The 51,573-nt window shown below is 71.8% G+C and carries 37 protein-coding genes, 1 rRNA gene and 2 pseudogenes (1 of these 40 running past the window's edge); 18 read left to right on the top strand and 22 right to left on the bottom strand.

The window, feature by feature from the left end; all coding sequences use genetic code 11:
- Positions 1–356: ribosomal RNA gene (locus ABTZ59_RS06705) — 16S ribosomal RNA — on the bottom strand; the annotation flags it as partial.
- 559 nt (positions 357–915) lie between these two features.
- Between ABTZ59_RS06705 and ABTZ59_RS06700 the strand changes: the two genes are divergently transcribed.
- Both ABTZ59_RS06700 and ptsP read left to right on the top strand, forming a co-directional pair.
- Positions 916–1,365, top strand: coding sequence for a PTS sugar transporter subunit IIA (locus ABTZ59_RS06700; RefSeq protein ID WP_351391704.1), 450 nt, complete (start codon positions 916–918; stop codon positions 1,363–1,365).
- 90 nt (positions 1,366–1,455) lie between these two features.
- The gene (ptsP, locus tag ABTZ59_RS06695) at positions 1,456–3,126 is read left to right on the top strand and encodes a phosphoenolpyruvate--protein phosphotransferase (RefSeq protein ID WP_351391701.1); all 1,671 of its coding nucleotides are present in this window, start codon (positions 1,456–1,458) and stop codon (positions 3,124–3,126) included.
- A gap of 83 nt (positions 3,127–3,209) precedes the next feature.
- Here the strand turns inward: ptsP and ABTZ59_RS06690 are convergent, their stop codons facing one another.
- Together ABTZ59_RS06690 and ABTZ59_RS06685 are read right to left on the bottom strand one after the other, a co-directional pair.
- Positions 3,210–4,244: a DUF8829 domain-containing protein gene (locus tag ABTZ59_RS06690; protein ID WP_351391698.1), complete on the bottom strand. Its 1,035-nt coding sequence runs from the start codon at positions 4,242–4,244 to the stop codon at positions 3,210–3,212.
- A gap of 63 nt (positions 4,245–4,307) precedes the next feature.
- Positions 4,308–6,296 (bottom strand): acetoacetate--CoA ligase, encoded by a 1,989-nt coding sequence (locus ABTZ59_RS06685; RefSeq protein ID WP_351391695.1) that lies wholly within the window; start codon positions 6,294–6,296, stop codon positions 4,308–4,310.
- Positions 6,297–6,560: 264 nt separating this feature from the next.
- On the opposite strand from ABTZ59_RS06685, the gene ABTZ59_RS06680 reads away from it, so the two are divergent.
- Entirely contained in the window at positions 6,561–8,924 is a 2,364-nt protein-coding gene (locus tag ABTZ59_RS06680; protein WP_351391692.1) for a glycoside hydrolase family 31 protein, read from the top strand.
- 86 nt (positions 8,925–9,010) lie between these two features.
- Here ABTZ59_RS06680 and ABTZ59_RS06675 read toward each other — a convergent pair whose 3' ends face one another.
- Complete coding sequence (locus ABTZ59_RS06675; RefSeq protein ID WP_351391689.1) at positions 9,011–9,571, bottom strand: NUDIX domain-containing protein; 561 nt, start codon at positions 9,569–9,571, stop codon at positions 9,011–9,013.
- 81 nt (positions 9,572–9,652) lie between these two features.
- Between ABTZ59_RS06675 and ABTZ59_RS06670 the strand changes: the two genes are divergently transcribed.
- Positions 9,653–10,459, top strand: a complete 807-nt coding sequence (locus ABTZ59_RS06670; protein ID WP_351391686.1) for a M15 family metallopeptidase — start codon at positions 9,653–9,655, stop codon at positions 10,457–10,459.
- 125 nt (positions 10,460–10,584) lie between these two features.
- On the top strand, positions 10,585–10,995 hold the full coding sequence (locus ABTZ59_RS06665) for an Mpo1-like protein (RefSeq protein ID WP_351391683.1): 411 nt from the start codon (positions 10,585–10,587) through the stop codon (positions 10,993–10,995).
- A 9-nt stretch (positions 10,996–11,004) separates the two neighbouring features.
- On the opposite strand, the gene ABTZ59_RS06660 is transcribed toward ABTZ59_RS06665, so the two are convergent.
- The 4 genes from ABTZ59_RS06660 to ABTZ59_RS06645 are packed head-to-tail and all read right to left on the bottom strand — an operon-like array spanning position 11,005 to position 15,289.
- Entirely contained in the window at positions 11,005–11,613 is a 609-nt protein-coding gene (locus tag ABTZ59_RS06660) for a GTP-binding protein (RefSeq protein WP_351391680.1), read from the bottom strand.
- Complete coding sequence (locus ABTZ59_RS06655) at positions 11,594–11,989, bottom strand: DUF742 domain-containing protein (protein WP_351391677.1); 396 nt, start codon at positions 11,987–11,989, stop codon at positions 11,594–11,596. Before ABTZ59_RS06655 ends, ABTZ59_RS06660 begins: the two co-directional genes overlap by 20 nt.
- Before the next feature lie 10 nt (positions 11,990–11,999).
- On the bottom strand, positions 12,000–12,443 hold the full coding sequence (locus tag ABTZ59_RS06650) for a roadblock/LC7 domain-containing protein (protein WP_351391674.1): 444 nt from the start codon (positions 12,441–12,443) through the stop codon (positions 12,000–12,002).
- Positions 12,440–15,289 carry a nitrate- and nitrite sensing domain-containing protein gene (locus ABTZ59_RS06645; protein ID WP_351391671.1) on the bottom strand — a complete coding sequence of 950 codons (2,850 nt, stop codon included), beginning with the start codon at positions 15,287–15,289 and terminating at the stop codon, positions 12,440–12,442. Before ABTZ59_RS06645 ends, ABTZ59_RS06650 begins: the two co-directional genes overlap by 4 nt.
- A gap of 416 nt (positions 15,290–15,705) precedes the next feature.
- Between ABTZ59_RS06645 and ABTZ59_RS06640 the strand changes: the two genes are divergently transcribed.
- Positions 15,706–16,266: a hypothetical protein gene (locus ABTZ59_RS06640; RefSeq protein WP_503002212.1), complete on the top strand. Its 561-nt coding sequence runs from the start codon at positions 15,706–15,708 to the stop codon at positions 16,264–16,266.
- Here the strand turns inward: ABTZ59_RS06640 and ABTZ59_RS06635 are convergent.
- The 4 genes from ABTZ59_RS06635 to ABTZ59_RS06620 form a co-directional block, all read right to left on the bottom strand.
- Entirely contained in the window at positions 16,235–20,935 is a 4,701-nt protein-coding gene (locus ABTZ59_RS06635; protein WP_351391668.1) for a hypothetical protein, read from the bottom strand. The two genes, ABTZ59_RS06640 and ABTZ59_RS06635, sit on opposite strands and share 32 nt — an antisense overlap.
- Before the next feature lie 36 nt (positions 20,936–20,971).
- The gene (locus ABTZ59_RS06630) at positions 20,972–21,883 is read right to left on the bottom strand and encodes a hypothetical protein (RefSeq protein WP_351391665.1); all 912 of its coding nucleotides are present in this window, start codon (positions 21,881–21,883) and stop codon (positions 20,972–20,974) included.
- Between the two features lie 172 nt (positions 21,884–22,055).
- Positions 22,056–23,585: a hypothetical protein gene (locus ABTZ59_RS06625; RefSeq protein ID WP_351391662.1), complete on the bottom strand. Its 1,530-nt coding sequence runs from the start codon at positions 23,583–23,585 to the stop codon at positions 22,056–22,058.
- A gap of 60 nt (positions 23,586–23,645) precedes the next feature.
- Positions 23,646–24,356, bottom strand: a complete 711-nt coding sequence (locus tag ABTZ59_RS06620) for a GntR family transcriptional regulator (RefSeq protein WP_351391659.1) — start codon at positions 24,354–24,356, stop codon at positions 23,646–23,648.
- A gap of 144 nt (positions 24,357–24,500) precedes the next feature.
- Between ABTZ59_RS06620 and ABTZ59_RS06615 the strand changes: the two genes are divergently transcribed.
- From ABTZ59_RS06615 to ABTZ59_RS06590, 6 genes and pseudogenes are all read left to right on the top strand, one after another.
- Complete coding sequence (locus tag ABTZ59_RS06615) at positions 24,501–25,799, top strand: MFS transporter (RefSeq protein WP_351391655.1); 1,299 nt, start codon at positions 24,501–24,503, stop codon at positions 25,797–25,799.
- 4 nt (positions 25,800–25,803) lie between these two features.
- A complete protein-coding gene (locus ABTZ59_RS06610; protein WP_351391652.1) occupies positions 25,804–26,568 on the top strand; it encodes a LamB/YcsF family protein in 765 nt (254 codons plus the stop codon).
- Positions 26,565–27,170: pseudogene (pxpB, locus tag ABTZ59_RS06605) on the top strand (5-oxoprolinase subunit PxpB); the annotation flags it as partial. The gene ABTZ59_RS06610 and the pseudogene pxpB, both read left to right, overlap by 4 nt.
- Positions 27,171–27,307: 137 nt before the next feature.
- Positions 27,308–28,213, top strand: a complete 906-nt coding sequence (locus tag ABTZ59_RS06600) for a 5-oxoprolinase subunit C family protein (protein WP_351391739.1) — start codon at positions 27,308–27,310, stop codon at positions 28,211–28,213.
- Positions 28,214–28,368: 155 nt separating this feature from the next.
- Complete coding sequence (locus ABTZ59_RS06595) at positions 28,369–30,357, top strand: hypothetical protein (protein ID WP_351391646.1); 1,989 nt, start codon at positions 28,369–28,371, stop codon at positions 30,355–30,357.
- A gap of 7 nt (positions 30,358–30,364) precedes the next feature.
- Positions 30,365–31,852 (top strand): ABC transporter substrate-binding protein, encoded by a 1,488-nt coding sequence (locus tag ABTZ59_RS06590; protein ID WP_351391643.1) that lies wholly within the window; start codon positions 30,365–30,367, stop codon positions 31,850–31,852.
- Between the two features lie 7 nt (positions 31,853–31,859).
- Here ABTZ59_RS06590 and ABTZ59_RS06585 read toward each other — a convergent pair whose 3' ends face one another.
- The 6 genes from ABTZ59_RS06585 to ABTZ59_RS06560 all read right to left on the bottom strand — a co-directional run bounded on the left by ABTZ59_RS06585 (position 31,860) and on the right by ABTZ59_RS06560 (position 40,946).
- The gene (locus ABTZ59_RS06585) at positions 31,860–35,462 is read right to left on the bottom strand and encodes a hydantoinase B/oxoprolinase family protein (RefSeq protein ID WP_351391640.1); all 3,603 of its coding nucleotides are present in this window, start codon (positions 35,460–35,462) and stop codon (positions 31,860–31,862) included.
- Positions 35,459–36,412, bottom strand: a complete 954-nt coding sequence (locus ABTZ59_RS06580) for an SGNH/GDSL hydrolase family protein (protein ID WP_351391637.1) — start codon at positions 36,410–36,412, stop codon at positions 35,459–35,461. The genes ABTZ59_RS06585 and ABTZ59_RS06580 overlap by 4 nt, the downstream gene beginning before the upstream one ends.
- Positions 36,409–37,602 (bottom strand): glycosyltransferase, encoded by a 1,194-nt coding sequence (locus ABTZ59_RS06575; RefSeq protein ID WP_351391634.1) that lies wholly within the window; start codon positions 37,600–37,602, stop codon positions 36,409–36,411. The genes ABTZ59_RS06580 and ABTZ59_RS06575 overlap by 4 nt, the downstream gene beginning before the upstream one ends.
- Positions 37,599–38,717: a glycosyltransferase family 4 protein gene (locus ABTZ59_RS06570; protein ID WP_351391631.1), complete on the bottom strand. Its 1,119-nt coding sequence runs from the start codon at positions 38,715–38,717 to the stop codon at positions 37,599–37,601. The genes ABTZ59_RS06575 and ABTZ59_RS06570 overlap by 4 nt, the downstream gene beginning before the upstream one ends.
- Before the next feature lie 186 nt (positions 38,718–38,903).
- Entirely contained in the window at positions 38,904–40,322 is a 1,419-nt protein-coding gene (locus ABTZ59_RS06565; protein WP_351391628.1) for a HEAT repeat domain-containing protein, read from the bottom strand.
- 231 nt (positions 40,323–40,553) lie between these two features.
- Positions 40,554–40,946: an ankyrin repeat domain-containing protein gene (locus tag ABTZ59_RS06560; RefSeq protein ID WP_351391625.1), complete on the bottom strand. Its 393-nt coding sequence runs from the start codon at positions 40,944–40,946 to the stop codon at positions 40,554–40,556.
- Between the two features lie 253 nt (positions 40,947–41,199).
- On the opposite strand from ABTZ59_RS06560, the gene ABTZ59_RS06555 reads away from it, so the two are divergent.
- Both ABTZ59_RS06555 and ABTZ59_RS06550 read left to right on the top strand, forming a co-directional pair.
- Positions 41,200–41,394, top strand: coding sequence for a hypothetical protein (locus ABTZ59_RS06555; RefSeq protein WP_030355560.1), 195 nt, complete (start codon positions 41,200–41,202; stop codon positions 41,392–41,394).
- A gap of 38 nt (positions 41,395–41,432) precedes the next feature.
- Complete coding sequence (locus ABTZ59_RS06550) at positions 41,433–43,130, top strand: hypothetical protein (protein WP_351391621.1); 1,698 nt, start codon at positions 41,433–41,435, stop codon at positions 43,128–43,130.
- Positions 43,131–43,251: 121 nt separating this feature from the next.
- Here ABTZ59_RS06550 and ABTZ59_RS06545 read toward each other — a convergent pair whose 3' ends face one another.
- The gene (locus ABTZ59_RS06545) at positions 43,252–44,748 is read right to left on the bottom strand and encodes an SCO1417 family PLP biosynthesis transcription factor (protein ID WP_351391618.1); all 1,497 of its coding nucleotides are present in this window, start codon (positions 44,746–44,748) and stop codon (positions 43,252–43,254) included.
- A 100-nt stretch (positions 44,749–44,848) separates the two neighbouring features.
- Here ABTZ59_RS06545 and yczE point away from each other — a divergent pair.
- The 4 genes and pseudogenes from yczE (at position 44,849) to ABTZ59_RS06525 (ending at position 48,349) form a co-directional block, all read left to right on the top strand.
- Positions 44,849–45,516 (top strand): annotated as a pseudogene (gene yczE, locus ABTZ59_RS06540) (membrane protein YczE).
- On the top strand, positions 45,513–46,277 hold the full coding sequence (locus ABTZ59_RS06535) for a glycerophosphodiester phosphodiesterase family protein (RefSeq protein ID WP_351391615.1): 765 nt from the start codon (positions 45,513–45,515) through the stop codon (positions 46,275–46,277). The pseudogene yczE and the gene ABTZ59_RS06535 overlap by 4 nt, the downstream one beginning before the upstream one ends.
- Before the next feature lie 72 nt (positions 46,278–46,349).
- Complete coding sequence (locus ABTZ59_RS06530; protein WP_351391612.1) at positions 46,350–47,708, top strand: MFS transporter; 1,359 nt, start codon at positions 46,350–46,352, stop codon at positions 47,706–47,708.
- Positions 47,709–47,974: 266 nt separating this feature from the next.
- Complete coding sequence (locus ABTZ59_RS06525) at positions 47,975–48,349, top strand: RNA polymerase-binding protein RbpA (protein WP_003959706.1); 375 nt, start codon at positions 47,975–47,977, stop codon at positions 48,347–48,349.
- Between the two features lie 93 nt (positions 48,350–48,442).
- Here the strand turns inward: ABTZ59_RS06525 and fxsA are convergent, their stop codons facing one another.
- From fxsA to ABTZ59_RS06510, 3 genes are all read right to left on the bottom strand, one after another.
- Complete coding sequence (gene fxsA, locus ABTZ59_RS06520; RefSeq protein ID WP_351391608.1) at positions 48,443–49,042, bottom strand: FxsA family membrane protein; 600 nt, start codon at positions 49,040–49,042, stop codon at positions 48,443–48,445.
- 55 nt (positions 49,043–49,097) lie between these two features.
- Entirely contained in the window at positions 49,098–50,018 is a 921-nt protein-coding gene (locus tag ABTZ59_RS06515; protein ID WP_351391605.1) for a polyprenol monophosphomannose synthase, read from the bottom strand.
- 601 nt (positions 50,019–50,619) lie between these two features.
- Positions 50,620–51,573: the 3' portion of an amidohydrolase gene (locus ABTZ59_RS06510; RefSeq protein ID WP_351391603.1), read on the bottom strand. The gene runs 702 nt beyond the window's last position; only the last 954 of its 1,656 coding nucleotides appear in the window; its start codon lies off the right edge, out of view; the stop codon is at positions 50,620–50,622.

The following is a 51,573-nucleotide window of genomic DNA, read 5'->3' as shown; positions in this document are numbered from 1 at the left end:
TTCCCCACTGCTGCCTCCCGTAGGAGTCTGGGCCGTGTCTCAGTCCCAGTGTGGCCGGTCGCCCTCTCAGGCCGGCTACCCGTCGTCGCCTTGGTAGGCCATCACCCCACCAACAAGCTGATAGGCCGCGGGCTCATCCTTCACCGCCGGAGCTTTCAACCCCCGCCCATGCAGGCAGAAGTATTATCCGGTATTAGACCCCGTTTCCAGGGCTTGTCCCAGAGTGAAGGGCAGATTGCCCACGTGTTACTCACCCGTTCGCCACTAATCCACCCCGAAAGGCTTCATCGTTCGACTTGCATGTGTTAAGCACGCCGCCAGCGTTCGTCCTGAGCCAGGATCAAACTCTCCGTGAATGTATGCCGGTAATCCGGCTGACACCACGAGAGCGGAACAGTCAGGAGGAATAGTCCCGACCGTTCACAGCGTCCTCGCTGTGTTTACTACAAAGGAACCTCAACCCACCGGTCATCCGGCAGGTCGGGGTATCAACATATCTGGCGTTGACTTTTGGCACGCTGTTGAGTTCTCAAGGAACGGACGCTTCCTTTGGTCCCGTTTCCGGTCCCTCCGGGCTTTTCCCTTCGGCATTTCGTGTTTCAAACTCTATCAGGCCTTTTCGCTCTTCCCGACCACTCGTTCCGCGGGCATGCTAAAGCGGATTCCGGGTTGCGATCGAGGCTTGATAGATGCTGCCGACCCCCGACTCAAAGTCGCGTTGGGGTCAGGCAGGAGTACGACAGTACATGCGGTCGGCCGACGCAGGCAAATCGGTTTCGGTGGCCCCATGGCCCGTCAACCCACAGCACTCACGCGGAACCGTCACTTCCTATGACTTACCCTTCTGAACAGCACGTCGCCCCCTCACGGACGGTGACGACGGCCCGTACTTTTTCTCCGCCCCTGGAGGCTCCCATGACCACCGTGACGGCCCCGCTCGCCGGACGCGCCATCGGATTGCCCGCTGTACCCGACCCGGTGTTCGCCGGTGCGATGGTGGGGCCAGGGATGGCCATCGATCCCGTACGGGAGCCGGGCGAGGCCGTTTCCCCGGTGGATGGCGTGGTGGTCTCCCTGCATCCGCACGCCTTCGTCGTGGTCGACTCCGACGGGCACGGAGTGCTGACGCACCTCGGTATCGACACCGTGCAGCTCAATGGCGAGGGCTTCGAGCTGCTCGTCAACAAGGGCGACACGGTCACGCGCGGACAGGCCATGGTGCGCTGGAACCCCTCCACCGTGGAAGAGGCCGGCAAGTCGCCCATCTGTCCCGTCGTGGCGCTGGAGGCCACCGCCGATTCCCTCTCCGGTCTCCGCGAGGACGGCGATGTGAAGACCGGCGACGCGCTTTTCGGCTGGCAGTGACGCCGTCGACGTATGTCAGGGACGGGCGCGGTGCGCTCGTCGTACATCCAGCGCGGCGACCGGGTCGCCGCATAACCGGAGACGGGTGAAATGGAGACAACGCTGCGAGGCGTCGGGGTCAGCCACGGAGTGGCGATCGGCGAGGTCCGGCACATGGGGACCGCGATGCTGGAGCCCCCGGCCACGTCGATCCCGGCGGAGGACGCGGAGCGCGAACAGGGGCGTGCTCACCAGGCCGTCGAGGCGGTGTCGGCCGATCTGATCGCCCGCGGCAATCTGGCCGGCGGCGAGGCGCAGGCCGTGCTTGAGGCCCAGGCGCTGATGGCGCAGGACCCGGAGCTGATGGCCGATGTGGAGCGGCGGATCGCCGTCGGGAGCACGGCCGAGCGCGGGGTGTACGACGCGTTCGCCTCGTATCGCGCGCTGCTCGCAGGTGCCGGGGAGTATCTGGCCGGGCGGGTCGCGGACCTGGACGATGTGCGGAATCGTATCGTCGCCCGGCTGCTGGGCGTTCCGATGCCGGGCGTACCGGACAGTGACGAGCCGTATGTACTGATCGCGCGTGATCTCGCGCCGGCCGATACGGCGTTGCTCGACCCGACGTTGGTTCTCGGCTTTGTGACCGAGGAGGGCGGGCCGACGAGTCACAGCGCGATTCTGGCACGTGCGCTCGGGGTGCCCGCCGTTGTCGCGCTGCCGGGCGCCGGTGAGCTGGCCGAAGGCACCGTGATCGCGGTGGACGGCAGCACGGGCGAGATCTTTGTCGAGCCCAGTGCCGAGAAGCGGGCCGAGCTTGAGGCGGCTGCCGCCGCGCGGAAGGCCGCGCTGTCCGCCTCCACCGGGCCGGGTGCGACGTCGGACGGTCACAAGGTGCCGCTGCTCGCGAATGTCGGCGGGCCCGCCGATGTGCCGGCGGCCGTCGAGGCGGGTGCGGAGGGCGTCGGGCTGTTCCGTACGGAATTCCTGTTCCTGGACGACAGCAAGCGGGCCCCGTCGGAGGAGAAGCAGATCGCCGCGTATCGCGCGGTGCTTGAGGCGTTCCCCGAGGGCCGGGTCGTCGTGCGGGTGCTGGACGCCGGCGCGGACAAGCCGCTGGACTTCCTGACGCCCGCCGACGAGCCGAATCCGGCGCTCGGTGTGCGTGGTCTGCGGAGTCTGCTGGATCATCCGGATGTGCTGCGGACGCAGCTGACCGCGCTGTCGAAGGCGGCCGAGGGTCTGCCCGTGTATCTGGAGGTCATGGCGCCGATGGTGGCCGACCGCACGGACGCGAAGGCCTTCGCGGACGCCTGTCGCGAGGCGGGGCTGCACGCGAAGTTCGGCGCCATGGTGGAGATTCCGTCGGCGGCTCTGCGGGCGCGCTCGATTCTTCAGGAGGTCGAGTTCCTTTCGCTGGGGACCAATGACCTGGCGCAGTACACCTTCGCGGCCGACCGGCAGGTGGGTGCGGTGTCCCGGCTCCAGGATCCGTGGCAGCCGGCGCTGCTGGATCTGGTGGCGCTGTCGGCCGAGAGCGCCAAGGCCGAGGGCAAGAGCTGTGGGGTGTGCGGTGAGGCCGCCGCCGATCCGCTGCTCGCGTGTGTGCTGACCGGGCTGGGTGTGACGTCGCTGTCGATGGGCGCGGCATCGATCCCGTACGTACGGTCGACTCTGGCGAAGCACACGCTGGCGCAGTGTGAGCGTGCCGCCGCGGCCGCGCGTGCCGCGGACACCGCCGAGGGTGCGCGGAAGGCCGCGCTGGCGGTGCTGTCCGGAGAGTGAGCCGAGACGGCCGGATTCCGGTCGGGGTTCTGGAGGGGCTTCCCGCCGCGCAGGGCGGGAAGCCCCTCTGTCGTGGGCTCCGTTCAGTGATGGGTCCCGGTGTCGTCCGGGCCGAGGTCGAATCCGGGGCAGTACTCCACGCCGGATTCGGGAGAGACCGGCTCTCCGGTCTCCGCGTCGGTGCAGTAGGCGCTGAAGACCTCGCCGGCGGTGAGCGGAACGAGGCTGCCGCGCTGGAGGCGCCAGCCGTGGAGCCGGTCGGGGTCGTCGGCTCGGGTCGTACGGAGCACCACTCCCCCGGCGCTCTCCAGGGCGATACCGACGGCCAGCACGGTCACGAATTCGGTGGCTTGGGACGAGTCGAGCCGGGTGGGCGCGCCACCAGGGCCCCTGGGGTTGGTGGCGGGGCTGTCTTCGGAGCTGTTGTCCGGGGCGTCGGGGCTGGTGTCCGGGTCGTCGGGGCTGGTGTCCGGGTCGTCGGGGCTGCTGTCGGGGCGCTCGGTGCGCAGGACGGCGAGGAGTCGCTCGTCGACGGCGGGGACGCTGCAAACGAGGTGGTGCCTGCCGGAGCCGGCTCCTTCGAGTAGCCGGAGCAGCAGGTGGGAGGCGCGGTCGAAGGCCGCGCGCCCGATGTCCTGCCCGCAGTCGGCGCACTCGCCGAGATCGGCGAGGAGTGTGGTCGCGTACTCCCAGGTGGCCCTGCGGACCGCGGTGCTGATGAGCTGTGGGACGAGGCTGTCGATGGGCTGGCCGGTGTAGGCGATGGCGGCGCCGCTTCCGGGGATGCGGGCCGTGAAGCGGCCGCGGCTGTCAGCGGTGTCGGGGTCGAGGCCCGATTCCGCGCAGTACTCGGCGTACTCCTCCGGGTCGAAGAGGGCGACGGTGGTGTGGACGCCCTGGGACGCCAGGGATTTCAGCAGTCCGTCGATCCCTCGCAGATAGGCGGCGTGGTCGTCGAAGGTGAAGGTGCGGTAGCGCCGCATCGCGGTGAAGTCCTGCTCGTCGGCCAGCAGGCCGACGGTGCTGGGGACTTCGCGGCGCAGTCCGCGCCGCGCGGTTCTGAGCGTCCCGTGTGGTGTCCGCTGTGGTGTCCGGTCGCTGTGGTCGGTGTGCGCCATGGCTCCCCCTGAGCACGGTTGATCATTGCTCACTCAGCGTAACCATGGGGTCTGACAACGCGGTCAGTGGCGCTCGCGGGCGAGGTTCTCGTAGAAGCGGAGGAGTTCCAGGTTGTCCACCGACCCCGCGTTGACCGCCTTGTCGAGCGCCGCGCCCTGGAGGAGGCGTTTGACCGGGACTTCGATGCGCTTGCCGGTCAGGGTGTGCGGGATTCCGGGGACTTCGATGATCTCGTCCGGCACATGGCGTGGCGAGAGCTGTTCGCGGATCGTCGCCTTGACGCGGGCACGGAGCGTGTCGTCGAGGACGGCGCCCGGGGCGAGATGGACGAAGAGCGGCATCCAGTAGCCGCCGTCCGGCTCCTCCAGGCCGATGACGAGGGATTCGCGGATCTCGGGGAGGCGTTCGACGGCTTCGTAGATGTCGGCGGAGCCCATGCGGACGCCCTGCCGGTTCAGGGTGGAGTCGGAGCGGCCGTGGATGATGACCGAGCCCCGGTCGGTGAGGGTGATCCAGTCGCCGTGGCGCCAGACGCCGGGATACATCTCGAAGTAGCTGTCGTGGTAGCGGCTGCCGTCGGGGTCGTTCCAGAAGCGGATCGGCATGGACGGCATGGGGTTGGTGACGACGAGTTCGCCGACCTCGCCGATGACGGCTCTGCCCTGCGGGTCCCATGCCTGGAGGTCCGTCCCCAGACAGGCGGCCTGGAGTTCGCCGATATGGACGGGGAGGGTGGGTACGGCGCCCGCGAAGCAGCTGCACACGTCGGTGCCGCCGCTGACGGAGGCGATCCACAGGTCTTCGGCCACCTCGTCGTGGAGCCAGCGGAATCCGTCGGGCGGCAGGGGTGAACCGGTGGTGGCGACGCACTTCACGCGGGAGAGGTCGTGGTCGCGTCCCGGGTGCGCCTCCGCCTTGCGGCACGCCATGACGTAGGCCGCCGAGGTGCCGAAGAGGGTGGCGCCGGTGCGTTCCGCGATGGCCCACTGGGCGTCGACGGCGGGGAAGCCGGGGCTGCCGTCGTACAGCACGATCGTGGTGCCGGTGAGCAGACCGGAGATGAGGAAGTTCCACATCATCCAGCCGGTGGAGGTGTACCAGAAGAACCGGTCGTCGGGACCGAGGTCGCAGTGCAGGCCGATCTGCTTGAAGTGCTCCAGGAGGATTCCGCCCTGGGACTGGACGATCGCCTTGGGCAGACCGGTGGTGCCGGAGGAGTAGAGGACCCACAGGGGGTGGTCGAAGGGGACCGGTTCGAAGACGGGCCGGGTGGCTTCGGCCGCGGTGCCGGCGGTGAGGTCCGCCCATTCCAGGGCGCCTTGGGGGGCGGGGGTGCCGAGGAGCGGGACATGCACCACGGCGCGCAGGGTGGGCAGTTCGCGCCGGAGTTCGGCGACGGTCTCCGTGCGGTCGTGCTCCTTTCCGCCGTAGCGGTAGCCGTCGACGGCGAACAGGACGACGGGTTCGACCTGCTGGAAGCGGTCCAGCACGCTGCGGGCGCCGAAGTCGGGGGCGCAGGAGGTCCAGACGCCGCCGACAGCCGCGGTGGCGAGCAGTGCGGTGACGGCCTGCGGGATATTGGGGAGGTAGCCGCTGACACGGTCTCCGGGGCGTACGCCGAGGGCGCGCAGCTCCTCGGCGAGTACCACCACCTGGCGGCGCAGCTCGGTCCAGCTGACCTGAGTCACCTCGTGTGTCTCATCGACATGGAGGAGCGCCGGGTCATGGGCGCGTGCCGGGTCCTCGGCGGTACGGAGTGCGTGTTCCGCGTAGTTCAGGGTGGCGCCGGGGAACCACTGGGCGCCGGGCATGGTGCGGTCCCCCAGGACCTTCTGGTACGGGGTGGTGAACCGTACGTCGAACCAGTCGGCGACGGCGGCCCAGAAGGTGTCGAGCTCATCGACGGACCAGCGGTGCAGCGCGGCGTAGCCGCCCTCTGCCGGGGCGCCGTACCGGTCGGCGGCCCAGGTCTGGAAGCGGGTGATCCGGGCGGCGGCGATGCGGTCGGGGCCCGGCTGCCAGAGGGGGGCGGGGCTTGCTGCTGCGGTCATGGTGCGGCTCCCGGGCTGACTCGGCGCTGAGATGATCGACGCTGGTGCACTCGACGCTGGGTGTGCTCGACGCTGGTGTGCGTCGGCCGCGCGCATGTGCGGGGTGTGCGCGTGCATGCGACCGAGACGGACAATGCCATGTGATCGTCTTTCACACCAGGGTTGCTCCCCTATGGTCTGCCAGGCAGATATGTGCCCCCACCACAGGTGAACGGGAGTTGAACGGAGCATCCGAGGCTTCGGACGGATGGCAGGCTGAGCAGCATGGACGGTCGTGAACTGGTGCGTTCGATAAAATTGTTCGGTTCGGTGCGGGGGCTGCGCACGGTGCGGTCGGCCTGGCGCCATCGGCGGACGGATGCCAGGGAGCTGGCGCCACGCGGTCCCGAGCGGGCCCGGGTGCCTGGGCCGGTCACGGGCGCCGAGCCACTGCCCGGTGGGGGCACCGTACGGTTCGCGCGCGCGGAGCTGCATGTGTGCGTCATGGTGGGCGGCGCCGTCTTCTGGGGATGGGACGGCGCGGAGCCGCTGCCCTCGTACGCGCTCGCCGACGAGCCGCCGGAGCCGGATCCGCGGGCGGGGCTCGAACCCGACACGGACGGCGGCTGGCGGGTCGTGTCGGAGCGGGTGACGGTCGCGGTCTCGCGCAACGGCGGGATCGAGGTCCGTACGCCGGGTGGTGTCGTGCTGCGCCGGGAGCTGCCGCCGCGCTGGTGGGAGCCGGTCGCGGGCGGGACCGCGCGCTGGGTGCAGCGGACCGAGGTGTCCGCCGACGCGCGCTTCTTCGGCCTGGGCGGGCGCGGTTCCGGACCCCGGTTGAGGGACGGCACGTACCGGCTGTGGAACACCGATCCGGGCAGCGCGTTCGGCCCCGACGACGACCCGTTGTACGTGACGATGCCCGTACAGCTGGTGGTCGCCGACGCCGGAACGCATCTGGCGTTCCACGACAACTCCTGGGACGGCCGGGTCATCCTCCATGAAGGCGAGGAGGGCGCGGGCTCCGGGCACGACCGGCCGGGCACGAGCGAGTTGCGGATGGACGGCGGGCCGCTGCGCTGCTGGGTGGTGACCGGTACACCCGCGCGGGTGCTGCACAGCTGGACGGCGCTGAGCGGAGCGCCCGTACCTCCCCCTTCGTGGGCGCTGGGGCCGCAGCACGCGCGCTGGGGGTTCGGCAGCGCGCGGGAGGTGCGGCGAGTGGTCGCGGGGTACCGGGAGCGCGGGCTGCCGCTGTCCGCGCTCCATCTCGACATCGATCACTACGACGCGCATCAGGTTTTCACCGTGGACCGCGAACACTTCCCCGATCTGCCCGGTCTGGCCGAGAAGTTGCGCGCGGACGGGGTCCGGCTGGTCTCGATCGTCGATCCGGCCGTGAAGGCGGAGCACGGAAACGGGGTGTACGAGAGCGGGCGCGCGGTCGGTCCGGCCGGCGCGTTCGTACGGGACGGGCGCGGGCACGAGGTGCGCGGGGTCGTCTGGCCCGGCGAGTGCGTGTATCCGGACTTCACGGATCCGGCGGTGCGTGACTGGTGGGGCGGGCTCTACGCGGAGCGGCTGGCGCAGGGGTTCGCCGGGGTGTGGCACGACATGAACGAGCCGGTGTCTTTCGCGCCGTTCGGCGACACGACCCTGCCGCGCTCGGCCAGGCATCAGCTGGAGGGTAGGGGCGGAGACCACCGCGAGGCCCACAATGTGTATGGACTCACCATGGCGCGCGCCGGTTATGAAGGGCTGCGACGACTGCGGCCGGACGAGCGGCCCTTTCTCTTCTCGCGCTCCGGCTGGGCCGGGATGCAGCGGTACGGCGGCACGTGGTCAGGCGATGTGTCGACCGGCTGGCCGGGGTTGCGGGCGTCGCTCTCGCTGGTCCTGGGTCTCGGGCTGTGCGGCGTGCCGTACTCGGGTCCGGACGTGGGCGGTTTCGACGGGAGTCCGGGCCCCGAGCTGTATCTGCGCTGGTTCCAGCTGGGTGCGTATCTGCCGCTGTTCCGTACCCATGCGGCGATCGACGCGGGGCGCAGGGAGCCGTGGGAGTTCGGCCCCGAGGTACTCGAACACGCACGGGCCGCGCTGGACGAGCGGGAGCGGCTGCGGCCGTACTTCGTGACGCTGGCTCAGCTGGCCCGGCTCACCGGGGCGCCGTACGTCCGTCCTGTGTGGTGGGGCGCGCCGGAGGACCGGGCGCTGCGCAACTGCGAGGACGAGTTCCTGCTCGGCGACGCGCTGTTGGTGGCGCCCGTGCTGGAACGCGGTACGGACCGGCGGACGGTGCGCCTGCCGCGCGGCCGGTGGTACGACACGGTCACGGAGAAGTCGTACGAGGGCCCCGGCCAGGTGCTGCTGGACGCGCCCCGCTCGCGTATCCCCGTCCTGGCGCGGGCGGGCTCGGTGATTCCGGTGCGGGGCGAGGACGGCCGGCCGGAACTGGAGGTGTGGGCGCCCGCCGCGGGGCGCTCGGGGGGTGGTCTGGTGGTACGGGACCCGGGCGACGGGCCGGGGGAGGCGGAGGCGGAGGTGGAGCGCTACACCTCGCGGCTGGTGAACGGCGAGGTCCGGGTGGCGCGGGTGACGGACGGGGGCACGGTGGAGCCGGAGTGGGCGGTCCGGGTGCGCGGACGGTGAGCCGGGCCACTGGCGAGACCTGTGGGCGGGGCTGGTAGGCGGGCTCGCGGGCGGGGACCGGATCGGTCGGCCGTGACGTGCGGCGCTCAGGAACGTACTTCCGTGTCCTCCGTGCCCTCCGTCCCGTAGCGGCCCGCGAACCACGCCCGTACGGCGTCCGTGTGCAGCGGGAACGCCAGCTCGGCCGGGCCGCGCAGCAGTTGCCAGCCCGCGGTCTCCTCGGTCGGGACCGAGGGTGGCAGCCGGTCCGCCGGGAGCCCGGGAAGCAGTCCGAAGAGCAGCAGATGGCCGTCCGGAGAGCTGAGCGCGTCGGCGAGCCGTACGTCGTGCGCCGCCGCCTCGATGCCGGTCTCCTCCCTCAGCTCCCGTACGACGGCGTGCCGCCAGTCCTCGCCGTGGTCGATGAAACCGCCGGGGAGGGCGAGACCTCCGTACGCGGGCTCGATGGTGCGGGTGATGACGACGAGCGCGGTGCCCTTCTCGTCGGTCACCGGCAGGAGCGCGACGGCGACGGGCAGCGGGTTGAGATAGGCGGTGGCACCGCAGGCCGGGCACGTACGGGGCCAGCGGGCTCCCGGCGGGTACGGCGTTCCGCAGCTGCCGCAGTGCGAACGCGGCACCGCGGGCTTCTTCTGGGACTCGGACACGCGCGGACTGTACCGGACACGCGCGGACCGTATCCGATCGCTCTTCCCTGCGGTCGCCGGAGCTGATAGACGAAGGTGCCCATGACACGTCTCATATCCGCACTCCGCGTCCTGGCCGCCTCCGCCGCCGCCCTGCTGACGGTCGCCGCCACCGCACCCGGCGCGCGGGCCACGCCCGAGCCGGTGGCGCCGAGGGAGTTCGTGGCCCTGCGCACGGTCGCGCCGACGATCATCCAGGAAATGCGCTACCTGACGCCGCACAACTTCGTGGGCGAGCCCGTGGACGGCTACCGGCAGCCGGTCTGTCTCGTCACCCGCCCCACCGCCGAGGCGCTGCGCGCCGCGCAGGCGAAGCTGCTGCGGCAGGGCTACTCGCTGAAGGTGTACGACTGCTACCGGCCGCAGCGGGCCGTCGATCACTTCGTGCGGTGGGCCGAGGACCTCCAGGACGAGCGCATGAAGCCGGAGTTCTATCCGCGGGTCGACAAGTCGCGGCTGTTCGCGGACGGTTACATCGCGGAGAAGTCAGGACACAGCCGGGGCAGCACCGTCGATCTGACGCTCGTCAAGCTGCCGGCCCTGCCGACGCGGCCGTACCTGCCGGGCGAGAAGCTCACTCCCTGCTACGGGCCCAAGGCCGCGCGGTTCCCCGACAACTCCGTCGACATGGGGACCGGCTTCGACTGTTTCGACACGCTCGCGCACACCGACGATCCGCGCGTCCAGGGCGAGCAGCGGGCGAACCGGCGGCTTCTGAAGTCGACGCTGGCCGGTGTCGGGTTCACCAATCTGCCCGAGGAGTGGTGGCACTTCACACACAAGCCGGAGATCTTCCCGGACAGCTACTTCGACTTCCCGGTGGCGTGGCGTTCGGTGACCGGGAGCTGAGAGCGGCGGCGGTACGGATCCACGACGGCCGGCCGGGGCCACCCCCGCGGGCTCCGGCCGGCCATCTCCTGGTGGGACGCGCCGAACCCGTTTCCGGTTCGCGGGAAAGCCATTACGGTGCCCCTATGGCGCAGCGAACCTATGAGCATCGGACGAGCGAGCGGCAGACGAACGAGCGACAGCCGGTCGAGCCGCGGACGTTCGATTCGTACGAGGAGTTCTGGCCCTACTACGTCGCCATGCACTCCAAGGCGGCGACGCGCTGGCTCCATCTCACCGGCACGCTCACCGGCCTCGCGGTCAGTGCGTACGGTCTGGCGCGCGGACGGAAGCGGTACGTGGCGGCCCTGCCGCTGATCGGGTACGGGACGGCCTGGCCCGCCCACTTCCTCATCGAGGGGAACAACCCCGCCACCTTCGGCCATCCGGCCTGGTCGCTGCGCGGGGACGCGCGGATGATCCGGATGATGCTGGCGGGCCGCGACCGGGAGCTGGCGGAGACCGCCGCCAAATGGCTGGCCGCGAACCGCCCCTGACGCGCCGGGTCAGGTCGTGGCCGCGTGCTCGCGCTGCCGCGCGGCCAGCGTCATGGCGTGCTCGACGACCGCCACCAGCACTTCCTTGACGGACTCGCGTTCGCGCGCGTCGCACATCACCAGCGGGACCTCCGGGTCGAGGTCGAGTGCCGACCGTACGGTCTCGCTCGGGAAGCGGTCCGCGCCCTCGAAGCAGTTGACGGCGACGGTGAACGGGATGCCGCGCCGTTCGAAGTAGTCGACGGCGGCGAAGGAGTCCGCGAGGCGGCGGGTGTCGGCCAGCACGACGGCGCCCAGGGCGCCCTGGGCCAGCTCGTCCCAGAGGAACCAGAAGCGATCCTGGCCCGGGGTACCGAAGACATACAGCACCAGGTCGTCGCGGAGGGTGATCCGGCCGAAGTCCATGGCGACCGTGGTGGTCGTCTTGCCCGCGACCCCTTCGACGTCGTCGACGGGCCGGCCGGCCTCGCTCAGCACCTCTTCGGTACGGAGCGGTCTGATCTCGCTGACCGCGCCCACGAGAGTGGTCTTGCCCACTCCGAAGCCCCCGGCGACCAGGATCTTCAGCGTCACCGGTTCGGCCGGACGCTGCCTGTGGCTAGAGCGCCCGAAGACCATTGATCACCTCGCGGAGAATGTTCACGTCCGGTAGTTCGGCCGGCGGAACGGGACGGGTTACATGCACGATCTCGTCCTCCACCAGATCGCCGACGAGGACCCTGACCACCCCGACGGGGAGGTCAAGGCCCGCGGCCAGCTCGGCGATCGACTGGGGGCTGGTGAAGCAGCGTTCGACGATCTCCACGTGCTCGGGGGAGAGCGTCTGGTCCCGGCCGGGGTCACCGGCCGCAGGTTCGCAGACGACGAGCGCGATCAGGTCGAGCCGGTGGCGCGTCGTGCTGCTGGTGCGGCCGCGCGTCATCGCGTACGGGCGTACTACCGGTCCGGCTTCGCCGTCGAACCAGTGCTGCTGATCCTGATCTCCGTCGCTCATCGGGGCCCGCTCACCCTCCGGCGGGCAGGCCGGTCCGTGGCGCCGTACCCAGGTGCACGCCGACCCGCTTGACCATGAGCGTCATCTCGTAGGCCACCTGCCCGACGTCGGAGTCCGCGTCGGACAGGACGGCCAGACAGCTGCCGTCGCCCGCCGCGGTGACGAAGAGGAACGCGTCGTCCAGCTCCACGACGGTCTGCCGGACCTTGCCCGCCTCGAAGTGCCGGCCCACGCCCTTGGCGAGGCTGTGGAAGCCGGAGGCGACGGCGGCGAGGTGCTCGCCGTCCTCGCGCGTGAGGTCCTTGGACGTTCCGGTGGCGAGTCCGTCACCGGAGAGCACCACCGCTTTACGGATGCTGGCGACCCGGTCCACGAGTTCGTCGAGGAGCCAGTTGAGCTCTCCGGCGGCGTTGGGGTCCATGGAGTGGCGTGCTGCGGCGTTCGGTGCGGTCATCGACCGTCCCCCTCCGATGTGGTTCCTTGTATCTCGCCGGGGCCGGTGGAGTCCTCGGCATCGTTCTGCCGACGGCCACGCTGCCAGCCCCGCTGGAGCGAAGCCATGCGGCTGCGCACTTCGTCGGCGTCCCGCTCGGCGTCCTGGCCCGTGGCGGGCGAGAGGTCGGTGCCACGGTCCTGAGCGGTGTCCTTCAACTGCGGTGCCAGACTGGCCTGCCGAATCCGGCGGGGCAGTCCGTCGATCGTGGCCGGCGGCCCGTCGGACGCCGGCCCGCCCTGTGCCGAGGAGCGCGTGGGCTGTGCCGGTACGCCGGACCAGGTGCGGCCCGTTCCGCCGGCGGCCGGATCCGGCGCCGCCGCGGGCATGGCGCGGCCCGGCTCGTCCACGCGCCGGCCGCGGTCCACGACGAGGGTCGGGGGCTTGCGGCGCGGCAGTCCGACCGGGCGCTCGGGCTGACCCGCAGTGGCGTCCGTCGGGCGCTGCGGATGCCCGTGCCGGCCGCGCGGCTGGACGGGGCGGCCGTCGCGCCGGTCGCGGAAGTCCCTGGTGTCGTCCCGGGGGCCGCGCGCGTCATCACGGCCCAGCCGTCCGTCACGGGCGTCGCCGCTGTCCCGGCCGCCGTACGCGTCGCGCGCGTCGTCACCGACGTACGGAGCCTCAAGACTGGAGTCGCGGAGATGTTCCCGCGCGCGGAACAGTCCGCCGCGCTCGCTCTCCGTGTCGTCGATATCGGTGATGCCGTCACCTCCGCCGAGCAGCGGTCCGCTCTCCCTTTCGAGAGCGCGTACCGGAGGTTCGAGTTCGACCGGACCGTCGAGCACGGACGGGTCGCTGCCCAGTCCCGCGGGGACCTGCGCGAGCGCGGTGCGGCGGCCGCCGCCGGTGCCGTCGGCGCGATGGCGGCCACGCTCGGTGGTGGTCTTGCGGTCGAGCCGGAAGCCGATGCCCTCGGTCTCGGGCGCGTCGGTGAGCAGCGCGACCGGCAGGAACACGATCGCGGTGGTCCCGCCGTACGGGGAGGGCTGGAGCGAGACGCGCACGTTCTGCCGCTGGGCGAGCCGGCTGACCACGAACAGCCCGAGGCGGTCGGTGTCGGACAGCTCGAACTCGGGGGTCTCGGCGAGCCGCAGATTCGCGTCGAGCAGCACTTCGGGGGCCATCCCGAGACCGCGGTCGTGGATCTCCAGGGTGAATCCGTTGGCGACCCGCTCGCCGTGCACCTGCACCGCGGTGTGCGGGGGCGAGAACACCGTGGCGTTCTCCAGGAGTTCGGCGATGAGATGGGTGAGGTCGGCGACCGCGGGGCCGCCGACGCCGATGCGCGGCAGCCTGCGGACCTCGATGCGCTCGTAGTCCTCCACCTCGGCGACCGCCGCGCGCACCACGTCCATGAGCTGGACCGGCTTGCGCCACTGCCGGGAGGGTGCGGCTCCGGAGAGGATCACCAGACCCTCGGCGTGCCGGCGCATACGGGTGGTGAGGTGGTCGAGCCGGAAGAGGTCGGCCAGTTCCTCGGTGTCCTCCGTACGGCGCTCCATGGTGTCCAGGAGCGTGAGCTGACGGTGGAGCAGGACCTGGTTGCGCCGGGCGAGGTTGACGAACACCTCGGAGACACCGCGGCGGAGGTCGGCCTGTTTCACGGCCGCTTCGACGGCGGCGCGCTGGAGCGTGTTGAGTGCCTGGCCGACCTGGCCGACCTCGTCCCTCTCGTAGTCGAGCCGCGGCGCCTCCGTCTCCACGTCGACCGGTTCGCCCGCGGCGAGCCGGCGCATGACGCTGGGCAGGCGTACGCCGGAGACCTCGTGGGCCTCCTTGCGAAGCGCGGAGAGGTCGCGGATCAGATCACGGCCGACGCGTACGGACACGATGATGGAGACGAGGAGGGCGATGAGTCCGAGCGCGGCGGCGAAGCCGACCCGTACGAAGATGTCGGTGCGTACGGGGTCGATGTGCGCCCGGTACAGCTCGGTGGCCTCGTCGCTCTCGCGGGTCAGGTCCTGAAGGACCGAGGCCGTCGTCCGCTGCCAGGCACTCGCGTCGACCTCCGGACGCTCGGTGGCGCCCGCCGCGATGAGACGGTTCTCCGCCTCGCGCAGCGCGAGCGTGGCGGGTGTGCGCCAGTACTGTTCGAGCGTCGAGCGGTCCGACAGCGGCAGATCGGCGAGGTTGGTCTCGTAGAGCAGCGTGCGGCCGGCGACCAGGTCGGAGATGCCTCGGACGTCTTCGGGGGTCATTCTGCGCGCGATCAGCGCGGAGGCGACGAGCGCGTCCTCGCGGGAGAGCATTTCCCGTGCGCGGTCGAATCCGATCAGCGCCCGGCCCCAGTTGTCGCCGTCGACGTCCTCGTGTCCGTACAGAGAGGCAAGGAAGTTGTGGCCGGGGTCGACGAGTCCGTTGTAGAAGGCGAGCGCCTTCTCGCGGGTGACCGTGGACTCGTCCACGGAGCGGCGCATCAGCCCGAGGCCTTCGAGGGAGTCGACGAGCCGGGTGTACCGCTCGGTGGAGATGTCGTCCATGCGGTCGAGGACCGCTGATTCGGCTTTGCCGACCGCGGCCTGGGCCCGGTCGGTGTCGCCGCGCCGGGCGCGGAGTTCGATCAGTGAGTCCGCGGCCGTGGGGTCGGCCAGAAAGATGAGCGACTGCCGTCGTTCACTCTGGAGGACACCGACCAACTCCTCGACGGGGTTGCCGACGGTTTTGATGACATGTCTGACGTCGATGAGCTGCTTGGCCTGGCTGCCGGCGAGCGTGGTGGCCAGTCCCCAGAGGACGGTCAGCGCGACGAGCGGCACGAGCAGCAGCGCCACGATCTTCCGGCGGATGGATTTCCCGCGAAAGCGCATGGCCTCCCCCAGCTCGATCTCCCGCTCGGTCGCGGAAGATTCTCCGTCAACAAACGGCGCGAGCCTACTACTGTCGCACCAGCAACTCGAAGACACATCCGGATGTTTTTCGGCCGCCCCTTGGCACCTTGATCATGAGTTGTCCTGGTATTCGGCGAGTTGGCTTCCTTGACATGGGCGGCGAAGAGCAGACGGGACGGTAGATAACCGGCCGGAACAGATGGCTGAAACTCAATGTTCGCCGATCGTTCCGGGAATCTTCCGGCACTCCCATTCGTCCTTGTGTGCGGGGATCAGGGGTTGGTTGGGAGCACTGCGGGCGGTTTCGCGTATCACATTCGGTGCCATGGCCGGCGTGAAGCGGAGTGAGCCGGGCAGTCACCCTTGAGACGGACTTGGGTGGGGAGTGACGGTCCATGGGGATGGATGAGCGGCGTGGTGCGGCGTCGGCGGAGGGGCTCTCGGAGGTGTCCTGCGGGCTCTGGGTCGAGGAGCCCGCGAAGCGGTATCGCATGCCGGACGCGGTCAGAACGGCCGCTGTGCGCGCGGTGATCATCGCCGCGGTCACACTGATTCAGGCCACGATCGCATTTCTCAGTACGCTCGCCGGTTCCTGGCTGGCGTTTCCGATGGTGTTGAGCAGTGTGGCCTCCACCGTGGTGGCGACCTGGGGTGTGCTGGACGTATGGGTGACGCGCCAGATGTGGAAGCAGCGCAACGGCGTGGTGTCCGTGCCGAGCAGCACCGCGCGTCAGTTGCGCCGGGAGCGGCGCAGGGCCAGGCGCGCGGCGCGGGAGGCCGCGCGGAGCGCGGACCGCGGAGGGGGTGGCATAGGGCGCGGGGCCCCGACCGACGGCGCGGCCGGTGCCCCGGAGACGAGCGCGGCGGGGGCCGGCTTCCAGGCAGCCAACGCTCAGGCAGTCGGCGTCCCCGCGGCCGGTGCCGCTACTCCGCGACGGGCTCCGGCGTCCGTTTGAACATCCGTGTCGCGGTGATCTCGCCGTGCACGGTCTCACCGTCCGGGTCCTGCTCCGGCAGGCCGGGGCGCAGATGCTCCTCCACGCTGATGTATTTCAGCCCCGCTCGCAGATCCGCGTCATTGCGCAACCGGATGACCAGCGGGAATTCGGCGAGCGCGGTCGTGTCGAACAGGCCCGTGGTGTAGAGGAGCTGCACCCCCAGGGCGTCGGAGACCGCGCGCTGGAGTTCCAGCAGATAGGTGGCGTTGGCGCGGCCGATCGGATTGTCGAGGAAGAGCGTGCCCGCGTGACGGTGTTTGTCACGGCCCCTGTCATTGCTGCGCAGGGCCGCCATCGTGCAGTAGAGGGCGATCGCGGCGGTGAGCAGCTGACCGCCGGAGAAGACATCGCCCATCTGTCCGACCGGCACCCGCTCGGCGCGCAGTACGGCATCGGGCTTGAGGATCTCGACGGCGACTCCCTTGGGCTGGAGCGCCGCCTGAACCCCGCGCAGCAGCAGGGACATTCCGTCCCTGCGCAGATCGGAGTTCTTCTTCAGGGCCGCGCGGGTCGCCTCGTCGACGACCTCGCCGAGCCGCTCGGTGAGCGTCGTACGGTCCGGCTCCTCGAAGCGGATCCGCAGGAACTCCTGGCCGGACCACTCCCCCAGCCCTTCGGGCAGCCGGGAGAGGCGCTGCGCCGAACGGAGCGTCGTCAGCGCGGACTCCACCAGCCCGCGCAGCCGGTCCACGATCGAGTCGCGGTTGCGCTCCAACTGCGCCAGCTCGTCCGTCAGTACGCGCAGCCGGGGCGCGAACGCCTGGGCCCACGCGGCGGCGTGCTCGGGCAGCGCGGACGCGGGCAGTTCGCGGATCTGTTGCCGGGCGGGGGTGCGGACCTGTTCGTAGCGGGTGGCGTTGGCGTGCCGTACGAGCACATCGCAGGCTTCCCGTACGCCGGTTTCCGCCGCGGAGAGGTCGGCCGCGCAGGCGCGCAGTGAACGGCGGGCCTCGGCCGCGGAGTGCCGCGCCTCCTCCAGCGTGCCGGGGTACGGCTCAGGTGGCCGCGCCTCCTCCTCGCCGCGCCTCGGGTCGTGCTCGTCGGCCGCCGCGCCGCGCAGCAGATCGCGCAGCAGGGCGGCTGTCTCGTCGAAGCCGCCCGCCCCGTCCTCGGCGGCGCGGTGCGCGTACAGCAGCTCGCCGTGCGCGGCCCGCGCGGTCTCCAGCGCGTCGGTCCGTACGGCCAGTTCGGTGGTGGCCGTACGCAGCAGGGTGCCCGCCTGCTCGGCGTCGGCGGGAACCAGCTCCGCGGGCAGTTCGGTGTGCGCGTCGCCGTCCTCGGGGGCGAGCCGCTCGGCCTCGCCGCGGAACCGGCCCAGCTGCTCGCTCGCGGTGGACGCGCGCGACTCCAGCATCTGGACGAGCGACTCGGCGCGGGCGGCGGCTGCCTGCCGGGACGGGCCGTCGGCTCCTTCGGTGGATTCGAGGAGCTGGGCGGCGCGGGTACGGACCTTGTTGGTGAGCCGGTCCAGCTCGGCGAGCGCGGCGCTCTCGTCGCTCTCCGCGCGCGCCTGCTCGGCCCGCAGATCGGCGCCGACGCCCACCTTCTCGTAGAGCTGGGAGGCGGCGCGGTAGGCCTCGCGCAGGGCGGGCAGCGCGGCGCGCGGGGCGTCCGCGTCCGATGCGGGGATGTTCTCCGGGGCGCCGGCGATCTCGGCGCGTTCGGCGCGCAGGGCACGGGCGGTACGGCGGGCGTCGTCGGCGGCCCGCTGCGCCGCCCTGCGGTCCTCGTCGGCGGCGCGCGCCCGCTCCAGGCATACGGCAGCGCGCGCCTCGGACTCGGCGGCTTCGTCGGCCAGTTCGCGCAGCTTCGCCTGCCATCCGGAGCGCTCCCGGAGCCGGAACGCGAGACCGGCCAGGGCGTCGGCGGCGCGGCGGGCGCGCTGGGCGGCCTCCTGTCGCTCGTCGCGCACCCGCGCGGTGTCCGCGGCGGCCTCGTCCGCCTCGGCGCGGGCCGTACGGGCCTCGGCGAGGGTCGCGGCGGCCGTCTCGGCCGTTTCCCCGGCCGCCCCGGCGGCGGCCGCCAGCTCCAGGAGCATGCCGGGCGGGCAGTCGGCGCGCCAGGAGCCGAGCCGGGCGGCGAGCGAGCGGTCGCCGGTGAGCCGGGCCGCGAGCACCCCGATCTCCTCGTCGCGGGCCGCCGCCCGGCTGCGCAGCGCCTGGCGTTCCTCGTCGGCGGCGTGTTCATCGTGCATGGCCGGGTTCGGCGGTACGAAGAACACCCCGCTGTCGCCCGGGCCTTCGGAGCCGGGGCCCGGTACGGGGGCCAGCAGCGCGGCGGCGGTGCCCACGGCGACGGCCGAACGTGGCAGCAGGGCGGCGCCCGCGAGGGCGTCGCGGGCACGGGCGTGCGAGGCCGGGTCGGTGATCACGACGCCGTCGACCAGCTCCGGTCTCGCCGCCAGCACCGCGGCGTGGTCGCCCGGGTCGACGGCCTGGGCCAGATAGCGCCAGCCGGGCAGGGCGGGGATGCCGTGCTCCCCGAGGTATTCGACCGTGGCGAGGACGTCGGGCCCGGGCGGCAACAGTCCGCCGTCGCCGAGCGCGCCGAGGATACGGGAGTCGTCGGCGGCGGCGGTGCGCAGATCGAAGAGCTGCCGCTCGGCGGAGGCGATGCCCCGGTCGAGCAGTTCGCGCAGCTCGTCGGCGTAGCGGTCGAGATCCTCGGGGCTCAGCGGCCCCTCGGCCGGACGCCGGGAGGTGCGCCCGGCCGGGGCGTCCGTCTCCCGGTCGCCGGTGCCGTCGCGCGGAGCGGGGACCACCGTGGCCGGGGTCGCGGCCGTCGCGGACAGGCCGAGCAGTCCGGCCAGCCGTTCGTCCTGGGCGATCGACTCCGCCGCGCGGCGCTCCGCGTCGTACGCGTGCTCCGCGGCCTGTGCGGCGTCGGCGGCGCGGGCGGCGGCCAGTTCGGCGCGGGACTCGGCGGAGGCCGCCTCCCTGGCCCGGTCGGCGGCGGTGCGCGCGGCCTCGCGCGCGGTGTCCCAGCCCGCGACCGCGGACTTCTCCGCGTCGCTCGCGGCCAGCGCGGCGCGGGCCGGATCCGCGTCGGGCGCCGTGTCGTCGAGCCAGCCCGCGCGTACCGCCTCGGCCGTCTCCTGTCCCACCTCCGCGAGACGCTGGCGCAGATGCCCGGCCTCGCTGCGGGCGCGCTGTGCGTCGGTGGCGGCGGAGGTCGCGTCACGGTGGGCGGCCTCGCCCGACTCCTGGAGCGCGGCGGAACGCTCCTCCTCCTCGTTCGCCCATCGCTCGCCGTCCTCGGCGGCCGCGCCCAGCGCGCGTACGAGATCGGCCGCCGCGGTGGCCCGCGCGGCCAGCGCGGGCGCGGCGTCGCGCTCGGCCTCCCGGATGGCGACGGCCACACGCGCGGAGCGGTCGGCGGCGGCGCGGTGGCGCAGTACGGCCTCGGCGGCCTGCCAGGCGGAGTGCAGCGTACGGGCGTCCGTCAGCTCGCGCCGCTGCGCGGCGGCGCGTTTCTCGGCCCCCGTGAGGGCCAGCGAGGCGTGCCGGTAGGCCAGTTCGGCCGCGATCAGCGCACCGCGAGCGCGCTCCTGCTCGGCGGAGGTCACCGTATGGGCGGCGGCGGTCACCCGCTGGGCGAGATCGGCGGCCCGCTCCCGCTCCTCGGCGGCGCGGGCCGTGAGGCGCCGTACGAGCGTACGAGCGCGACGCTCGGCGCCCGCGTGGATGTCGCGGGCGCGGTCGCGGGTGCCGGCCGCCTCGACGATCCGGCCGAGCAGATCGACCGAGCCGGCCGTGAAGTCGCGCTCCGCGGTGAGTTCGGCACGGCGGCCGAGCTTGTTGCCGAACCCCCCGACGAGATCCGCGAACCCGTCCGTGTCCCGGGTGTCGGTGACCGCCCGCAGCAGAAGATCGGTGAAGTCGGAGTCCTTCTTGACCGCGAAGAGCCCCGCCGCCTCGCCCTCGTCGGCGTTCATCTCGCGCTGGTAGCGGAAGAGTTCGGGGTCGAGGCCCAGATCGCCGAGGTGCTCGTTCCAGCGGTCGTGGATCTCCTCCCAGTGGACGTCCAGATGCGGATAGAACTTGCCCGCCTCGGTCAGGGCGTCCCGGAAGCCCTTCATGGTGCGCCGCCTCCCCCGGGCACCCGAGGCACCCTCCACAGGCGACCGGACAGCGGTGGACTCCGCTACGGGCAGCGCGTCGAGGCTCAGCCCGGGGCCGGGCCGGAAGGAGTACCAGCCCTCGGCGAACTTCCGTGGATCGTTGGACACCTGACGGCCGCGCCACTCACTGGCCTTGCCGACCACCACGAGTTCACCGGTGAGCGTGTGCTGCCATTCCAAGGCGACATGGCCGCAGTCGTCCGCGAGGAGGAACTTGCGCAGCACACCGGAGCTGGCGCCGCCGAGCGTATTGCGGTGTCCCGGCAGCATCACCGAGAAGATCAGCTTGAGCAGCACGGACTTGCCGCCGCCGTTCTCCAGGAAGAGCACACCCGCGGGGGCGGGGCGGCGCGGCGGGCCGACCGGCTCCTCCTCGAAGAACTCCGCCTGGGCAGGGGCGGGGTGGGGCACGGGCGCGCCCACTCCGCGCAGATCGAGCACGGTGTCGGCATAGCGCGCACCGGCCGGGCCGATGGAGTAGAGGCGGACCCGGGACAGCTCGTACATGGCGGGACTCTCGTCGTGGTGGGGGGTTGGGCGGATTCAGGCGTGGAACGGCAGGCCGGCGTCGGCGGCCAGCTCCAGATCGTCGCCCTCGGGCGGTGGCAGCAGGGTGGCGGAGCCGTCGGTGACGGTGACGACGCCCAACTCAAGCAGCTCGGCCATGGCCGCGTGGCCCGCCATGTCGCGGACCTGGAGCTGGTAGCGGGCGGTGGTGCGGTAGGCGCCGCCGGCGTCGTCGCCGGTGCGCTGGAGAAAACCGGACTCGGTGAGGAACGCGACGGCCTTGCCGACGATGCCGGTGGTGGAACCGGCCAGCCTGCGAGCGTCCTTGGTCGCGCCCGTGGCACTGCGGCGCGCGTAGATCCGCCACGCCGCTTCCAGTCCGGGCTCGCCGGTGGACGGGTCGGTGTTCTCCCCCTCCTCCTCGGCACGCTCCTCCAGCCGACGGCAGGCCTGCCGTACGAACGCGTCGACGCCGTTGACCGTGATCCGGCCGATGTATCCGTCGTCGGCGAGGTCGGCGGGGCGGGGGAAGGCCATGGCCGCGACGGCGAGATGGGCGAGGCCGTGCAGGAAGCGGTCGGCGGAGTCGGTGGCGGCGCGGCGGGCGTAGTCGCCCATCCGGACCGCGAACACCGAGTCCTCGCCCGCGGTCACGGCCATGCCGGCGCGGGGGGAGACCTCCAGGACGACGAGGCCGAAGCCGGTGGCGATGGCGTCGGCGACGCGGGCGAAGGCGGGGTCTTCGCGGTAGCGGCGGAGCAGTTCGGTGTACTCGGCGTCGCGGGCGGGGAGCAGCTTGGGCTGGAGCCCGAAGGAGACGAGGCGGGCGGCGTCGGCGGCGTCGGCGGGCGTCACGTGTCCGGCGGAGCCGGCGGTCGCGGGTGCCGTCGCGGTCTCGGCCGTCGCGTCGGTGCCGGTCTCGGCCCACGCGGCGGGGTGGTCGCTCACGGTGTCTCCTCGTGCGGGTGCGCTGTGCGGGTGCGGGTCGCGGTCTCGTACGGCTGGTGCCGGGGGCCGGGGCGGCGCGCCGTCCGGCGGGGGTGCGGGGCCGTCGTCGCGGTCCGGGTGCCGGGGCCCCGGAGGTCCGTCACCCGCGTACGGAAACCGGCCCGGGCCACCATCACGCGTCCCCGAAACGCACCGCGCCCAAGCGGACCGTGCCGACGATCAGATCCGCCCCGCCGAACTCCCAGTCATCCAGCCGCGTGCCGTCGTCCACCGCGAACAGCAGGCTCTCCTCGCCCTGCCGGTACGCCGTCCCCACCGGCGGGCTCGCCGCGTGGATGGCCAGCAGGGCCACCAGGTAGGGCAGTTCGGGATCGCGGCGGCGTGCCTCCGCCAGCAGGCCCGAGAGGCGGCGCGGGGCGTCGTGCTCCAGGGTGAGCAGTTCCTTCGCGCTCGCCAGTTGCTCTTCGCTGAAGCGGCTGTCGTCCGGGGTCGCGATCAGGTCCGGTTCCGGCATCTCCGCGCCCAGGTGTGCCCGCTCGACCGGTGGCGTCAGCAGCAGGTCGATCAGGTCGCCGACGCGGACGGAGACGGGCGTGCGCAGGCCGGTGCCATGGGCGAAGAACGCGTCTGTCACGGGGGTGGCGCGCTCGACGGGGAGCGGCAGCAGCGGGGCGAGCAGCTGTCCGTACAGGTCGAGGCCCGCGTGGGCGGTGGGCCTGGCGAAGGCCTGCCGGTCCTGCTCCGCGCGGAAGAGCGGGCCCGCCTCCAGCAGCCGGGACTGGAGCTGGGTGTGCCGGCGGATGCAGTCCTTGACGATGTCGACCAGCTCGGCCGCGCGCCGCTTGTGCTCGGCGGTCCTGGGGTCCGCGCCGGTCTCGGCCTCGTCGCGTGCCTTGCGGATATTGGTCAGGATCGCGTTCTCGTGGCGGTACCGGTCGGCGACATGGTCGAGGGCTTCGTCGATCAGGTCCGGTACGGCGTTGAGCCAGTCGACCGCGCGTACATCGCGACGGGTCGCCTCCAGGGTCCTGCGGAGCGTTTCCGCGTACTGCACGGTGCGGTATCTGGCCTGTTCCGCGGCGAGTTGGGCGTCGGCCAGCCTGCCGCGGTTGATCAGCACTTCGAGCTTGACCTCGGCGGCGATCTGCGCGCTGGTGACGTCCGTGTCGAGCGCGCCGACCAGGACGTTGACCGCTTCGTCGGTGGTCCGCAGGAAGACACCGCCGCCGTGTCCCGGGACCTCTTCGATGAGCTTGAAGTCGTAGTCCCTGCGGGTGTAGACGCCGTCGGTGCCGAACGTGCCGTAGACCGCGCGGAATCCGCGGTCCACGCTGCCGACGTTGATCAGATTCTCCAGCACCCAGCGGGCGACCCGCTCATGCTCCGCGACCGGGCGGCGGGGCGCCTGCGCGGCGACGCGTGGCAGCAGCCTGGACACGATCTGCTCATGGTCGGCGCCGGTGTCGAAGTCCATGTTCAGCGTGACCAGGTCGATGGCCGAGAGGGCGATCTCGGCCATCGCGTACACGGAGTACTCACCCGCGAGATTGGCCTTGCGGGTGTCCAGGTCGTGCAGTGGCGCGGTGCAGGCGAGCGCGCGCAGCCGCCGCGCGAGCCCTTCGTCGGCGGCCGGGCCCTGTGCGGGTCGCGGCCCCGCGCTGAGCTGGGGCGGCACGAAGTCCGTCGAGGCAGGCGAAGTCACGCTGCACAGATTATGTCCTCGCACTGACAACGGGCCAAACGGTGCGGAAGCGGTCCCGCCTCACTCCGTCTCGTCGTCGGCGACGAGCCTCGCGTACACCTCCACAAGCTGCTCGCGCGAGTCGTCCAGATATGTGGCGAGCATCCGTTCGGTGCCTTCCCTGTCACCGGAACCCAGGGACTCCACAAGTCGCTGGTTCCGTACGAGGTACGGCTCGTGCAGCAGGCGCGGGTCGTCCACCACGTGGAAGGCGAGCCGTAGTTCGGCCAGCACGGCGCTCATCAGTTCGTCGGTGCGTACGCTGCCCGCCAGCGCGACCAGTTCACGGTGGAAGTGGATGTTCGCCGTCGAGACGCCCTTCCAGCGCCCCTCCCGGGCGGCGCGCCGGCCGTTGGCGACCGCCTTCTCCAGACCGTCGAGCGCGAACGGGGGTTTGCCGAGGCCGCGTACGACGGCGCATTCGATCAGTCGGCGCGTGCGGTAGATGTCCTCGACGTCCTCGACCGCGAGCACCCGCACGAAGACCCCGCGGTTGAGTTCATGGACGAGCAGCCGCTCGTGCGTGAGCAGCCGGAACGCCTCGCGCAGCGTGTTGCGGGAGACGACCAGCGCCTTGCCGATGGACTCCTCCGAGAGCCGTTCGCCGGGCTGGAAGAAGCCCTCCGCGACGCGCGTGCGCAGGATGTCCGCCACCCGCTCCGCCGTGCTGGTACGGCCCAGCAGGGGGCGGTCGTCCGCCAGCTCGCCGAGTTCGGTCCCGCTCGTCGCCACAGCGCCCTCTTCCGTCTCCGTTCGCGTACGGACTCATCGTAGAAGCAAGAACGAAACAACAAGAGTCTTGTCGGATCGTTGAACAATCCCCTACGGTCTTCTCAGCTCACGGTCCCAGCACACTCCCCTTTCTGCGAGGTGCAGATGAGCATCACCCAAGCACGTCTGAGCAAGGACGGACCTCCCGAGGACACCGGCGCGTTCGCCTGGCTGCGGGCCCTGGGGCCGCAGGGGCGCCGGGCATTCGCCGGCGCGTTCGGCGGCTACGGCCTGGACTCGTACGACTTCTTCACGCTGCCGCTGTCCATGGTGGCGATCGCCGCGTACTTCAGCCTCGACAGCGGCCAGACGGGGCTGCTCACCACTGTCACCCTCGTCGTCTCGGCCATCGGCGGGGCGATCGCCGGGGTGCTCGCCGACCGCATCGGCCGGGTCAAAGCCCTGATGATCACCGTCATCACCTACGCGGTCTTCACCGTGCTCTGCGGATTCGCGCCCAACTACGAGACGCTGCTGGTCTTCCGCGCCCTCCAGGGGCTCGGCTTCGGCGGCGAGTGGGCGGTCGGCGCGATCCTCGTCGCGGAGTACGCCTCCGGCAAGCACCGCGGCCGTACGCTCGGCGCCGTCCAGAGCGCCTGGGCGGCCGGCTGGGCGCTCGCGGTCATCGTCTACACGCTGGTCTTCCAGTTCCTCGACGCGGACACCGCGTGGCGCGTGATGTTCTGGACGGGCGCGCTGCCGGCCCTGCTGATCGTCTACGTACGACGGAACGTCCACGACGCGCCCGAGGCCGCCGCGCAGCGCCGCGAGAGCGCGCGGAAGGGCTCGTTCACCGCGATCTTCCGCGCGGATCTGCTGCGTACGACGTTCTTCGCGACGCTGCTGTCCACCGGCGTGCAGGGCGGCTACTACACGCTCGCCACGTGGGTGCCGACCTATCTCAAGACGGAACGCGGTCTCACGGTGGTCGGCACCGGCGGCTATCTGACCTTCCTGATCAGCGGGGCCTTCGTCGGCTATCTGACCGGCGGCTATCTCACCGACCGGCTGGGCAGGAAGAAGAACATCGCGATCTTCGCGGTCCTGTCCGCCGTCGCCATCCTGGCCTACATCAATATCCCGGCGGGGGCGGACGGGCTGCTGCTCGTCCTCGGATTCCCGCTCGGCTTCTGCATGTCGGCCATCTTCAGCGGCTTCGGCTCGTTCCTCAGCGAGCTGTATCCGACGGCGGTGCGCGGTACGGGCCAGGGCTTCACCTACAACACCGGGCGGGCCGTGGGCGCGCTCTTCCCCACCCTCGTCGGCTTCCTGGCGACCAGTTGGGGAGTGGGGGGTGCCCTGGTCTTCGGAGCGGTCGGTTACGGTCTCGCGGTGGTCGCGTTGATCGGGCTGCCCGAGACCCGTGGCCGCGAACTGCTCGTATCCGAGCCGATCGGAAGGTGACTCCATGACCTGGGCGTCCATCGACCTCAACGCCGACCTCGGCGAGGGCTTCGGCCACTGGCGGCTGACCGACGACGAGGGACTGCTCTCCGTCGTCACGAGCGCCAATGTGGCGTGCGGTTTCCATGCCGGGGACGCGGCCACCATGCGGCGGGTCTGCGACTGGGCCGCCGAGCGCGGGGTCCGGATCGGCGCCCAGGTCTCGTACCGCGATCTGGCCGGATTCGGCCGCCGCTCGATGGAGGTGCCCGCGGACGAGCTGGCCGCCGAGGTCGCGTACCAGATCGGCGCGCTGGAGGTGTTCGCGAAGGCGGCGGGCGCCCGGGTCTCCTACGTCAAACCGCACGGCGCCCTCTACAACAGAGTCGTCCATGACGCCGAGCAGGCAGAGGCCGTGGTGGAGGGTGTCCTGCTGACCGGTGAGCGGCTGCCGCTGCTCGGGCTGCCCGGCTCCCTGCTCCATGACGTGGCGGAGAAGGCCGGACTGCCCGTCTTCACCGAGGCGTTCGCCGACCGGGCATACACCTCGGAGGGCACGCTCGTGCCGCGCGGACAGGACGGCGCCGTGATCACGGACGCCTCGACGGTGGTGGAACGGTCGGTCTCCATGGCCCGGTTCGGCGTGGTGACCTCCCTGTACGGACGGCCCGTCGGCGTCCGCGCCCGCTCGCTCTGCCTGCACGGCGACACCCCAGGCGCGGTGGATCTCGCCCGCCGGGTGCGCCGTCGGCTGGAGGCCGCCGGTGTCCGGGTGGAGTCCTTCGTATGAGGGCGCTGCCGATGGGCGACCGGGCGCTCCTCGTCGAACTGGCCGACGGCGAGGAGACGGCGGCGTTCCACGCCGAGTTGCTGCGCCGCCGCGCCGCGGGCGCCCTGCCGCCGGTGCGGGAGATCGTCCCCGCCGCACGCACCGTACTGCTCGACGGGCTGGAGGATCCGGCGGGCTTCGCCGCGGGGCTGGACGGCTGGCGGTCCGAGGCACCGGACACGCGGGTGCCGGACACCGTGGAACTGCCGGTCAGCTACGACGGTCCGGATCTGGCGGAGGTCGCCGCGCTGTGGGGCGTGCCGCCCGAGGAGGTGGCGCGGATCCACTCGGCGGCCGAATTCCGGGTCGCCTTCTGCGGGTTCGCGCCGGGCTTCGGCTATCTCACCGGGCTGCCCGCGCGGTACGCCGTACCCCGCAGGTCCACTCCCCGTACCGCCGTCCCCCCGGGTTCGGTCGCTCTCGCGGGCCCGTACACCGGGGTGTATCCGCGCTCCTCACCCGGCGGCTGGCAGCTGATCGGGACGACGGACACCGTCCTGTGGGACCCGGAGCGGGTGCCTGCGGCGCTGCTGGCGCCCGGGACGCGGGTGCGCTTCGTGGCGACCACCACAGCGATCACCACCGCGACCACCGCAACAACGACCACGGCGACGACCACGACCACGGCGACGACGACGGCGACGGCGACGGCGACGGCGACGACGGCGACGGCGACGACCACGGCGACGGCGGCCGACCGATGACGGACCGGGCGCTCTCCGTCGTACGGTCAGGGGCGCTGACCACCGTGCAGGACCTCGGCCGGTACGGGCATGCCCATCTGGGAGTGCCGCGCTCCGGGGCCCTCGATCCGCCCGCCCTGCGGCTGGTCAACCGGCTGGTGGGCAATCCGGAGGGAGCCGCGGCGCTGGAGACGACGCTCGACGGCTGTGCGGTACGGCCGCGTTGCGCCGTGACCGCGGCGGTCACCGGGGCGCCGTGCCCCGTCCTGGTCGACGGGCGCCCCGCCCCCTGGGGCGCTCCCGTGCGGGTTCCGGCGGGCGCGCTGCTGGAGGTGGGGAGGGTCGTCTCCGGGGTCCGGAGTTATGTGGCGTTCGGCGGCGGGGTGGCGGTGGAGCCGGTGCTCGGCAGCCGGTCGACGGATCTGCTGTCGGGTCTCGGGCCGGCTCCGCTGCGTGACGGTACGGTCCTGCCGCTGGGCCCGGTGACGGGGCGCGCGGCGCCGGTCGACGGGGTGCCCACGCCGGCCCCGCCCGCCGAACTGGTGCTGCGGATACGGCTCGGGCCGCGCGACGACTGGTTCACCAGCGCGGCCCTGCGCACGCTGACCACGCGCGTCTACCGGGTGTCGGCGGCGAGCAACCGGATCGGGCTGCGCACGCAGGGCCCGCCCCTGGAGCGTGCCGTCGCCACCGAACTGCCGAGCGAGGGCATGGTGACGGGCGCCGTGCAGGTGCCGCCCGACGGCCGTCCGCTGGTCTTCCTCGCCGACCGTCCGACGACCGGCGGCTATCCGGTGATCGCGGTCGTGGCGGAGCCCGATCTCCCGGCGGCGGCACAGGCCGCGCCGGGCACGCCCGTACGGTTCTTCGTGGTACGGCACCGGTCCTCCGGGCGAAGCCACGATGGCCGTCGCGCGGCCTGAACATGGCCGACGGGTGACGTACAGGCGGCCCGATCCCGGCACGTTCCCCCGGTACTTCTCATCAACCCCCGTAAAATCAGGAGTAGTTGTGAGGCCCTCCGGTAGACTTGACGGCATCGCCCCACTTGTGCCGGGCGGATGGCTCGGGGGGGCTGATGCGCGTGACGGAGTCCGGAGTGCGCATGGGCCTCAGGGGCCGTAACGGGATCATCTCCCTCGTCGACGAGTGTCTGCGACAGCCGCCCACCGCGGAGCGGCCGGTGACGATGCTGCTGGGCCCGCGCGGCAGCGGGGCCAGCGAGGCGCACAGCGCGCTGATGGAGCAGTTCGGCCCCGAGAACCCGTTCGCCTATGTCAATCTCGCCGCCGAGCACGGGCTGTTGCCGCGCTATGGCCTGGGGCTGCTCGCCCGGCAGCTCGAACGGAAGCTGCCGCGGTATCGCCGCTCCCACTTCCCCCGGCTGACCCTCGGGCTGCTCGCCTCCGACCATGATCTGCGGATGACCAGCCTGGCCGAGGGGCGGCGCACCATCCGGCGGGAGCTGGACGCGTTCCAGGAGCGGGCCGAGGCGCGGTACGGCGACTATCTGGCCGCCTTCTTCGAGGTGGCGGGCGGCGCCGTGGGAGCCCCTGACGGCGCGTCGACCGCGGCGCTCGCGCTGCTGCGGGACGCCCTGCGGCGCGGCCGTCGCCGGCTGCCCGGCCGTAAGTTCACCGCGAGCGCCGCGTGGTACGGCGGCCATCCGCTGATCCGGAGCCAGGACCCGTGGGAGGCGCTGGTCGAGCTCAACCTCTGGCGGCACGACGGCGACGCGGAGGACGAGGAGCGACTCGACCGCGTGCTGTTCTCGGCGTTCCTCGCGGATCTCCGGGGCAACGCGGACCACTCGTTCATGCCCCGCTCGTATCTGCTGCTGCTCGACAACTCCCATTCGGAGTACGGCCGTCGCTTCCTCGATCTGCTGATCCGCGCCCGGCACGACGACGCCGTGGTGGCGGGGCTCTCCTGCGATCCGCTGACCATCGTGGCCAGCGCCAACCGCTGGCTGCCCCGCTGGGGTCCGGCCACCGGCGATCAGTGGCCCTGGCAGCTGCGCGGCCCGGACCGGGCCTCGCTCACGGACTGGCGCGAGCACCGGCCGACCCGCGACAGCGACGACACCTGGTGGTATCCCCTGCGGCTGCGGGACCTCAACCTCGACGAGGTCCGTATCCGTATCGAGCTTGAGCTGCGCCGCCATCCGGATCTGGCGCCCTTCACCCGCCTCGCGCCCTTTGTGCACCGGCTGACCCGCGGGCTGCCGAGCGCGGTGCACCAGGTCCTTGAGGTGCTGCGGCACTCCGGCGTACCGGCCGAGAACGGCCCCGAGCAGGACCGCTGGCTGCGCGGACTGCCCGACAGGACGCTGCGCGAGGGCGAGGAGACGATCACGCTCGCCGACGCCGCGCTCGACCATCTGCTCCAGGGCATCGACGAGCCGGGGCGCGCCACGCTCGCCGAGTGCGCCGCCGCGCGTGATCTGTCGATCGGTACGCGGGTGCTCAGCCCCGGGGACGCGCTCTTCGGCGAGATGCGGGCCCGCTGGCTGCTGCTCGGTCCGGAAGGCGTGACTCCGGCTCTCCACCCCTGGCCGCGACGGCTGCTGCTGTGGCGGCTGGCCCGGCGCCCCGACGACTGGGACACCGTGCACGAACTCCTCGCCGAGCACTTCCGCTCCCTGGGGCGCCCGGTCCAGGAGATGTACCACCGGCTGGCCTGGGGCCGGATCGACGAGGTGACCGGGTATCTGGTCGGGCGCTTCCCCGGAGTACCCGCGGCGCAGTGGATCAGTGAGTTCAACGCGATCACGGCGGCGCCCAACCGGCTCGTCTCCTCGGGCGGTCCGCTGGATCTGCTCGCCGGGCTCGCGCCCGCCGAGCCCGGTGAGGCGGTCACCACCGCGGCGGTGATCCGGGAGTTGATCATCACCCGCTGGATATGGAGCGATCCGCTCGCCGATCCCGGGATGCGGCTGAACGATCTGATCGCCGACGGGTTCAACCAGCTGTCGCGGCTGCGCAGGAACGATGTCGTGGCGCTGTTCAACGAGGCGGAGCGCTACCGCCACTGGCGCCATCCGCTGACGTCCACGAGCGAGGGGTGAGAGTGGGATGCGCAGACTCGAATGGCCGCTGCACATCGTGCGCCGCGTGGTGATCGGCGTGGTCGTCGTCGCCGTACTCGCGGTGGCCGTCCCGCTGGGCGTCGGCTGGATCGGGGACGCCCTGGCCCGCTGCGACGACGGTGTCGTCGAGCGGGGCGAGGACAGGGAGTGCGTCGGTGTCACCGATGGCTCGTACCACTTCACGGAACGTCTCGCCGCGGTGATGAAGAAGATCGAGCACGAGAACGACGAGGTCAGCAAAGAGGCCGAGAAGGAGCCGTATGTCAGCGTCGCGTATCTGACCTCCTTCACGCTCACCAATGACGACAGCAACTCCGAGGACTCGGTACGCCATGAGCTGGAGGGCGCCTATCTCGCGCAGTACCGGCACAACCGCGGCGATCTCGCCTCCTCCCCCAAGATCCGGCTGCTGATCGCGAATTCCGGCAGCAACTCGGCGCACTGGGAACACACCGTGGACGAGCTGATCGACCGGAAGGACTCCCCCGACAAGCTGGTGGCCGTCACCGGTCTGGGCCCCAGCACCGCCCGGAATCTGGCGGCGCTGAAGAAGCTTTCCACGAGCGGCCTCGCCACCGTCGCCAGCACCATGACCGCCACCAATATCCAGGGCATCACCGACTTCGTGCGGGTCTCGCCCACCAATGTCGACGAGGCGTACGCCGCGGCGGCCTATCTGAAGCGGTCCACCGAGCTCCGTACGGCGGTGGTCGTCCAGGACGCCGCCAAGACCAATCTGTACGCCGCCACCCTGGGCACCGCCTTCACCGAGGCGTTCCCCGACGAGAAGACCGGCCATCGGCTGGTGGCGGAGCGGATGACGTTCGACTCGTCGGTGCCCGGTGGCGCCTGGAAGAACGAGCTGCGCTTCTTCCCCGCGCAGCTCTGCGACACACGGCCGCAGGTCATCTACTTCGCGGGCCGCGGCCGGCATCTCACCAACTTCCTCGATTCGCTGGCCAATCGCAGCTGTACGGACCACACGTTCACGGTCCTCGCCGGTGACGACACCTCGAACCTGGACCGGGAGCAGATCGCCCACGCCGTCGAGACCGGTGTCCAGGTCTTCTACACCGGTCTGGCTCACCGCGACATGTGGCGGGCCGATCCCGGGCGGGTGTCCGAACACTCCGCGCGCTACTTCCAGCAGGGCGGTCTGCTGGACGAGTGGTTCCCCGGCGACGACCGCTACGACGGCCAGGACCTCATGGCCCATGACGCGGTCCTGACCGCGACCGAGGGTGTACGGATGGCGGCGAGCGGCCCCGGCGCGGTGACCGGACGCACGGTGGGCCGGATGTTCCAGCAGATGAACGGACCGCAGCGGGTGGCCGGGGCGAGCGGCTTCATCTCCTTCCAGAGCAACGGCAATCCGCGCGACAAGGCCGTCCCGATCCTCAGCCTCGACGCACGGGGCCGCGCCGAGCTGGTCGAGGTCGCGTCCGCCGAGGGCAAGCCCCCCGAGGGGCAGTGACCCGGCGTCAGCGGGGCACCGTCCCGTAGCCGCCCCCGCCCGGCGTCCGCATGACCAGTACGTCGTCGGGGCCCACCTCCGCGGAGTCGACGCCCCGCAGCCGCGTGACCGTGCCGTCGACGCGCTCCACCGCGTTGCTCCCGAGCGCGCCGGGTCCGCCACCCGCCATGCCGTACGGCGGGACCCGGCGGTGGCCGGTCAGCAGGGTGACCGTCATCGGTTCCAGGAAGCGCAGCCGCCGTTCGACGCCGTCGCCGCCGTGCCAGTGGCCGGCGCCGCCGCTGCCCTCCCGCACGGCGAACGCGTCGACCCGTACCGGATAGCGCCACTCCAGTACTTCCGGATCGGTGAGCCGGGAGTTGGTCATATGGGTCTGTACGGCGTCCGCGCCGTCGAAGCCGTCGCCCGCGCCTGAGCCGCCGGCCACGGTCTCGTAGTACTGCACCCGGTCATTGCCGAAGGTGAGGTTGTTCATGGTGCCCGAGCCCTCCGCCTGGACTCCGAGGGCGGCGTACAGCGCGCCGGTGACGGCCTGCGAGGTCTCGACATTGCCCGCGACGGTCGCCGCGGGAGGGACGGGCGCGAGCATCGATCCTTCCGGTACCCGTACGTCCAGGGGTTCCAGACAGCCGCTGTTGAGCGGGATGTCATCGGCGACGAGTGTGCGGAAGACATAGAGCACCGCCGCCATCACCACGGACTTGGGCGCGTTGAAGTTGCCGGGCAGCTGGGGCGAGGTGCCGGTGAAGTCGATGACGGCGGCACGCGCTTCCCGGTCGACGCGGACCGCGACCTCGATCACCGCGCCTCCATCGGTCTCGTAGCGGTACGAGCCGTCGTGCAGCCCGGCGACGATCCGGCGTACGGACTCCTCGGCGTTGCGCCGTACGTGCCCCATGTACGCCTGCACGACCTCGGTGCCGAACTCCTCCGTCATACGGCGCAGTTCGGCGATGCCCTTTTCGTTCGCGGCGATCTGGGCACGCAGATCGGCGAGATTGGTGTCGGGGTCCCTGGAGGGGTGGCGGGCGGTGGTGAGCAGGTCCCTGGTCTCGGCCTCGCGCAGCCGGCCGTCCCTGACGAGCAGCCAGTTGTCGAAGAGCACGCCCTCCTCGTCGATGGTGGTGCTGAAGGCGGGCATGGAGCCGGGGGTGATGCCACCGATCTCGGCGTGGTGGCCGCGCGAGGCCACCAGGAACTCCAGCGTCTCGCCCTGTTCGTCGAAGACGGGCGTCACGACGGTCACATCGGGCAGATGGGTGCCGCCGTGGTACGGGTCGTTGATGGCGTACACATCGCCGGGCCGCAGCGCGCCCTCGTCGCGCCGGAGCACTTCCTTGATGGATTCGCCCATCGATCCCAGATGGACGGGGATATGGGGCGCGTTGGCGATCAGATTGCCGTCGGAGTCGAAGAGCGCGCAGGAGAAGTCCAGCCGTTCCTTGATGTTGACGGAGTGGGCGGTGTTCTCCAGGCGCACGCCCATCTGTTCGGCGATGGCCATGAAGAGGTTGTTGAAGACCTCCAGCAGGACGGGGTCGACGTCCGTGCCGACCGCGACCCGCGTGGGGCGTGGCTGTACGCGGGTGAGCAGCAGATGGCCCCGTTCGCCCGGGGCCGCGCGCCAGCCCGGTTCGACGACGGTCGTGGCGTCGGCCTCCGCGATCACGGCGGGCCCGGTCACGGTGTCGCCCGCGCGCAGATCCTCGCGGCGGTACAGCGGGGTGTCCCGGACCCGGCCGCCGGTGAACATCCCGACGGTCGCGTACGGTTCGCTCGCGCCGATCCCGGTGGACGGCGCGGGTGTATACGGGGCGCCCGGGCCCGAGGTACCGACGGCCTCGACCGATACCGCCTCCACCACCAGCGGTTTGTCCATGGTGAAGGCGTAGCGCGCGAGGTGTTCGGCCACGAAGGCCGCGGTCATGGCCGCGACTCCGTCCAGGGGTACGGGCAGGCTCGCGTCCGTCCCCGCGTAGCGCAGCAGCACGCGCGCGCGGGTGGTGATGGCCTCGTCCGGGACGGAGTCGGCGCGCAGCTCGGCGCGGGTGCGCTCGGCGAGCGAATCGCACAGTTCACGGACCCGGCGCAGGGCCTGTTCGGTCAGCTCGGCCTCGACGGAGTGCTCCCGCATGGCGGTGGTGTCGGCGAGCCCGATGCCGTACGCGGAGAGCACACCCGCGAGCGGCGGCACGATCACGGTGTCGACGCCCAGCGCGTCGGCGACCGCGCAGGCGTGCTGCCCGCCGGCGCCGCCGAAGCTGGTGAGGGCGTAGCGGGTGATGTCGTGGCCGCGCTGTACGGAGATCTTCTTGACGGCGTTGGCCATGTTCAGGACGGCGATCTCCAGATAGCCGGCCGCGACCTCCTCCGGGGTGCGGCCGACCCCGGTGGCCTCGCGTACCTCCTCGGCCCGGCGCGCGAAGCGCTCCCGTACGACCTCCACGTCCAGCGGCTGGTCGCCGTGGGGGCCGAACACGGCGGGGAAGTGGGCCGGCTGGACGCGGCCCAGCATCACCTGCGCGTCGGTGACGGTGAGCGGGCCGCCGCGCCGGTAGCAGGCGGGGCCCGGCACGGCGCCCGCCGAGTCGGGGCCGACGCGGTAGCGCTGTCCGTCGAAGTGCAGCACGGACCCGCCGCCCGCCGCGACGGTGTGGATGTTCATCATGGGGGCGCGCATCCGCACCCCGGCGACCTGGGTCCCGAGTTCGCGCTCGAACTCGCCCGCGTAGTGCGAGACATCGGTGGAGGTGCCGCCCATGTCGAAGCCGATGACCCGGCGGAAGCCCGCCTGTCCCGACGTACGGGCCATCCCGACGACCCCGCCGGCCGGCCCCGACAGCACGGCGTCCTTGCCACGGAAGTGCGCGGCCTCCCGCAGACCGCCGTTGGACTGCATGAACATCAGCCGGATGCCCTGGAGTTCACGGGCGATCTCGTCGACATAGCGGCGCAGGATCGGGGAGAGATAGGCGTCGACGACGGTGGTGTCGCCGCGCGGTACCAGCTTGATCAGCGGGCTGACCTCATGGGAGCAGCTGACCTGCGTGAAGCCCGCGGCGCGCGCGGCGTCGGCGACGGCGCTCTCGTGCGCGGGATGTCGGTAGCCGTGCATCAGCACGACGGCGGCGCTGCGGAAGCCGTCCTCGTGGGCGGTGCGGAGGGCGGCGGCGACGGTGTCCGTGTCGAGCGGCCGTACGGTGGCGCCGTGCGCGTCGACGCGTTCCGGGACCTCGATGACGCGTTCGTAGACGGCCTCGGGCAGCACGATATGGCGGTCGAACAGCCGGGGCCGGTTCTGGTACGCGATCCGCAGGGCGTCCCGGAAGCCCTCGGAGATGAGGAGGACGGTCGGCTCACCGCGCCGCTCAAGGAGCGCGTTGGTGGCGACGGTCGTCCCCATCTTGACGACATCGATCCGGTCCGCCGGCACCGGATCGTCGGGACCGAGGCCGAGCAGCAGACGGATGCCGGCCACCGCCGCGTCCCGGTATCTCTCCGGATGGTGCGAGAGCAGTTTCCGGGTGACCAGCTCTCCGTCGGGGCGCCTGCCCACCACATCGGTGAAGGTGCCGCCCCGGTCGATCCAGAATTCCCAGCGCCCGGTCATTCCCCCATTCTGGCAAGGGGAGCGCCCGGAGACAGCGCGGCGAGCGCCCGGGAGAGGGCGATTTCGGCGCGCAGATCGAGCCGGGCTCCGGTGCCGCGGGCCCAGTGCGTCACCTCGTAGGCCGCGAGCCGCAGCAGTTCTGGCAGGAGGTCCCGGCAGCGGCGGGCCACCCATCCGGTGCCCGAGGTGGCGAGCCAGAGCAGTGTGGCCGCGCGGCTGGGCGGTAGCTGGTCGGTCTCAAGAGAGGGCTCGGGCCCGAGGGCCAGCCCCCGTTCGGCGAGCAGCGCGTGGAAGCGCGCGGCGATCATCCGGTGCCCGCGCTCGGCGGGGTGCAGCCGGTCCGCGCTCCACAGGGACCGGTCGGCGACCCAGGACGCCTCCGCCATGTGCAGATGGACGGTGTCATGGCGCGCGGCCAGGGCGTGGACGACGGCGTTGACGGCGCGCTGCCGCCGGGCGAGGGGCATGGCGAGCGGCGCGGGCAGCCCGAGCATGCTCCCGGGGTCGGGCAGACAGGTGGTCAGCAGGACGGTGCCGCGCGCCGCGAGGGCGCCGCAGACGCGGTCGAGGCGCAGGGCGAGGTCCTGTATGTCGAAGGCGCGGCGCAGGGTGTCGTTGACACCGACGACGACGGAGGCGATGTCGGGGGCGAAGGAGACGGCCGCGGGCGTCTGCTTCTCCTCCACATCCCGGGTGAGCGCGCCGCTGACGGCGAAGTTGTGGAACCGTACGCCGGTGCCGGGGTCGCCCACGCCGGCGCCGAGCAGCGCGGCCCAGCCGCGCCATCCGCCGTCGACGGGGTCGCCGATCCCCGCGGTGAGCGAGTCACCGAGAGCGGCGTACCGCAGCGCCCGCGGCGGCGCGGCGGTATCCGGAACGTGGTCCCGCTCCTGGTCCTGGTCCCGGGCCGCCTTCGCGGGCGGTGCGCCTCTGTCCGCCTCCGTCGTCATCTCGCCTCTCCCTCCGGGTGGTGAACCTGCTGGACCTGCGACGGGACCTTGTTCAGCATCGATACGTCGAGCGGGACGTCGTGGGCCGCCAGGAAGGCGGCGACCGCGTTCTCCCAGCTGAAGAGCTCGGCACGGGAGCGGGCCGCGGCCCGGCGCGCCCCCTCGGAGCGGGCCATGAGCTCCTGGATGGCGTCGGCGAAGGCCGCCGCGTTGTCCCGGGCCGCGATACCCGCGTCCCCGATCACCTCGGGGAGCGCCGACGACGCGCTGGCGACGACCGGTGTACCGCAGGCCAGCGCCTCCAGGGCCGACAGCCCGAAGGTCTCGGCCGGTCCCGGTGCCAGACAGACGTCCGCGGTGGCCTGGAGATCGGCCATCGCCCCGCGGTCCGCGACATGGCCGAGGAAGAGCGCGGGCAGCCGTTCGGCGCGGGCCCGGCGGACCAGCCCGGCCCGCAGCGGACCGTCACCGGCGACGACCAGCACCGCCGGTACGCCCCGCTCCCGCAGCTCGGCGAGCGCGTCGAGCGCGGTGCCCGGCCGCTTCTCCACCGACAGCCGGGAGCCGAGTACGAGCAGCGCTTCCTCCGGACGCGCGTAGCGGGAGCGCAGCTCGGCATTGCGTCGCTCCGGCGTGCACCGGCGCAGATCGACACCGAGCGGTGCGCGCACCACGTTGCGGGCCCCGATCCGCAGGAACTCCCGCTCCGCCCACTCGGTGGTACAGACGATCCGCGAGTACGCCCAGGCGGTGCGCAGATTGAGCCGGTCGGCGGCGCGGGCCGCGGCGGCCCCGGGCACGCCCCAGGTGCGCAGCACTCCGTCCGCCGTCTCGTGGGAGACCATCACGGACGGGATGCGATGGCGGCGTGCCCACTCCCCCGTCCAGCGCAGGGTGGTGCGGTCGGAGACTTCGAGCCGGTCGGGCCCGATACGTTCGAGCACTTCCCGCAGCCGACGCCGCGCGCCCAGCACCCGGTATCCGCCCGTGCCGGGCAGTTCAGGCCCCGGCAGGGTGATCACCCGCCCCTGCGAGGTGTCCTCGTCGGACTCCCGCTCCCCCGGCACGATCAGCACCGGTTCGTGCCCGGCCGCGAGATAGCCGCTGCCCAGCTCATGGAGCGCGGTGCGCAGTCCGCCCGAGGCGGGCGTGACGAAGTTGGCCAGTCGTACGATCTTCAGCCCACTCACGCGACCACCGCCGTACGGGCGCCGAGCACCTCGGTGTAGTGGTCGAGCAGCTGGTCCCCGACGACGGCCCAGGTCCTGCCTTCGACGGTGGTGCGCGCCGCCTGTCCGTAGGCCGCGCGGAGCGCGGGGGCGAGGGCGAGTTCCTCCACGGCCGCGGTGACGGCGTCGGTGTCGTGCGGGGTGACCAGCAGTCCGGTGCGTCCGTGGTCGACGAGGTCGAGCGGTCCGCCGGCGGCGGGCGCGATCACCGGCACCCCGCTGGCCATGGCCTCCTGCACGGTCTGGCAGAACGTCTCGTAGGGACCGGTGTGCGCGAACAGGTCGAAGGAGGCGAAGGTCCTGGCCAGTTCGTCGCCCGTCGACCGGCCGAGGAAGACCGCGCCGGGCAGCGCCCCGCGCAGCGACGTCTCGCTGGGGCCGTCTCCTACGATCACGACACGGACGCCGGGCAGCCGGCAGACCCCGGCCAGGAGTTCCACATGCTTCTCGGGGGCCAGCCGGCCGACATAGCCGACGATCAGCTCCCCGTTGGGCGCGAGGCGTCGGCGCAGCTCCTCGTCGCGCAGTTCGGGCCGGAACCGCTCGGTGTCGACACCTCGCGGCCACAGGCGTACGCGGGGGATGCCGTGCTCGGCGAGATCGTTCGCGGCGGCGCTGGACGGGGCGAGGGTGAGATCGGCGGCGGAGTGCACGGCGCGGATCCGTCGCCATGCGGCGGCCTCGCCCGCGCCCACATAGGTACGGGCATAGCCCGCGAGGTCGGTCTGGTAGACGGCGACGGCGGGGACGCCGAGCCGGGCGGCGGCCGTCATGCCGCGTACACCGAGCACGAAGGGCCCGGCCAGGTGAACGATTTCGGCGCGGTGCGCGGTGATGGCCGCGGCGATGCGCCTGCTGGGGAGCGCCACCCGCACCTGCGGATAACCGGGCAGCGGGAGTGAGGGCACGCGTACCACGGGGCACGGTGCGTCGATCTCGGCATCACCGGCGACCGCCGGGGCGATGACGAGTGGTTCATGACCGCGGGCGACGAGATGCCGGGCGGTCTGGAGGGCGCAGTGGGCCACCCCGTTGACATCGGGCGGGAAGGATTCGGTGACAATGACGACACGCATATCCGTGTTGTCGTCCCACCGAACGTGTCCCTGCCAACGTGGATCTTTCCGCGTGGGGAACGTCCCGTGAGCATTGGACGCGGGACGTTCCCCGGACACGACGAAGGCGCACAGACGGTACGGACCGACTTACGGAGCGAAGCTTTCCGGCCGTACGCGACGGCGGGCGGCGACGGCCGCCGGGTCTCACCGCGCGGCGGCGTCCGGGCCCATCCTGCTGCGTACGGCGGTCTGCACCTCGGCCTCTTCGGCCGGATCGGCTGCCAGCCGCCGCAGCCTTTCCGCCACGCGCGCGTCCACGGTCTCGGCGTGCAGCGCGGCCACTTCCCGGGTGGTCTCCTCGCAGTCCCACAGGCATTCGACGGCGAATCCGGTGGCGTAGGAGGGATCGGTGGCGGCGAGCGCACGCGCGGCCCGGCCGCGCAGATGCGAGGAGGCGGTCTCGCGGTAGACATGGCGCAGCACAGGTGCGGCGCAGACGATGCCGAGGCGTCCCGCGCCGTCGACGAGGGTCCACAGCCGCTGGGCGTCCGGGCCCTCGGCCCGTACGGCCTCCCGCAGCGCGCCGAGGACCAGCGCGGTGTCCTTCGTACCGCCGCGGCAGGCGAGCACCCCCGCGGCGGACGCGCCGAGCGCGTCGGGCCTGTGCACCCAGCCGCGGGCCCGGTCGACCGCCTCGTCGCCGCACATCCGCTCGAAGGCGGCGACGGCGGCGTCGGCGACAGTACGGTCCGGGCCGCCTGCCGCCGCTTCGATCAGATCGAGGACGACCGGGTCACGGACCTCGGCGAGATAGTGCAGGGCCGCGCAGCGCGCGCCGTCGGGGCCGTTGCGCGCGGCCTCGACGATCAGCGGGCGGTCGTCGGGGCCGGCGACGGCGGTGAGGCAGCGGGCCGCGGGCCCGTGCATCTCCGTGCCGCGCTCCAGGGCCTGCTGCGCCCAGTCGAAGACGGCCCGCACGCTCCAGCCGGGGCGCGGACCGCTCGGTCGCAGCTGCCGCTGCCAGCGGTCGAACGACCCCTGTTCACGGGCGGCCCTGATCCGCGCGCCGACCGAGGGCCGTGGATCGTCGGCCCAGAGCCGCCAGGGCCGGGGTTCGAAGGCGTCCCGTACGGTCGACGCCAGTTCGGCGTCGCCCTCGGGTCCCGCCGGGAATCTGGCGAGGATCGGCACGGCCAGGGAGCGCAGCCCCGGGTCGTCGTCGCGCAGCGCCAGCTCGTCCAGGGCCCAGGCCCAGTTGGCGCCGGTCGCCGCGTATCGCCTGAGCAGGTCGAGGGCGTCGTGCCTGCCGTACGCGGCGAGATGGCCGAGCACGGCGAGCGCGAGCCCGGTCCTGGACTCCTCGGTGTCGAAGTGGTCCTCGGCCCGGAAGAGATGGTGGTCGATGGCGTCGAGGCCACCGTGGAGATCCAGATACAGGCGTGCGTAGTAGAGCGAACGGTTCTCGACCTGCCAGTCGTGGCGGGGGTCGTTCAGTACGCAGTGATTGAGGGCGGCGAGCGCTTCGGCGCGGGGCGCCGCGAGCGCGTGCAGCGTGCCGTCGCCGCGGCCTCTCTGCAACAGTCCCAGCAGAGTGCCGCTCGGCGCTATGACCGGATCGAACATGGGGGAAGCCTCACATCAAGCTGTCGACGCAACCGGGGGTGCGACCGGGAAACGTGGCACCCTTCTGGCCCTAGACCGTGCGGCGACATGATCGGCCGACCGTCGTCTTCCGCTTAATGCAGACCATCTTCCCTGCCTCTCGTCCGTGACCCGTTGGTGCGGGCCCGACGTCATGATGACCCAGCCATTTCGCCACCGCGACCACATTTACGACGTCTCTCACCCGGGGCATCACTGAGCGCCGAACAACTCCAGAAGGTCCGTCTTCCCAAACATTCGCGCGGTATCCACGGCGGAGGGGTTTCCTCCGGATGGATCCGCGCCGCCGGCCAGCAGCGCGCGGATCACGGCGTCCTCGCCTTTGAAGACAGCCCCGGCGAGCGGGGTCTGACCGCGGTCGTTGGCCCGTCCGGCGTCGGCGCCGCGCGCGATCAACGCCTCCACCGTCTCGGCGTGGCCGTGGTACGCGGCGAGCATGACGAGGGAGTCGCCCCGGTCATTGGTGAGGTTCGGGGGCACACCGGCGTCGACATAGGCCGCGAGCGTCTCGGTCTCACCGCGCCGGGCCAGATCGAAGACCTTGGTGGCCAGCTCGACCACTTCGGGATCCGGTGTCTCACTCATCGGTGGACCGCCTTTCAGGCCGGCTCGCACGCCGGCTCGCACGCCGTTGACCTGGTCCGCACGGCCTCGGGGCCGTACGAGTAAACCGAAAGGGTACTGCGGACGGCGCCCCGCACGGGCGCCACCGCGTTCCCTGGGCCAGCACAGTGAAATACCTGGCATTTCACTCATTTGCACCTTTTATCGCATAGATACTTTCGGTGATCCTGGAAGAACTCATGGTGACTGTCCCCTCAAAACCAGGAGAATTCTCATGATTCTGTCGATGTCAGGTGTGGTGCTGCTCGGAATCATCGTCTTCCTCTTCTTCCGCAAGGACGGACTCAAGGCCTCGCACGCCATGGTCTGCGCCCTCTTCGGTTTCTATCTCGCGGGCACGGCCATCGCGCCGAGCATCACGGCCGGCGGCGCGAGCCTCGCCGGGCTGATCGGCGGGATCAAGTTCTGACGCCCGCCCGCCCCCTTCCGCACCATCAGGAGACAGACGTGGCCCGGCGACCACTCCCCCGCATTCTGACCAGCGGCAGCGCCCAGATCGCCCGCAGTCGCGAGCTGGCCCGCACGGCCGCCGACAGCGCCACCGATGTCCTCCATCCGCTGATCACGGTCTCCCGCGGTCTGCGGATGCTGGCCGCCGCGGCACGCCAGAAGTGGGCCGGCACCCCGAAGGACCGGCGCGGTCCCGCGCTGTTCCTGGTGGCGGCCTGCGTTCTGGTCGTCGCGCTCATCCCGTACGGGCCGCTCCTCGGTCTGATCGCGCTGATGGGCGTCGCCGGCTGGAAGGGGCGTGACACCACTCCCGTACCGACCGGACCCGACGACACGGAGATCAAGCGGCTCCAGTCCCTCTACGAGGCGCTGGTGCCGTACTTCGCCGTTCCGGAAGACCCCAATCCGCTCTACTCCCACGGGGGCGTGTGGGGTACGGCGTTCGACGACCACGCCTTCGACACCGGCGGACGGCTCACCCGGCTCCAGCTGAGGTATCCCCCCTACTTCCCCGACAGCGATCCCGACGTGCGCGCCCGGATCGAGCAGCTGTTCCAGGCCAAGTGCGGGCGCGGACGCGAGTACCTCTTCGCGTGGGAGGAGGAGGCCAACGAGCTCACGGTCACCGTGCTACCCGCGCTGTCCACCGCCATCGCGGCCCAGCGCTTCATCAGCGCCCCCGGTGAGACCGTGCTCGGCTTCACGGACGACTGTGTGGTGCGGCGCACCGTCCCGGTCGTGGTGAACGGCGAGAGCCGGGACGAGCCGCCGGTGCTCTGGCGGACGGGACCCCGCTCCACCGAGCCGCATCTGCTGGTCATGGGTCCCCCCGGCAGCGGCGCCACCAGCCTGCTGCGCTCCCTGGCGCTCCAGGCCGCCCAGCACGGTGAGGTCCTGATCGTGGAGGGCGGCGGGACCGGCGAGTTCGGCTGTCTGGCCGGGCGTACGGGCGTGCTGGCCGTGGAGTGCGGACTGGCCGGGGCGCTGGCCGGTCTTGAATGGGCCGCCAGCGAGACGGAGCGCAGGCTGATCGCCGCCAACCGGGCCGGACAGTCGGGTCATCCCGCTCCCGAGGACACCAAGCGACCCCTGTGGATCCTGCTGGACCGGCCGAGCGTCTTCGGTCATCTGGCCGCCGCCGAGGGGCGGCCAGATCCCCGGGAACTGCTCCAAGTACCGCTGCGGCACGGCAGATCCGCCCATGTGACCGTGGTCGTGGCCGACCAGCTCGACGCGCTGGACACGCTTGGCGAGGCCGTACTGACCCACACCCGTGCGCGGGTGATCCTGGGGGCGGCCACGCCCGCGCAGATCGAAGCGGTGCTCGGCGCACCGCCGCGCACCACACCCCCGGCGGAGATCCCGCCCGGCCGGGGGTACGCGCGGCTCGGCACCGGGCCGGTGCTCAGGCTTCAGGTCCCGGCGACGCCCGACCCGTACGACGACGGAACGAGCGAGGCGCACCGCCGCGCCGTACTCGGGCTGCTGCCGGAGCGCCCCCCGGCGGACGCGGCGCCCGTCGAGGACCGGACCGTCGACACCGGGTCCGGCGGCGACCGGACCGCCGAGGACAAATCCGTCGGGGAACGCAGGGCCACGCGGTCCGTCCCCGACCAGGAGCGCGAGCCGGGCCACGGGCGCGCGGGGGTCCCGGCTCCTGGGCCGGTCGGCGCCGCCGTACCCGCCGAGGGCTGACGCGCGGCCCTGCACGCGCGGCCCCTGGACGAGTGAGCCCGAAGTCCCCTCGGGCGACAGCCCCGTCAGACGCTCGTCAGGCGCCCGTCAGGCTCGGACGCCCGCCGAGCTCGGACGCCCGTCAGGCGACGAAGGTGCGCGGTGCGTCCGTGCCGGTGCTCGCTCCGCTCTCCACCAGCCGCACCGCCGCCACCAGCCGGGTCGCCGCCTCGGCGGCGACCGGGCCGCCCACGGTGAACGGCAGCCGCACGTATCCCTCGAACGCCCCGTCGACGCCGAAGCGGGGACCCGACGGCACCCGTACGCCGACCCGTTCGCCGACCTCCGCCAGGCGTGATCCGGACAGTCCGCCGGTACGTACCCACAGGGTCAGCCCGCCGCCCGGTACCTCGAACTCCCAGCCGGGCAGCTGTTCGCGTACCGCCGCCACCAGCGCGTCGCGGTTCTCCCGCGCCTGGGCCCTGCGCAGGGCGACGGCCTCCTCCCAGCCGCCGGTCCGCATCAGCCAGTTGACGGCGAGCTGCTCAAGCACCGGGGTGCCCAGGTCGGCGTACGCGCGCGCGGAGACCAGCGACCGGATCACATCCGGCGCGGCACGGACCCAGCCGATCCGCATCCCCGCCCAGAACGCCTTGCTGGCCGAACCGACCGTGATGACCGTGCTGCCCGCCGGGTCGAACGCGCAGACCCGCCTCGGCATGCGGAGATCCGCGTCCAGCCGCAGCTCGGACATGGTCTCGTCGACGACAAGGACCGTGCCCGCCGACCGCGCGGCGTCGACCAGCTGGCGCCGCTGGTCCTCGTCGGCCAGCGCGCCGGTCGGATTGTGGAAGTCGGCGACGACATAGGCGAGCCGGGGGGCCGCCTCCCTGAGCACCTGGCGCCAGCGCCCCAGATCCCAGCCGGTCAGCCCCTCCGCCATGGCGACGGGCACCAGCCGCGCGCCCGCCTCGCGCATCAGCTGGAGGATATTGGCGTACGACGGTGACTCCACCGCGATCCGCTCGCCCCGGCCCGCGAAGAGATGGCAGATCGCGTCGATCGCCCCCATCGCGCCGGTGGTGACCATGATCTGCTCCGGCATGGTCGGGATACCGCGCTCGGTATAGCGGTCGGCGAGCATGCGCCGCAGGGCGGGCAGCCCCGCCGGATAGTCGCCATGGGTGTGCGCGTACGGCGCCAGCTCCTCCAGCGCGCCCTGGACTCCCCGGGTGAGCCAGGGCTCGGGGGCGGGCAGCGCGGCGGTGCCGAGATCGATCATCGAGCCCAGCGACTCGGGCGGCAGCGGTTCCAGTCCGCGCGCGGGCAGCGGATTGCCCGCCGGGACGGCCGTCCAGCTGCCCGCGCCCCTGCGCGACTCAAGGAATCCTTCGGTGCGCAGCGCCTCGTACGCGGCGGCCACGGTCGTACGGCTCACGGTCAGGGCGAGCGCCAGCTCGCGCTCGGCGGGGAGCCGGGCGGCGACGGGGACGCGGCCTTCGAGGACGAGCAGCCGGATGCCGTCGGCGAGGGCCCGGTAGGCGGGCGGTCTGCGGGCGCCGGGTCCGGCGGGCCCGCGCTGGGTCTTGAGCTGTCGGGCGAGCTGAGCCGCGCCCACGGCAGAAGTCCACTGGGCCATGGAAATCAGTCCACCTTCCCCGAATTGGCCATGGTTGGCATGCGCCACCCCGCCACAGAGTGGCACGTATCAGTCCACCATCGCATCAGGGGGCAGCAGCATGTCCACTACCTCCGGCCCCCGGGGTCTCCACCTGACCCGGCGGCTGCTCCAGCTGTACGCGGGACTCGCGCTGTACGGGGCAAGCGCGGCGCTGCTGGTGCGCGGCGGCCTCGGTCTGGAGCCATGGGGTGTGCTGCACCAGGGGCTGGCGGAGCTGACCGGGCTGACGATGGGCGTCGTCTCGATATCGTCGGCGCCGTGGTGCTGGTGTTCTGGATACCGATCAGACAGCGCCCGGGGCTCGGCACGGTCTCCAATGTCTTCGTCGTGGGCATCGCCATGGACGGCGCGCTCGCCCTCGTCCCCGAAGGCCATGGCCTGGCCGTCCGTATCCCGCTGCTGATCGCGGGCATCGTGTTCAACGGCGTGGCCACCGGTCTCTACCTCGCGGCCCGCTTCGGCCCCGGCCCCCGGGACGGCCTGATGACCGGGCTGCACCGGCTGACCGGCCGCTCGGTCCGGCTCGTCCGTACGGGCATCGAGGTGGCGGTCGTCGTCACCGGATTCGTCCTCGGCGGGTCGGTGGGGGTCGGAACGGTCGCCTACGCGCTGGCCATCGGCCCGCTCGCCCAGCTGTTCCTGCGTGTCTTCGCCATCCCGGCGGTGGACAACGGCAGCACGGTGGTCGCCACCGGGTCACCGGAACAGGCCATACTGCGGCGGTGACTCGCGTACCCCACCCCTATCTGGACCGGCCCACCCCGATCCCATTCGCCCATCGCGGCGGCACGGCGGACGGCCTGGAGAACACCGCCGCCGCGTTCCGCCGCGCCGCCGAGCTCGGATACCGCTACTTCGAGACCGATGTGCACGCCACGGCGGACGGCCGGCTCGTCGCCTTCCACGACGCGACCCTGGACCGGGTGACCGACACCCGCGGCCGGATCGCCGAGCTGTCCTGGCAGGACGTGCGCCGGGCGAGGGTGGCGGGGAAGGAGCCGCTGCCGCTCTTCGAGGAGCTGCTCGAAGAATTCCCCGACGCGCACTGGAACGTGGACATCAAGGCCGCCCCCGCCCAGCTCCCCCTGGTCGAGCTGATCCGCAGGACCGACAGCTGGGACCGGGTGTGCGTGGGCTCCTTCTCCGAGGCCCGAGTGGCGGGCGCGGCCCGTCTCGCGGGCCCCCGGCTCGCCACCTCGTACGGCGTACGGGGCGTGCTGGGCCTGCGGCTGCGCTCGTACGGCATCCCGGCCCCCGTCCGGCGGGGCGCCGTCTGCGCCCAGGTCCCCGAGTCCCAGAACGGCATCCGGGTGGTCGACGAGCGCTTCGTGAGGACGGCGCACGCGCTCGGCCTCCAGGTGCATGTCTGGACCGTCAATGATCCGGATCGGATGGAGGCGCTCCTCGATCTCGGTGTGGATGGCATCATGACTGATCAACTGGAGACGTTGCGCGCGGTGTTGACCGCGCGGGGAGCCTGGCATTGACCGGGCGGCGCGGCGTCCGCCGGGGACATCCGGCACTGCCGGGCAGGCTACGGGGAGAGCGAGGAAGCGCCGGTGACCGCTGACACCGTGGACCGGGCCGACGGGTCGGCCGACGGGGCGTCGGAGCGCAGACGCGAGCAGCGCGGCTGGTACTTCTACGACTTCGCGTGCTCCGTGTATTCGACGAGTGTGCTCACGGTCTTCCTCGGCCCCTATCTGACGTCGGTGGCGAAGGCGGCGGCGGACGCGGACGGCTTTGTCCGGCCACTGGGCATCCCCATCCGCGCGGGCTCGGTGTTCGCGTACACCGTCTCCCTCTCCATCGTGGTGGCGGTGGTGGTGATGCCGCTGGTGGGCGCCGCCGCCGACCGTTCGGGACGCAAGAAGCCGCTGCTCGCGCTCTCGGCGTACCTCGGGGCCGGCGCCACGGCGGGCATGTTCTTCCTCGACGGCGACCGCTATCTGCTGGGCGCGCTGCTGCTGATCGTGGCGAACGCCTCACTGGCGGTCTCGATGGTGCTGTACAACGCGTATCTGCCGCAGATAGCCGGACCCGATGAGCGCGACGCCGTCTCCTCGCGCGGCTGGGCGTTCGGCTACACCTCGGGCGCGCTGGTGCTCGTCCTCAATCTCGTGCTCTACACCGGCCATGATTCCTTCGGTGTCTCGGAGTCGACGGCCGTACGGATCTGTCTGGCCTCGGCCGGTGTCTGGTGGGGCGCCTTCACGCTCGTCCCGCTGCGCCGGCTGCGCGACCGCCGGGTGGTGCGGGACGGCGCGGGTACGGTCGGCACCGGCTGGCGGCAGCTGATCGCGACGCTGCGTGACATGCGCCGCCATCCGCTGACGCTGTCCTTCCTGCTCGCCTATCTCCTCTACAACGACGGCATCCAGACGGTCATCTCGCAGGCCTCGGTCTATGGCTCCGAGGAGCTGGGCCTGGACCAGACGACCTTGATCACCGCCGTACTGCTGGTGCAGATACTCGCGGTGGCGGGCGCACTGGGGATGGGCCGAATGGCCAGGTCCTACGGGGCCAAGCGGACGATTCTCGGCTCACTGGCCGTCTGGACGGTCATCCTCGCGGCGGGGTACTTCCTGCCGTCCGGGGCACCGGTCGCGTTCTACGCGCTGGCGGCGGCGATCGGGCTGGTCCTGGGCGGCAGCCAGGCGCTGTCCCGGTCGCTCTTCTCGCATCTGGTGCCGAGCGGCAAGGAGGCCGAGTACTTCTCCGCGTATGAGATGAGCGACCGCGGCCTGAGCTGGCTGGGCCCCCTGGTGTTCGGACTCGCGTTCCAGCTCACCGGGAGCTACCGGGATGCGATCATCTCGCTGGTGATCTTCTTCGCGCTCGGGTTCGTCCTGCTGGCGAGGGTGCCCGTACGGCGGGCGATCGCCGCCGCGGGCAATCCCGTACCGGAACGGATTTAGACGTTGAAGTCAAAGGGCGGTAGTGTACGCGTTTGGCCTGCCAGGCGGACCGTTACTGCGTAGTCGAGATAGGAAAACGCTGGGTGACATCTCCCGTTAGATGTGACAAACCGGGCGCCGGCGGGTACGCAATCCTGGAATGACCAGCGGCACAGACGGGCGACGCATGACCCGGACGGGAATCTTTACCGCCGACCGGGCGTTGACCGGAATGACGACGACAGCGACACCTGTCCTGTGGGCGACAAGCCCGGGAGGCACGATTCATGAGTGAGCGAGCTCTCCGCGGCACGCGACTCGTGGTTACCAGCTACGAGACGGACCGCGGCATCGATCTGGCCCCGCGCCAGGCGGTGGAGTACGCATGCCAGAACGGCCATCGATTTGAGATGCCGTTCTCGGTAGAGGCGGAAATTCCGCCGGAGTGGGAGTGCAAGGCGTGTGGCGCCCAGGCACTCCTGGTGGACGGGGATGGCCCCGAAGAGAAGAAGGGCAAGCCTGCGCGCACGCACTGGGACATGCTCATGGAGCGGCGCACCCGCGAGGAGCTGGAGGAGGTGCTGGCCGAGAGGCTGGCCGTCCTGCGCTCCGGCGCCATGAACATCGCCGTGCATCCGCGGGACAGCCGGAAGTCCGCCTGACCGCGTAACCACCGCACACGACAAGCGAACAGCACCAAAGCCGCGGGCCGCGTCACATTCCTCATGTGACGCGGCCCGCGGCTTTGGCGTCCCTCAGGGGGTGAGCGGCGGGCGCGGGCCCTCGTCCCCGGGGTGGCCCGGGCTCCCCGGCTCGTCGTCGTGCTTGATGACCTCGCCCTGGACGACCTTGCCATCGGGCCGGCGCATCCGGGCCTGCTGGAAGGCATCGCCGAGACTGCCGGGCACGGCCGTCTCGCGCATCCGGCGCTCCAACGACCGCTCCGCGTACCGGCCGAGGGCCATCCGTACCGGCGGGATGAGCAGGAGGAGCCCCAGCACGTCGGTGATCAGCCCCGGCAGCATGATCAGCAGGCCGCCGAGCATCAGGAAGCCGTTGCCCGTGCTGCCGGTGCCGGTCTCGGTCTCGGGCGCGTCACCCGGCTGCCGCTGCTGCTGTCGTTGCAGGGTCTCGGTGAGATTGCGGAAGGCGCGGCGGCCGGCGCTCTTGATGACCACCGCGCCGAGTACGACGGCGCCCACGAGCAGCAGCAGGACGGTCAGCCCGCCCGCGACGTCGGCCACCACGGTCAGCAGCCAGATCTCCAGCACGAGCCAGGCCGCGATGCCCAGCGGGACGAAGGTGCGGGCGCGAGAGCGCTTGGGAACGGTCCGGGGCGAATGCGCGGTCGTCATACTCCCAGTGTGCCTGGGGAAGCGTCCGGATGGCGTATGGGGACGAGCGGAATGATCAAGCGGATCCGGCGGATCCGGTTCCGCTCGACCCGGCCTCGGCGGACCGCGCCTCGGTGGCCCCGCCTCCAGCGGCCCCCGAGCCGGCGGACCCCGAGCCAGTGGACCCGGCTCCAGTGGACCCGGCTCCGGCGGACCGGCTTCCGGTGGGTCCTGCGGACTTCCGGCCGAGCAGCCGGTTCGTCCGGGACTCGACGCCCCAGGCCGTGACCCGCCACAGCGCCTCGACGAGGATGTCCTTGCTCATCTTGGAGTCGCCGAGCTCGCGTTCCACGAAGGTGATGGGCACCTCGACCACATGACAGCCCGCCTCGATGGCGCGCCGGGCCAGATCGACCTGGAAGCAGTAGCCCTGGGAGGAGACCGCGTCGAGACCCAGCCGCTCCAGGGTCTCCTTGCGGAACGCCCGGTAGCCGCCGGTGACATCGCGGATCGGGACTCCGAGCAGAACACGGGAGTAGGTGCTGCCGCCCCGGGAGATCAGCTCGCGGGTCCTGGGCCAGTTCACGACCCGGCCGCCCGGCACCCAGCGCGAACCGAGCACCAGATCGGCGCCCTTGAGCGCGGTCAGCAGCCGGGGCAGTTCCTCGGGCTGGTGGGAGCCGTCGGCGTCCATCTCGACGAGGACGCCGTAGTCGCGCGCGATCCCCCAGCGGAAGCCCGCCAGATAGGCGGCGCCGAGCCCTTCCTTGCCCCTGCGGTGCAGGACCTTGACATGGCTGTCCTCGGCGGCGAGTTCATCCGCGATCTTGCCGGTGCCGTCGGGGCTGTTGTCGTCGGCGATGAGGATGTCGGCCGCCGGCACCGCGGCGCGCACGCGGGTGACGATGGTCCTGATGTTCTCGGCCTCGTTGAAGGTCGGGATGATCACCAAGGCTGTACCGAGCGGGCCGTACCGCCTCTGGCCACCGTCGTTCACTGCTGCCCCTTAATCGCCGTACGCAGGTGCCCCAGCTTAGCGAGCACGCCGTGGCCGACGACCACCGTGGTGACCCTGTGTCGGTGGGGATGGGCGGTGATGTCCGGAGATGGCGGACGGAACCGGAGATCTTGTTACGGAACCCGTCCCGCGTCAGGGAAACCCCGGGGAAACGGAGGGGAACGGGGGAAACGCGTACTGCGGATCGGGACCCGGCGTCCTTCGGGCCGACCTGGGACCCGCTGGCTGCGGGTCGACCGAAAGCCGTTGTCTACTGAACGCCGGGCCCCATCCGGGGTCGCACCCGCCGACCGGCTGAAACCTTCCCTCGCCCCCGAGACGCGACTGCTGGACCTGGCTCCCAGTGGCGGTGCGCCGGTGCGGCACACCACCCCATGACCCAGTGGCGTTGACGACTGCGTGGAGGTTGCCGGACGGACGTCCTGTGGTGGACCCGGCCGAACCTACCCGCCGGTGGCTGCTTACTGTCAATAGTCGTTTGACCTGCGGCGTTGACCCAAATCGCCAGGTCAGTGGGGAAGATCCGCAGGTCGCGGCAGAGGCCGGCGGAGATCGGGCCGCGATACGAAATGTCCGTACGTCACTCGTTCGGTCGCAGGAAGACCGTTTGTCCGCCGACGACGGTCCGCAGACATTCGGGCAGCGGGCGGCCGGGCGTCAGATCCGGCAGGCCCGGTGTCCCCGAACGCGGATCGGTGGACCAGCGGGCCACCCGGTCGTCGGGGGCCTGGACCACCAGCTCCTCCGTTCGCCATACGGCGTAGTCGGCGGGGGCGCCGGGCACGAGCGTGCCCGCGTCGTCACGGCCCATGGCCCGCCGACCGCCACGGGTATGGGCGGTGAAGGCCGCTCGCACGGAGATCCGGTGTTCGGGGGTGCGGTGGAAGGCGGCGGCCCTGACCGTGCCCCAGGGATCCAGCGGGGTGACGGGGCTGTCGGAGCCGAAGGCCAGCGGGACACCGGCGCGCAGCAGGGCGGCGTACGGATTGAGGGTACGGGCCCGGTCGGCGCCCAGCCGCTGGGCGTACATACCGTCCGCACCGCCCCAGAGGGCGTCGAAGACGGGCTGCACGGAGGCGGTGAGTCCCAGCTCCGCGAAGGCCGCGATGGTCGCCGGGGTGAGCATCTCGGCATGCTCGACCCGGTGCCTCGCTCCCCTGATACGGGCCAGGCCCAGGCGCTCGGCGGCGGCGCGTACCCCCTCGACCACGGTGCTGATCGCCGCGTCGCCGATGGCGTGGAATCCGGCCTGGAGCCCGGCCTCGGTGCAGAGGGCGACATGGGCCGCGACCGCGGCCGCGTCGAGCTGGGCGGCACCGGTGTGGGCGGCGTCCGCGTAGGGCTCGTGCAGGGCGGCGGTGTGGGAGCCGAGGGAGCCGTCGACGAAGAGATCACCCGCGGCCCCGGCCGCGCCCAGCTCCTGGACACGGCGGGCGCCCTTCTCGTCAGTGATCCGTTCGGCCCAGTACCCATGGATCCGGGGCCCCGGCTCGTCCTCGGCCAGTCGCAGGAGCGCGGTGAAGTCCTCCTCGTC

Source organism: Streptomyces sp. NPDC094034 (assembly GCF_040303865.1).
GTDB lineage: Bacteria > Actinomycetota > Actinomycetes > Streptomycetales > Streptomycetaceae > Streptomyces.
Note: the sequence above shows the minus strand (reverse complement) of the source record. Positions and strands in the feature narration are given on the sequence as shown.

Bases quoted from the DNA above. Each gene is read 5' to 3' on its own strand.
- ABTZ59_RS06650 (WP_351391674.1), bottom strand. From the start codon at position 12,443: ATGACCGCACCGAACGCCGCAGCACGCCACTCCATGGACCCCAACGCC.
- ABTZ59_RS06670 (WP_351391686.1), top strand. From the start codon at position 9,653: ATGACACGTCTCATATCCGCACTCCGCGTCCTGGCCGCCTCCGCCGCC.
- fxsA (WP_351391608.1), bottom strand. From the start codon at position 49,042: ATGACGACCGCGCATTCGCCCCGGACCGTTCCCAAGCGCTCTCGCGCC.
- ABTZ59_RS06560 (WP_351391625.1), bottom strand. From the start codon at position 40,946: ATGAGTGAGACACCGGATCCCGAAGTGGTCGAGCTGGCCACCAAGGTC.
- ABTZ59_RS06615 (WP_351391655.1), top strand. From the start codon at position 24,501: ATGAGCATCACCCAAGCACGTCTGAGCAAGGACGGACCTCCCGAGGAC.
- ABTZ59_RS06700 (WP_351391704.1), top strand. From the start codon at position 916: ATGACCACCGTGACGGCCCCGCTCGCCGGACGCGCCATCGGATTGCCC.
- ABTZ59_RS06680 (WP_351391692.1), top strand. From the start codon at position 6,561: ATGGACGGTCGTGAACTGGTGCGTTCGATAAAATTGTTCGGTTCGGTG.
- ABTZ59_RS06645 (WP_351391671.1), bottom strand. From the start codon at position 15,289: ATGCGCTTTCGCGGGAAATCCATCCGCCGGAAGATCGTGGCGCTGCTG.
- ABTZ59_RS06545 (WP_351391618.1), bottom strand. From the start codon at position 44,748: ATGGCCCAGTGGACTTCTGCCGTGGGCGCGGCTCAGCTCGCCCGACAG.
- ABTZ59_RS06585 (WP_351391640.1), bottom strand. From the start codon at position 35,462: ATGACCGGGCGCTGGGAATTCTGGATCGACCGGGGCGGCACCTTCACC.
- ABTZ59_RS06660 (WP_351391680.1), bottom strand. From the start codon at position 11,613: ATGGTCTTCGGGCGCTCTAGCCACAGGCAGCGTCCGGCCGAACCGGTG.
- ABTZ59_RS06580 (WP_351391637.1), bottom strand. From the start codon at position 36,412: ATGACGACGGAGGCGGACAGAGGCGCACCGCCCGCGAAGGCGGCCCGG.
- ABTZ59_RS06570 (WP_351391631.1), bottom strand. From the start codon at position 38,717: ATGCGTGTCGTCATTGTCACCGAATCCTTCCCGCCCGATGTCAACGGG.
- ABTZ59_RS06655 (WP_351391677.1), bottom strand. From the start codon at position 11,989: ATGAGCGACGGAGATCAGGATCAGCAGCACTGGTTCGACGGCGAAGCC.
- ABTZ59_RS06590 (WP_351391643.1), top strand. From the start codon at position 30,365: ATGCGCAGACTCGAATGGCCGCTGCACATCGTGCGCCGCGTGGTGATC.
- ptsP (WP_351391701.1), top strand. From the start codon at position 1,456: ATGGAGACAACGCTGCGAGGCGTCGGGGTCAGCCACGGAGTGGCGATC.
- ABTZ59_RS06555 (WP_030355560.1), top strand. From the start codon at position 41,200: ATGATTCTGTCGATGTCAGGTGTGGTGCTGCTCGGAATCATCGTCTTC.
- ABTZ59_RS06685 (WP_351391695.1), bottom strand. From the start codon at position 6,296: ATGACCGCAGCAGCAAGCCCCGCCCCCCTCTGGCAGCCGGGCCCCGAC.
- ABTZ59_RS06600 (WP_351391739.1), top strand. From the start codon at position 27,308: ATGACGGACCGGGCGCTCTCCGTCGTACGGTCAGGGGCGCTGACCACC.
- ABTZ59_RS06565 (WP_351391628.1), bottom strand. From the start codon at position 40,322: ATGTTCGATCCGGTCATAGCGCCGAGCGGCACTCTGCTGGGACTGTTG.
- ABTZ59_RS06635 (WP_351391668.1), bottom strand. From the start codon at position 20,935: ATGTACGAGCTGTCCCGGGTCCGCCTCTACTCCATCGGCCCGGCCGGT.
- ABTZ59_RS06595 (WP_351391646.1), top strand. From the start codon at position 28,369: ATGCGCGTGACGGAGTCCGGAGTGCGCATGGGCCTCAGGGGCCGTAAC.
- ABTZ59_RS06610 (WP_351391652.1), top strand. From the start codon at position 25,804: ATGACCTGGGCGTCCATCGACCTCAACGCCGACCTCGGCGAGGGCTTC.
- ABTZ59_RS06665 (WP_351391683.1), top strand. From the start codon at position 10,585: ATGGCGCAGCGAACCTATGAGCATCGGACGAGCGAGCGGCAGACGAAC.
- ABTZ59_RS06525 (WP_003959706.1), top strand. From the start codon at position 47,975: ATGAGTGAGCGAGCTCTCCGCGGCACGCGACTCGTGGTTACCAGCTAC.
- ABTZ59_RS06640 (WP_503002212.1), top strand. From the start codon at position 15,706: ATGGGGATGGATGAGCGGCGTGGTGCGGCGTCGGCGGAGGGGCTCTCG.
- ABTZ59_RS06690 (WP_351391698.1), bottom strand. From the start codon at position 4,244: ATGGCGCACACCGACCACAGCGACCGGACACCACAGCGGACACCACAC.